48 protein-coding genes and 1 pseudogene (1 of these 49 running past the window's edge) are annotated in these 57,671 nt (G+C 39.5%); 6 read left to right on the forward strand and 43 right to left on the reverse strand.

Annotated elements, in window-relative coordinates:
• The 5 genes from JW886_RS08270 to JW886_RS08290 all read right to left on the reverse strand — a co-directional run.
• Positions 1 to 403, reverse strand: partial view of an NUDIX hydrolase gene (locus JW886_RS08270; protein WP_075526219.1) — the 5' portion only. The gene continues 71 nt to the left of window position 1, outside the view; only the first 403 of its 474 coding nucleotides appear in the window; it begins with the start codon at positions 401 to 403; its stop codon lies off the left edge, out of view.
• 16 nt (positions 404 to 419) lie between these two features.
• Positions 420 to 1,343 carry a DMT family transporter gene (locus JW886_RS08275; RefSeq protein ID WP_205871834.1) on the reverse strand — a complete coding sequence of 308 codons (924 nt, stop codon included), beginning with the start codon at positions 1,341 to 1,343 and terminating at the stop codon, positions 420 to 422.
• Positions 1,344 to 1,440: 97 nt separating this feature from the next.
• A complete protein-coding gene (aroB, locus tag JW886_RS08280; protein ID WP_205871835.1) occupies positions 1,441 to 2,511 on the reverse strand; it encodes a 3-dehydroquinate synthase in 1,071 nt (356 codons plus the stop codon).
• Positions 2,495 to 3,373, reverse strand: coding sequence for a shikimate dehydrogenase (gene aroE / locus JW886_RS08285; protein WP_205871836.1), 879 nt, complete (start codon positions 3,371 to 3,373; stop codon positions 2,495 to 2,497). Before aroE ends, aroB begins: the two co-directional genes overlap by 17 nt.
• 96 nt (positions 3,374 to 3,469) lie before the next feature.
• Entirely contained in the window at positions 3,470 to 4,126 is a 657-nt protein-coding gene (locus JW886_RS08290) for a VTT domain-containing protein (protein ID WP_205871837.1), read from the reverse strand.
• Positions 4,127 to 4,481: 355 nt separating this feature from the next.
• Here JW886_RS08290 and JW886_RS08295 point away from each other — a divergent pair, with 355 nt between their 5' ends.
• The gene (locus JW886_RS08295) at positions 4,482 to 6,629 is read left to right on the forward strand and encodes an amino acid ABC transporter substrate-binding protein/permease (RefSeq protein ID WP_075526224.1); all 2,148 of its coding nucleotides are present in this window, start codon (positions 4,482 to 4,484) and stop codon (positions 6,627 to 6,629) included.
• A 16-nt stretch (positions 6,630 to 6,645) separates the two neighbouring features.
• A complete protein-coding gene (locus tag JW886_RS08300; protein ID WP_075526225.1) occupies positions 6,646 to 7,389 on the forward strand; it encodes an amino acid ABC transporter ATP-binding protein in 744 nt (247 codons plus the stop codon).
• 99 nt (positions 7,390 to 7,488) lie between these two features.
• Here the strand turns inward: JW886_RS08300 and JW886_RS08305 are convergent, their stop codons facing one another.
• The 17 genes from JW886_RS08305 to JW886_RS08385 all read right to left on the reverse strand — a co-directional run bounded on the left by JW886_RS08305 (position 7,489) and on the right by JW886_RS08385 (position 23,270).
• Positions 7,489 to 8,130 (reverse strand): hypothetical protein, encoded by a 642-nt coding sequence (locus JW886_RS08305; protein WP_205871838.1) that lies wholly within the window; start codon positions 8,128 to 8,130, stop codon positions 7,489 to 7,491.
• Between the two features lie 116 nt (positions 8,131 to 8,246).
• The gene (locus tag JW886_RS08310) at positions 8,247 to 8,672 is read right to left on the reverse strand and encodes a F0F1 ATP synthase subunit epsilon (RefSeq protein WP_075526227.1); all 426 of its coding nucleotides are present in this window, start codon (positions 8,670 to 8,672) and stop codon (positions 8,247 to 8,249) included.
• A gap of 173 nt (positions 8,673 to 8,845) precedes the next feature.
• Positions 8,846 to 10,255, reverse strand: a complete 1,410-nt coding sequence (gene atpD / locus JW886_RS08315; RefSeq protein ID WP_075526228.1) for a F0F1 ATP synthase subunit beta — start codon at positions 10,253 to 10,255, stop codon at positions 8,846 to 8,848.
• 125 nt (positions 10,256 to 10,380) lie between these two features.
• The gene (locus tag JW886_RS08320; RefSeq protein ID WP_075526229.1) at positions 10,381 to 11,250 is read right to left on the reverse strand and encodes a F0F1 ATP synthase subunit gamma; all 870 of its coding nucleotides are present in this window, start codon (positions 11,248 to 11,250) and stop codon (positions 10,381 to 10,383) included.
• A 15-nt stretch (positions 11,251 to 11,265) separates the two neighbouring features.
• Positions 11,266 to 12,768 carry a F0F1 ATP synthase subunit alpha gene (gene atpA / locus JW886_RS08325; protein WP_075526230.1) on the reverse strand — a complete coding sequence of 501 codons (1,503 nt, stop codon included), beginning with the start codon at positions 12,766 to 12,768 and terminating at the stop codon, positions 11,266 to 11,268.
• Positions 12,769 to 12,782: 14 nt separating this feature from the next.
• Positions 12,783 to 13,310: a F0F1 ATP synthase subunit delta gene (locus tag JW886_RS08330; protein WP_075526231.1), complete on the reverse strand. Its 528-nt coding sequence runs from the start codon at positions 13,308 to 13,310 to the stop codon at positions 12,783 to 12,785.
• A 13-nt stretch (positions 13,311 to 13,323) separates the two neighbouring features.
• Positions 13,324 to 13,830 (reverse strand): F0F1 ATP synthase subunit B, encoded by a 507-nt coding sequence (atpF, locus tag JW886_RS08335; RefSeq protein WP_200407401.1) that lies wholly within the window; start codon positions 13,828 to 13,830, stop codon positions 13,324 to 13,326.
• Between the two features lie 14 nt (positions 13,831 to 13,844).
• Complete coding sequence (gene atpB, locus JW886_RS08340) at positions 13,845 to 14,558, reverse strand: F0F1 ATP synthase subunit A (protein WP_075526233.1); 714 nt, start codon at positions 14,556 to 14,558, stop codon at positions 13,845 to 13,847.
• 44 nt (positions 14,559 to 14,602) lie between these two features.
• Positions 14,603 to 14,818 carry a F0F1 ATP synthase subunit C gene (locus JW886_RS08345; RefSeq protein ID WP_004255250.1) on the reverse strand — a complete coding sequence of 72 codons (216 nt, stop codon included), beginning with the start codon at positions 14,816 to 14,818 and terminating at the stop codon, positions 14,603 to 14,605.
• A 198-nt stretch (positions 14,819 to 15,016) separates the two neighbouring features.
• Entirely contained in the window at positions 15,017 to 15,793 is a 777-nt protein-coding gene (locus JW886_RS08350) for an alpha/beta hydrolase (RefSeq protein ID WP_205871839.1), read from the reverse strand.
• A gap of 222 nt (positions 15,794 to 16,015) precedes the next feature.
• Positions 16,016 to 18,082, reverse strand: coding sequence for a DNA internalization-related competence protein ComEC/Rec2 (locus tag JW886_RS08355; RefSeq protein WP_338092707.1), 2,067 nt, complete (start codon positions 18,080 to 18,082; stop codon positions 16,016 to 16,018).
• A gap of 124 nt (positions 18,083 to 18,206) precedes the next feature.
• The gene (locus JW886_RS08360) at positions 18,207 to 18,860 is read right to left on the reverse strand and encodes a ComEA family DNA-binding protein (protein WP_205871841.1); all 654 of its coding nucleotides are present in this window, start codon (positions 18,858 to 18,860) and stop codon (positions 18,207 to 18,209) included.
• Between the two features lie 71 nt (positions 18,861 to 18,931).
• A complete protein-coding gene (locus tag JW886_RS08365; protein WP_205871842.1) occupies positions 18,932 to 20,278 on the reverse strand; it encodes an ABC transporter permease in 1,347 nt (448 codons plus the stop codon).
• Between the two features lie 2 nt (positions 20,279 to 20,280).
• Positions 20,281 to 21,201, reverse strand: a complete 921-nt coding sequence (locus tag JW886_RS08370; protein ID WP_205871843.1) for an ABC transporter ATP-binding protein — start codon at positions 21,199 to 21,201, stop codon at positions 20,281 to 20,283.
• Between the two features lie 90 nt (positions 21,202 to 21,291).
• Entirely contained in the window at positions 21,292 to 21,702 is a 411-nt protein-coding gene (locus JW886_RS08375; RefSeq protein WP_205871844.1) for a hypothetical protein, read from the reverse strand.
• Between the two features lie 151 nt (positions 21,703 to 21,853).
• The gene (locus tag JW886_RS08380) at positions 21,854 to 22,030 is read right to left on the reverse strand and encodes a hypothetical protein (protein ID WP_155724404.1); all 177 of its coding nucleotides are present in this window, start codon (positions 22,028 to 22,030) and stop codon (positions 21,854 to 21,856) included.
• 61 nt (positions 22,031 to 22,091) lie between these two features.
• Positions 22,092 to 23,270 (reverse strand): SLC13 family permease, encoded by a 1,179-nt coding sequence (locus JW886_RS08385; protein ID WP_082272355.1) that lies wholly within the window; start codon positions 23,268 to 23,270, stop codon positions 22,092 to 22,094.
• A 456-nt stretch (positions 23,271 to 23,726) separates the two neighbouring features.
• Between JW886_RS08385 and JW886_RS08390 the strand changes: the two genes are divergently transcribed.
• Positions 23,727 to 25,082, forward strand: coding sequence for a hypothetical protein (locus JW886_RS08390; protein ID WP_205272084.1), 1,356 nt, complete (start codon positions 23,727 to 23,729; stop codon positions 25,080 to 25,082).
• A 40-nt stretch (positions 25,083 to 25,122) separates the two neighbouring features.
• Here JW886_RS08390 and sufB read toward each other — a convergent pair whose 3' ends face one another.
• The 14 genes from sufB to JW886_RS08460 all read right to left on the reverse strand — a co-directional run bounded on the left by sufB (position 25,123) and on the right by JW886_RS08460 (position 44,183).
• A complete protein-coding gene (gene sufB / locus JW886_RS08395) occupies positions 25,123 to 26,535 on the reverse strand; it encodes a Fe-S cluster assembly protein SufB (protein WP_075525237.1) in 1,413 nt (470 codons plus the stop codon).
• A gap of 74 nt (positions 26,536 to 26,609) precedes the next feature.
• Complete coding sequence (gene sufU, locus JW886_RS08400; protein ID WP_075525238.1) at positions 26,610 to 27,068, reverse strand: Fe-S cluster assembly sulfur transfer protein SufU; 459 nt, start codon at positions 27,066 to 27,068, stop codon at positions 26,610 to 26,612.
• 32 nt (positions 27,069 to 27,100) lie between these two features.
• Positions 27,101 to 27,478 (reverse strand): pyridoxamine 5'-phosphate oxidase family protein, encoded by a 378-nt coding sequence (locus JW886_RS08405; RefSeq protein ID WP_205272703.1) that lies wholly within the window; start codon positions 27,476 to 27,478, stop codon positions 27,101 to 27,103.
• 139 nt (positions 27,479 to 27,617) lie between these two features.
• A complete protein-coding gene (locus JW886_RS08410; protein WP_205871845.1) occupies positions 27,618 to 28,838 on the reverse strand; it encodes a cysteine desulfurase in 1,221 nt (406 codons plus the stop codon).
• The gene (sufD, locus tag JW886_RS08415; protein WP_205871846.1) at positions 28,838 to 30,094 is read right to left on the reverse strand and encodes a Fe-S cluster assembly protein SufD; all 1,257 of its coding nucleotides are present in this window, start codon (positions 30,092 to 30,094) and stop codon (positions 28,838 to 28,840) included. The genes JW886_RS08410 and sufD overlap by 1 nt, the downstream gene beginning before the upstream one ends.
• 138 nt (positions 30,095 to 30,232) lie before the next feature.
• On the reverse strand, positions 30,233 to 31,003 hold the full coding sequence (gene sufC / locus JW886_RS08420) for a Fe-S cluster assembly ATPase SufC (protein ID WP_205871847.1): 771 nt from the start codon (positions 31,001 to 31,003) through the stop codon (positions 30,233 to 30,235).
• A gap of 140 nt (positions 31,004 to 31,143) precedes the next feature.
• Positions 31,144 to 32,463, reverse strand: coding sequence for an MraY family glycosyltransferase (locus tag JW886_RS08425; RefSeq protein WP_205871849.1), 1,320 nt, complete (start codon positions 32,461 to 32,463; stop codon positions 31,144 to 31,146).
• A gap of 2 nt (positions 32,464 to 32,465) precedes the next feature.
• Positions 32,466 to 33,167 (reverse strand): adaptor protein MecA, encoded by a 702-nt coding sequence (locus JW886_RS08430; RefSeq protein WP_075525243.1) that lies wholly within the window; start codon positions 33,165 to 33,167, stop codon positions 32,466 to 32,468.
• 134 nt (positions 33,168 to 33,301) lie between these two features.
• Positions 33,302 to 34,036, reverse strand: a complete 735-nt coding sequence (locus JW886_RS08435) for an amino acid ABC transporter ATP-binding protein (RefSeq protein WP_075525244.1) — start codon at positions 34,034 to 34,036, stop codon at positions 33,302 to 33,304.
• Positions 34,036 to 34,722: an amino acid ABC transporter permease gene (locus tag JW886_RS08440; protein WP_205871850.1), complete on the reverse strand. Its 687-nt coding sequence runs from the start codon at positions 34,720 to 34,722 to the stop codon at positions 34,036 to 34,038. Before JW886_RS08440 ends, JW886_RS08435 begins: the two co-directional genes overlap by 1 nt.
• Positions 34,723 to 34,855: 133 nt before the next feature.
• A complete protein-coding gene (locus JW886_RS08445) occupies positions 34,856 to 35,779 on the reverse strand; it encodes a diacylglycerol/lipid kinase family protein (RefSeq protein ID WP_205272080.1) in 924 nt (307 codons plus the stop codon).
• Positions 35,780 to 35,893: 114 nt separating this feature from the next.
• A complete protein-coding gene (gene rpoC / locus JW886_RS08450; protein ID WP_075525247.1) occupies positions 35,894 to 39,517 on the reverse strand; it encodes a DNA-directed RNA polymerase subunit beta' in 3,624 nt (1,207 codons plus the stop codon).
• A 176-nt stretch (positions 39,518 to 39,693) separates the two neighbouring features.
• Positions 39,694 to 43,284, reverse strand: a complete 3,591-nt coding sequence (rpoB, locus tag JW886_RS08455; RefSeq protein WP_075525248.1) for a DNA-directed RNA polymerase subunit beta — start codon at positions 43,282 to 43,284, stop codon at positions 39,694 to 39,696.
• Positions 43,285 to 43,580: 296 nt separating this feature from the next.
• A complete protein-coding gene (locus JW886_RS08460; RefSeq protein ID WP_205871852.1) occupies positions 43,581 to 44,183 on the reverse strand; it encodes a GAF domain-containing protein in 603 nt (200 codons plus the stop codon).
• Between the two features lie 237 nt (positions 44,184 to 44,420).
• Between JW886_RS08460 and JW886_RS08465 the strand changes: the two genes are divergently transcribed.
• Positions 44,421 to 45,083 (forward strand): helix-turn-helix domain-containing protein, encoded by a 663-nt coding sequence (locus JW886_RS08465; RefSeq protein ID WP_205871854.1) that lies wholly within the window; start codon positions 44,421 to 44,423, stop codon positions 45,081 to 45,083.
• Positions 45,084 to 45,154: 71 nt separating this feature from the next.
• Here JW886_RS08465 and pepO read toward each other — a convergent pair whose 3' ends face one another.
• Both pepO and JW886_RS08475 read right to left on the reverse strand, forming a co-directional pair.
• Positions 45,155 to 47,038 carry an endopeptidase PepO gene (gene pepO, locus JW886_RS08470; RefSeq protein ID WP_205871855.1) on the reverse strand — a complete coding sequence of 628 codons (1,884 nt, stop codon included), beginning with the start codon at positions 47,036 to 47,038 and terminating at the stop codon, positions 45,155 to 45,157.
• Positions 47,039 to 47,161: 123 nt separating this feature from the next.
• Positions 47,162 to 48,835, reverse strand: a complete 1,674-nt coding sequence (locus tag JW886_RS08475; protein ID WP_200407418.1) for a putative polysaccharide biosynthesis protein — start codon at positions 48,833 to 48,835, stop codon at positions 47,162 to 47,164.
• Between the two features lie 229 nt (positions 48,836 to 49,064).
• Between JW886_RS08475 and JW886_RS08480 the strand changes: the two genes are divergently transcribed.
• Positions 49,065 to 50,516 carry a UDP-N-acetylmuramoyl-L-alanyl-D-glutamate--L-lysine ligase gene (locus tag JW886_RS08480; RefSeq protein ID WP_205871856.1) on the forward strand — a complete coding sequence of 484 codons (1,452 nt, stop codon included), beginning with the start codon at positions 49,065 to 49,067 and terminating at the stop codon, positions 50,514 to 50,516.
• Positions 50,517 to 50,620: 104 nt separating this feature from the next.
• Here the strand turns inward: JW886_RS08480 and JW886_RS08485 are convergent, their stop codons facing one another.
• Positions 50,621 to 50,884 carry a hypothetical protein gene (locus JW886_RS08485; protein WP_075525253.1) on the reverse strand — a complete coding sequence of 88 codons (264 nt, stop codon included), beginning with the start codon at positions 50,882 to 50,884 and terminating at the stop codon, positions 50,621 to 50,623.
• Positions 50,885 to 50,909: 25 nt separating this feature from the next.
• Positions 50,910 to 51,931 (reverse strand): annotated as a pseudogene (gene adhP / locus JW886_RS08490) (alcohol dehydrogenase AdhP).
• A gap of 165 nt (positions 51,932 to 52,096) precedes the next feature.
• Here adhP and recQ point away from each other — a divergent pair.
• Positions 52,097 to 53,878, forward strand: a complete 1,782-nt coding sequence (gene recQ, locus JW886_RS08495; protein ID WP_205871858.1) for a DNA helicase RecQ — start codon at positions 52,097 to 52,099, stop codon at positions 53,876 to 53,878.
• 35 nt (positions 53,879 to 53,913) lie between these two features.
• Here the strand turns inward: recQ and JW886_RS08500 are convergent, their stop codons facing one another.
• The 3 genes from JW886_RS08500 to JW886_RS08510 all read right to left on the reverse strand — a co-directional run bounded on the left by JW886_RS08500 (position 53,914) and on the right by JW886_RS08510 (position 57,564).
• Positions 53,914 to 55,329: a glycoside hydrolase family 1 protein gene (locus JW886_RS08500; RefSeq protein WP_205871859.1), complete on the reverse strand. Its 1,416-nt coding sequence runs from the start codon at positions 55,327 to 55,329 to the stop codon at positions 53,914 to 53,916.
• A 63-nt stretch (positions 55,330 to 55,392) separates the two neighbouring features.
• Positions 55,393 to 56,679, reverse strand: coding sequence for a PTS cellobiose transporter subunit IIC (celB, locus tag JW886_RS08505; RefSeq protein ID WP_075525257.1), 1,287 nt, complete (start codon positions 56,677 to 56,679; stop codon positions 55,393 to 55,395).
• Positions 56,680 to 56,781: 102 nt separating this feature from the next.
• Positions 56,782 to 57,564 (reverse strand): MurR/RpiR family transcriptional regulator, encoded by a 783-nt coding sequence (locus JW886_RS08510; protein WP_205871860.1) that lies wholly within the window; start codon positions 57,562 to 57,564, stop codon positions 56,782 to 56,784.
• Positions 57,565 to 57,671 lie beyond the last annotated feature (107 nt).

The following is a 57,671-nucleotide window of genomic DNA, read 5'->3' on the forward strand; positions in this document are numbered from 1 at the left end:
GTGTAACATCTAAGTGCGCTAAATCAATCCAGCGCAACTCAAGTGTTTCCTCATCCGTGTAGGTCAAGTCTACTTCCGCTCCAGCATCGCAGACAAACCAATGTTCGATAGGTTGTGCTTGATCGCCGTTGGGATAGACAAAGTCAGACCAAGTATAGGTGCCAAATTTTTCAATATTGAGCAGTTGTTTTAGACCTGTTTCTTCATAGATTTCACGGCGAAGTGTTTCTTCAAAATCCTCACCCAACTCCATACAGCCGCCGATAAATCCCCAAAGATTGGAGTCCCCACGACGATTCATTAAAACTTTACCTTCTTTATTTCGAATGATTCCTACCGAAAAATTTAAAAAAACAGTTTCGTGACCAACTTTTGAGCGTAACCATTTGATATAATCTGCCATCTTTTCCTCCTCGTTTTTATAAAAATTTGATAAATACTATCCCTACTAACATGACCAATACCCCAATAATTTGCCAAATTTGAATCCGATAGCGACTTGAGCGCCACCAACCAAATTGTTGGACCAACATACTCCCAAGAATTTGTCCGATCAGACCCATCATGATTGTCAAACCAGCACCAATTTGGGGAACGGCTAATACAGTAGCAAAAACAAACATCGCGCCCAAAAACCCGCCAATTCCATTCCAAACTTTAGCATTTTTGAGTTCATTCCTACGAGGCAAACGACGATCGACTACTAAAGAGACAATAAAAATAGCTAAAAAACCAATGAAAAATGAGACAAAAGCAGCCTGTGCTGAATTATGCAATAAAACACCCAGTCGGCCATTGATAGCCTGTTGCGCAGCTGACATCGCTCCGACCGTGATTGCCCAGAGGCGCCACCCCAGTAAGTTTGCTGTCTTTTTTGCTTGATCCTTTTCCTTTAAACTTGGCAAAACCACGGCAATTATCACACCCAATAAAGTAATCACAATCCCCACTGCTCTAATGAGCGAAAGTGGCAAATGCATGGCTCCGAACCAGCCAAAATTGTCGATTAAACTTCCCATTAAAATTTGTCCAAGAATCGGTAAAATAACAGTCTGTACTGCACCTAAACGTGGAAAGAGGAGAACATTAGAGGTAAGAAAAATCCCACCAAGCAGCCCCCCGAGCCAAATCCAAGCCGGATGCGAGCTGACAAATCCCCAACTAGGAAAAAGGGTTTGAGTCGTCACAAGCGTGATGACTCCTAAAAAGACCGAACCCACAAAATTTGAAATTCCCGATGCCAAAAAAGGGGAGCCCACGATACGTCGTAAATCAGCATTGATCGGATTTTGATTGGCTAATAAGAAGCCTCCAAGCAAAGCAAAACCTAGATAAAGATACATTGTTTTTCTCCTTTAGAATTATTTTAGCAACTCCAATGAGTTGGGAGTTTTTCAATGCTACCACATTTTATAAACGAGATTGGCGCTTACCAATCACTTATTTTTTGAGATAGGTTTTCATCTCCTCAAGCGCTATCTCATTAACTTTTGCTTGACCAATTTCAGGGACAATGATCGTCTTGATTCGTTTTCCTCTCGCCTTTTTATCATGGGTTAACGCTGCATATAAGGCAGTCTCGTCCCAGGGTTCATAAGTCGTAGGAAGACCAAATTTTTGAACCATCTGCTGGATTTGTAAAGTAATCCCTTCTGGCATCAACCCTTTTTCTTCTGCGACTTGACTGATTTGTACCATGCCGATCGCGACGGCTTCGCCGTGCATGACCTTTCCATATCCCGCTGTCGCTTCGATCGCGTGACCAATGGTATGCCCAAAGTTCAGATAAAGACGCACGCCATTATCTAATTCATCATCCACTACTACTTTGCGTTTAACTTCGCAAGAGCGTGCAATGATTTCATCAATATGCTGCCACTTTTTCAATAAATCTTCTGCTGACAGGTCTGTCAGCAATTCCCAAAGGGCCTTGTCAGCAATGAGGGCACATTTTATGACTTCTCCCATTCCTTCTCGCAATTCCCGATCTCCTAAGGTTTTTAAAACATTAGGATCAATCAAAACACCGTCAGGTTGAGCAAATGTACCAATCATATTTTTAGCCATGCGTGAATTAATCCCTGTTTTTCCTCCAATCGAGCTATCCACTTGAGCCGTTAAACTCGTAGGAATTTGCAGAAAATGAATACCGCGCATATAGGTTGAAGCTACAAAAGCGGCTAAATCACCTGTCACACCCCCACCCAATGCAAGAATTCCATCTGACCTTGTTAAGCCAAAGTGAGCACAAAAATCCCAAGCTTGCTCAGCCGTAGTGAGATTTTTGCTGGCCTCACCTGCCGGAAATTCAAAGAGGGCCACCTCAAAGCCAACATTTGATAAGGCATTAAGAACCTTTTGACTGTAGAATGCACTGATCTTGTCGTCCGAAATAAGCACGATTTTTTGTGGTTGCCACTGGGCTGCTACCCACTGTCCTACTTGGTCAAGTGCCCCCTTTTCAACCCAAACCTCATACGGCTGATGAGGTAAATTAACCTTTATTCTCATTTTCAATCTCCCTTAACAAAGCTTCTTTAACTTGCGAAGTGGGCATCACTTTTCCAGTCCATAAGCGAAAGCTCTCCGCTGCTTGACCAATTAACATGCCCAAACCATTTTCTGTCTGCGCCCCTTGCCGTTTGGCCCACTTTAAAAACGGCGTCTCTTTAACTTTATAGATGATATCAATAACTAACGTACTTGAAAGAATTCGTACCTCTTCATCCAGCGGCATTCCAACTCCATCCATGCCCACAGAAGTCGCATTGACTAAGAGAGCTGATTCATCCAGTAGACTTTGCAAGCGAAAGCGTTCTGACAGACTAATCAGCTCAATCCTTATGCCAGTACGTACTGACAGAGCTGTCAGTCGGTGCTGCAAGGGCTCAAAAGAAGCTGACGGACGAGCTAGGACGTTAATTTTTTTAGCTCCCAATAACGCTGCTTGTGCAATAATCGCAATTGCGGCACCACCGCCACCAATAATCGTCAAGATTTCCCCCCTCATCTGAAAATCATAGGGCTTGAGGCTCTCAAAAAAACCACGGCCATCTGTATTATAAGCCACTAACTTTCCTTGGCTGTTGACAATTGTATTGGCAGCACCAATCAAGCGTACTTCCTCGCTCTGCTCATCCACAAAATCAAGGACAGCGCTCTTAAAGGGCATTGAGAGATTGATGCCATACATGCCCAAATTACGCACATTTGCAACACATTCGGCGAGATGCTCCGCCGGAATTTCCCAGGCCAAATACACTCCATTTTCTTCTGTCCAATCAAACGTAAAGTTATGAATAAAAGGAGATAAGCTGTGCTTAATGGGATTAGCGACCACAGCAGCCATCCGTGTATGTCCATTTATTTTCATTAAAAGTGCTCCCAACATTTACTGACCAAGCTGTCAGCTAATTTTTGAATAAAAAAAGAGGACTGACAGATTCGTAAGTCCTATTTTATCATAAAATTATGAAGCCTTGCGCCCTGCAAGTATGCGTTTTAATACCCCGATGAGTGCGGGAAGCAAGGAAACCACGACAATAGCAATCATAATGATTTCAAAATGCTGCTTCACAAAAGGAATACCGCCAAAGAGATAGCCTGCCCCTAGAGCGACAATTACCCAAGCAAAACCTCCTAAAAAGTTAAAGAATACAAATTTTTTGTGCGGCATTTTTCCTGCTCCAGCAGTAAAAGGAACAACCGTCCGGATGATCGGCATGAACCTCCCTAAAAATATCGCCCACGCACCCCATTTATCAAAGAAATGATGTGCCTCTTCCATATATTCTGGCTTCAAAAACCGCGATAACGTTTTATGTTTGGGGATAACATCTCCAAAACGTCGTCCAATCTCATAGTTGAGCAGATTAGCAATAAAAGCGGTTAGACCCATTGAAAGAATTAACAAGCCCAAAGAAAGTTTCCCATTGGACATTGCGGCAAGCGAACCCACAAAGAACAAAATCGAATCACCAGGTAAAAAGGGGAAAATGACTAGACCTGTTTCTATGAAAATAATGGCGCCAAGAACCAGATAAATCCAAATATGACCATTCGGCATCTGTGCAAAATTAGCCATCCATTCATTAAAAAATCCAAAAATCGAAAGTTGTATAAACATAATGTTCCTTTTCAAGCTCAGCTGACCCTATTCAAGAACGGCTGAGCATCTTTTTTACTTGTTTTAAGCATATACAAGCACTCGTACAATTTTACACTAAAAAGCCTTTTTTGACAACAACAGTTCCGTGACAAACCCTCAGAAAGCTAACAAAATCACAAAATGTAAGAAAACCTTACATGAGCTTGAAACCTTTTCATTTTTGTGATATAATTTTTCCAGAAATAAAATATACTGAGCTCGCCTCTTAAAAATCCAGAAAATAAATCGTGTGTTCTTTAGGTTTAACTAGCACGATTTTCTAATTTCCTTGATTTTTAATAGTCGAGTTCAAATCTTATAATAGGGGGACGAAATGAAGAAATTCTTTCTTGCTCTGGCAGTTCTCATTGCCACCGTCACAGGCTTTTCAGCACTATCTACAAAGGTACAGGCTGAAACAACCGTAAAAATTGCATCTGATAGTGCTTATGCACCCTTCGAATTTCAGAATGATCAGAAAAAATGGGTAGGGATTGATGTCGACATCATGAACGAGGTCGCTAAAATCAACGACTGGAAAGTTGAAATGACCTATCCAGGATTTGATGCCGCGCTTCAAAACCTTAAAGCGGGTAAAGTGGATGGAGTCATCGCAGGGATGACAATCACTGACGAACGTAAAGAAACTTTTGATTTTTCAAATCCTTACTATACTTCTGCTTTGACTATCGCTACAGCAAAAAACTCAGATATCAAAGACTATAGCCAGTTAAAAGGAAAAGCAGTCGGTGCGAAAAACGGCACTGCAGCTCAAACATGGCTACAAGAAAACCAGAAGAAGTATGGTTATACCATCAAAACCTATGCTGACGGCGTTCACATGTTTGCTGCTCTCACTTCTGGTAACATCGCAGGAGCGATGGACGAAGTTCCCGTCATCTCATACGCAATCAAACAAGGGCAAGATTTAGCAATGAACTTCCCTTCTATCTCTCTTTCTGGTGGCTATGGCTTTGCTGTAATGAAGGGTGAAAATAAAAACCTCATTGACGGCTTTAATAAAGCACTCGCTCAAATGAAATCAAATGGCGAGTATGATAAAATCTTAGAAAAATATGGTGTCACTTCTTCTAAAAAAGCTACGCCTAAAAAGGCGGTCTATACTATCGCCTCAGATAATAGTTTTGCACCGTTTGAATTTCAAAATGAAGACAAAAAATTCACAGGGATTGACGTTGATCTCTTGACTGCCATTGCTAAAGATCAAGGATTCAAACTGAAATGGAATTTCGTTGGGTTCCAAGCCGCTGTAGATTCTATTCAGGCAGGACACGCTGATGGGATGATGTCTGGAATGTCCATTACCGATGCCCGTAAAGAAGTATTCAACTTCGGTGATCCTTACTTCTCATCCAACTTAACGCTCGCCGTTTCAAGTACTGACGACAGCATCAAAGCTTGGAAAGACCTCAAAGGTAAGACCTTAGGGGCCAAAAATGGGACAGCTTCATTTGATTATCTCAACAAGCATGCTAAAGAATATGGCTATACCGTCAAAACTTTCTCTGATGCTACAACAATGTACTCCTCATTAAATAACGGTTCCATTAATGCTTTGATGGATGATGAACCTGTCATTCAATATGCCATTAAACAAGGCCAAAAATTCGCTACACCTCTCAAAGCTATTCCTGATGGACAGTATGGTTTTGCTGTTAAAAAAGGCTCTAATCCTGAACTTATCGAAATGTTTAACAATGGCTTAGCTAATCTTCGGGCAAATGGACAGTACGACAAAATCATCAATAAATATCTCGCCAATGATGCCAAAACCGTTAAAGCAGGAACCAAAGAAAATACAGTCCTTGGGATTTTAAAAAATAACTGGGACCAAATTGGACATGGCTTACTTGTTACTCTTGAGTTGGCACTCCTTTCCTTTATACTTGCAATGATTGTCGGTGTAATCTTTGGTTTATTCTCTGTATCACCAAGCAAGATTTTGCGTACCATTGCACGGATTTATGTCGATCTTAATCGTTCAGTACCCCTTCTAGTATTGACAATCTTCATTTTCTATGGCATACCAAACCTTCTTCAGATGATTACCGGACACCAATCACCGCTCAATGAATTCACTGCTGGTGTTATCGCACTGACTCTTAATTCTTCAGCTTATATCTCTGAAATCGTCCGCTCTGGTGTACAAGCTGTTCCAGCTGGGCAAATGGAAGCCAGTCGTTCACTAGGACTTCCTTACGCTACTTCAATGCGTAAAGTCATCCTACCTCAAGCCATTAAAATTACAATCCCTAGTTTGATTAACCAATTCATCATTACATTAAAAGATACCACACTGGTTTCCGTTATCGGACTGGTTGAATTGCTCCAAACAGGGCAAATTATCGTCGCACGTAACTTCCAAGCCTTCCGTGTTTATGGATTAATTGGTTTAGTTTACATGATTGTCCTCCTCTTCTTGATGTGGGTTGGTCGTCGTGTAGAAAAAAGAATGAAATAAGGAGAACATACTAAATATGGGAATCAATACTCAAATCGAAGTCACTGATCTTCACAAATCTTTTGGAAAAAACGAAGTTCTAAAAGGAATTACAACAAAATTTGAAAAAGGTGATGTCGTCTGCATCATTGGCCCTTCAGGTTCTGGAAAATCAACTTTTCTTAGAGCTTTAAACGGCCTTGAAATAGCTACATCTGGCGACATTATTATTGATGGCTTTAACCTTACTGACAAAAATACAAACCTTAATCTTGTTCGTCAAAACGTTGGAATGGTTTTCCAACATTTCAATCTTTTCCCAAACATGACTGTTTTAGAAAACATTACTTATGCTCCTACAGAATTGAAGAAAATGACGAAAGATGAGGCAAATAAAAAAGCCCTCGAGTTACTCGAAACTGTAGGATTGTCGGATAAAAAAGATGCTATGCCAGAAATGCTTTCCGGTGGTCAAAAACAACGCGTAGCGATAGCACGAGCTCTTGCTATGAATCCTGATGTCATGCTCTTTGACGAGCCTACATCTGCACTGGATCCGGAAATGGTCGGCGATGTGCTCGCTGTTATGCAAAAATTGGCTGAAGAAGGGATGACCATGCTGATTGTAACCCATGAAATGGGATTTGCTCGTAAGGTCGCTAACCGGGTGATCTTTACTGACGGTGGCGTAATCCTAGAGGATGGTACTCCAGAGGAACTTTTTGATCATCCAAAGCATCCCCGTTTACAAGATTTTCTATCTAAAGTTCTAAATGCCTAAAAAAGCACCTCTAAGAGGTGCTTTTTTACTAACCCTCAAGCTGCTTTCTGAGTATCAGAAGTTTAATGCTATGATGCGTTAAATTTTAGTCCATTCTCCCTAGAGAATGAGTGGATTTTTAATTAGCCTTTGAGCTTTTGTAATAGTGTCTTCTTCTGTCACCACTACATCATGCACTTGTATATCTTTGGATTCTAAAACTAGCAGGTGTGTGGCTTCAGCGAGGGTATTTGCTTCCTTTGCCTCCAAGCAACCGATAATATAACTCAGGCTTCGTGTGTTCAGATATATTTGGGGAAGTTCTGTAGATTCAAGAATTTCATCATTAAGATGTACTTTTATCTTAAGGAAAATATCAGTCTGTTTCCTTAAATATCCCTTTCGTAAAAGATGAGCAATATGTTTTTGGCCAAGTGGTAAATAATCATGTTTCCAACACCAATGTGAAATAAGCTGCGCGCCATAACCAATAATCAAAGCAATGAAGGTTATAGCAAACATTTTAAAAAAAATATCAAAGGAACCTGCACCAGGAACGAGATCGCTGAAGAACTCTTCTCGACTGGGCAATATTAGAATAATGAGAACAAGAGCAATCAAAGAACCCGTAATAACTGACTGTCGCTCAATATTTTTCATTACTCGTTCCTCATACTCACTCTTTAACTCTTCCACTTGCTGTATAAGTACTTCTAGTTTCTCCAATAATCTAAAAATTTTCCAACAATCATCCAGTACCAATGCAGTTCTCTCCCTTAATACTTCTTTTATACTACCAAAAACTTTCCTTAGTTTAACATGTTCACAGCCTTTTGGCAATAAAAATAAAAAACACCAGATGGTGTTTTTTATTTTTATTATTTATGGGATGAAACATTCAAACGGTTCAGAGCACGATGAAGCGCTACTTGTGCACGTTTGATCTCATCTGTTTTCTTCTCAGCTTTAGCCGCTTCAAGTGCTTTTTCAGCACGTATTTTCGCCCGTTCAGCACGAGAAACATCAATGTCTCGATTACGTTCAGCAGAGTCAGCAACTATCGTTACTAAACTGTCCTTAATCTCAATAATACCTCCATTTACAGCGATATAATCGACATGTGTTTCATCATCTGGACGACGCACTTTTAACTCATCAATTTCAAGACCAGCAATCGTTGAAATCATGTTAGGCAAGATACCGATCTCACCGTTTGTTGTACGAGCAGTAATATAAGAGGCGTGATGATCATAGACCATACCAGCCGGCGTAATCACTTGAAGTGTCATGACGTTTTCAGACATTCGAATCCTCCAATTTATCTATGAAAATCTCACTTACAAAGAGAGGTCTTTCTCTATTAAGTCGCTTTTAACACGTTGTCATCTCTCCGACAAAAATATCAGAAACAGAGACACTCAGTATAAAGCGTACTTTTTAAGATGTCTCACTCTTTTTCAATCCATAAAAAATTGAATTAGTAACCCATTGATTTTGCTTTTTCAAGGACGTCTTCAATAGGACCTACGCCACGGAAAGCATCTTCAGGGATTTCGTCATATTTACCTTCCAAGATTTCCTTGAAGTCATGAACAGTTTTATCAATTGGTACATATGAACCAGGTTGACCAGTAAATTGTTCAGCAACGTGGAAGTTTTGTGAAAGGAAGAATTGGATACGACGTGCACGTCCAACAAGAACTTTTTCATCGTCAGACAATTCATCCATACCAAGAATGGCAATGATATCTTGCAATTCTTTATAACGTTGGAGGACACGTTGAACTTCCATTGCCACTTCATAGTGCTCTTCACCAACAATTTCAGGTGTAAGCGCACGTGATGATGAAGCAAGTGGGTCAACGGCTGGATAAATACCCATTTGTGTCAAGCGACGTTCCAAGTTAGTTGTTGCATCCAAGTGAGCGAAGGCTGTAGCTGGCGCTGGGTCAGTATAGTCATCGGCAGGGACATAAATCGCTTGGATAGATGTAACAGAACCCTTCTTAGTAGAAGTGATACGTTCTTGCAATTGTCCCATTTCAGTAGCAAGTGTTGGTTGGTAACCAACGGCAGAAGGCATACGTCCCAAAAGGGCAGAAACTTCTGAACCAGCTTGTGTGAAACGGAAGATATTGTCAATGAAAAGCAATACGTCTTGACCTTGGACATCACGGAAATATTCCGCAATTGTCAAACCAGTAAGGGCAACACGCATACGTGCTCCTGGTGGTTCATTCATTTGACCAAAGACCATGGCAGTTTTTTCAATAACGCCTGATTCTTTCATTTCCCAGTAAAGGTCATTCCCTTCACGAGTACGTTCCCCAACACCGGTAAACACAGAAATACCTCCGTGTTCTTGGGCGATGTTGTGAATCAATTCTTGAATAAGGACAGTTTTACCAACTCCGGCACCACCGAAAAGTCCAACTTTACCACCTTTAAGGTAAGGTGCAAGCAAATCGACAACTTTGATCCCAGTTACAAGTACTTCATTTGCAGTTGATAATTCATCAAATGTTGGAGCTTTTTTATGGATAGGATTACGTTCTGCATCAGCAGCAAACTCTTCCCCACCGTCAATGACATCACCAAGGACGTTAAAAACACGACCAAGAGTAGCTTCACCAACAGGGACGCTGACTGCTTTACCTGTATCAAGGACTTCAAGTCCACGAGTCAAACCATCAGTAGATTCCATAGCGATTGTACGTACTGCACCATCACCAAGTTCCAAAGCGACTTCAAGCGTAATTTTTGTTTTTACACCATTGACATCTTTATAGACAATCAAGGCATTGTTAATCTCAGGTAATTTGGCATCAGAGCCAAATTCCACGTCAACGACGGGACCGATAACCTGAGTAATTTTACCAGAACTCAATGTTTTTCCTCCTGTTTTTATTTTCTGTAAAAACACAGAATTTCTATTCTTTTATTTTTGCCAGTAAAAAATTACTGACGAAGACAATTAAGATTCTTAGCCATTACTGACAAAGCCATCAGTAATTAAAGCGCTGAAGCACCTGCCACGATTTCCGTAATTTCTTGCGTAATCGAAGCTTGGCGGGCACGGTTATATTGAATCGTCAAATCATTGATAACAGAGTGTGCATTGTCTGTTGCAGTACGCATAGCTGTCATACCTGCCGCATGTTCTGCTGTCTTAGCATCAACAATTGATCCATAAATCATGCTCTCAGCATATTGTGGCAACAATTGGTTTAAGATTGTTTCACGATCTGGTTCTAATTCAAATGTTTCAAGAGAAGGCTTTTGGTCTCCCTTAGCCTCAAAAGAGATTGGTAACATTTTTTCCATACGTGCATCACTGACTAATGAATTCACATGGTGATTATAGCAAACATAGAGTTCATCAAATTCACCAGCTTGATATTCAGTCACGGCTTCTGTTACAATCGCGCGCACTTCTTCAAAAGTAGGTTGATCTGAAAGCCCACGTAAAACGTAGGATACTTTCACATTACGTGCTTTAAAGAAGTCTGCACCAGTACCACCAAGAGCAAGGATCGTATATTCACTTTCACTTGCATGACGACTTCGAATGGTATTCATAACAGATTTTAAAATATTTGAATTATAACCACCGACAAGTCCCCTATCCGATGTAATCACTAGATAGCCCGTTTTTTTAACTTCGCGCTTAATCATCATTGGATTTTTGGCAGGTTCTTTGTCTGAAGAAACCAAGTCAGTAGTAATCTTGCGAACTTTTTCAGCATAAGTCTGAAAAGCTTTTGCATGAGATTCTGCTTTTTGAAGTTTCGCAGCGGAAACCATTTGCATGGCTCCTGTGATTTGACTTGTTTTCTTCGTTGAGGCAATCTTTGTTTTAATTTCGTTAAGTGAAGCTCCCATTAGTTAGCCTCCTTATCAATAATTCGTTGTATTTTTGAATGCTTTAATTGCTTCGTCGAGTTTTGCTTCTTCAGGCAAATCTTTAGTTTCAGTAATTACGTTCAAGAGTTCTGCATAATTTGCATCGAAGAAATCGAACATTTTAGTTTCAAAATCAAGAATATCATCAACTGGAACATCATCAAGATGACCATGAGTCAGTGCATAAAGTACCAAAACTTGTTTTTCCACAGCCAAAGGTTTGTGCAATGGTTGTTTCAAAACTTCAACAGTACGACGACCACGGTTCAATTTTGCTTGAGTTGCTTCATCAAGGTCAGATCCAAATTGCGTAAAGGCTTCAAGCTCACGGAATGATGCAAGGTCAAGACGTAAAGTACCAGCAACTTTCTTCATGGCTTTGATTTGTGCAGCACCACCAACCCGAGAGACTGAAGAACCAGCATCGATGGCAGGACGTACACCTGAATAGAATAAGTCATTTTCGAGGAAAATTTGACCGTCAGTAATAGAAATAACGTTGGTTGCAATATAAGCTGAGATATCTCCGGCTTGTGTTTCAATGAAAGGCAATGCAGTCATTGAACCACCACCAAGATCATCAGACAACTTAGCTGCACGTTCCAAGAGGCGTGAGTGTAAATAGAATACGTCACCTGGGTAAGCTTCACGTCCTGGTGGACGACGAAGCAAGAGTGAAAGTTCACGATAAGCTACCGCTTGTTTTGACAAATCATCGTAAACTACCAAGACATGCTTACCGTTGTACATGAATTCTTCACCCATTGCAGCTCCAGCATAAGGAGCGATGTAAAGGAGTGGAGAAGGTTGAGATGCTGACGCGGTTACAACGATTGTATAATCCATGGCACCGAGCTTACGGAGCGTTTCAACTTGTGTACGTACTGTTGACTCTTTTTGACCAATCGCAACATAGATACAAATCATATCTTGTCCTTTTTGGTTCAAGATTGCATCAATTGCGACCGAAGTTTTACCTGTTTGACGGTCTCCGATAATTAATTCACGTTGTCCACGTCCAATTGGAACGAGGGCATCAATCGCTTTAAGACCTGTTTGTAAAGGTTCAGAGACTGATTTACGTTGCATAACACCAGGAGCTTTTGCTTCTACAGGACGAGTTTTCCCAGTATTGAGTTCCCCAAGTCCATCTACAGGTTGTCCCAAAGGATTTACTACACGTCCAATAAGTTCTTCCCCAACTTGGATTTCCATGATTTTACCTGTACGTTTTACAGTGTCACCTTCACGAATTGAGAGGAAATCACCAAGTACAATAATACCAACGTCAGTAGCATCCAAGTTTTGCGCCATACCAAGTACGCCATTTGAAAATTCAACAAGCTCACCGCTCATCGCATTTTCAAGGCCATAGGCACGCGCGATACCGTCACCAACATAGGTAACGACACCAGTTTCAGCAACTTCGAAATCTGGTGTAAAATTTTCAATTTGTTTTTTAATCAGTGAGCTGATTTCATTAGCTTTAATTGCCAAAAATATGCTCCCTTCTATAAGATTTCAGCGGCGATTTTAGCCAGTTGTGTTTTAAGTGAAGCGTCAATGATTTTACCTCGTGAGTTTACAATAAAACCACCAAGTATTTTTTCATTGACAGTATTGATTACTTTCACTTCATTCAAATCAAATTTTGATTTTGCGAGTCTAATAAATTTTTCGATTTGTGTCTCTGTAAGAGGAATACTTGATACGACCTCAACATCAGCAATTTTAAACATATCATCCGCTGTATTTTTGATCTCATCAAGTATTTCTGCCAAATCACTCAAACGCCCGTTTGAACGCACCGTATTAAGAAAATTTGACATCAGTTCTGAACCAGATTGAATAAGGGTATCAATTAATTCAGATTTTACAGAATATGAATAGACGTCACTGCTTAAGAAATGATTGATTTGATTTTCTTTAAAGAGCTGTATCATTTCACTCACTTCAGCGAGAACCGCTTCAAGTTGTCCTTTTTCTTGAGCAACTTCAAGCAAAGCTTTACTATATTTTTGAGAGTTGACTTTAGTCATGCGGTCGCCTCCCTTACTCGCCAAGTTTTGCTAAATAGCTATCAATGAGTTCTGATTGTTCGTTCGTGTCAAGAGATTGCCCAATCAACTTTTCAGCAATTTGAACTGAAATGTTCGCCACTTCCCCTTTAACAGAGTTAAGCGCTTCTTTACGTTCTTGTTCAATGTCTTCTTGAGCGCGTTTTTTCAAGCTACTAGCTTCTTCATTCGCGGTCGCAAGTACTTTTGCACGATTTTGTGAAGCAGTATCGTTCGCAACTTGAATGATGTTAGCAGCTTCTTCTTTCGAACCAGCAAGTTCCGCTTGACGTTGTTTTACCAAGTCAGCAGCTTGTTTGTTATTCGCTTCTGCTGCATCGATATCATCAGATATTTTTTTTGCACGATTTGCAAACACACTTGTGATTGCATTCCAAGCAAAGAGGCGCAACAATATCAGCAAAATGATAAAGGCACCTGAAACAACGATGATGTTACCGAGAACGGTATTTGGAGCAGCTTCTAATAATAATGTTGACAATTTCTACTCCTTTCTTAATGTTCTGCTATGATTTTATGGCTAATGTACAAGTTTGTCAAAAGGACAAAGACATAAGCTTGGAGGGCTGAAATAAATAATGAGAAGCCGATCCATGCAATTTCCAAGATCCAAGCCACAGGAAGCATCCACATCGTAGACTGAATCATACCTGCAATAAGGCCAAGCATGATTTCACCTGCAAAGATATTCCCGTAAAGCCGGAGTCCCAAGGAGAGCGCATTTGTGAATTCTTCCAAAATATTCATTGGAAGAAGCCCTTTTGGATCTTTCCAAAAAGCGACTTTCAGATAACCTTTAAAACCAAATTTTTGAACACCTAAAGTGTTTGACAAGACGACTACAAGAAGCGCAAGCGTCAAATCGACTGTGGGATTCGCTGTTGGTGATTTCCACAGTGAAACATCTCCTGGTGTGCTAATTTTGGTTACCAGCCCGATGCAGTTGGCAATAAGAAGGAAAGAAAAGAGGGTAAAGTTCAAGAGCGCAAAGCGTGGCGCTTCATGGGGCCCGACATTGTCTTTGGAAACACCATTGACAAAATCAACCACCCACTCAAGAACATTTTGTTTACCTTTGGGTTTGAGCTGCATATTACGGCTCGCCCAAAATACCAGACCGAACACAATGAGGACAGTCACAAATGTCATCACAGTGATTGTTCCATCAAATGGAATTGGCCCAATATTAAAGGTCCATGTTGATTCCATATCTGTTCTTCCTTTCTGTTTTTAAAATTTCTTTGAGAAAAATTTTAACGGAAAAGGAATGCCATAGCAAGGGCGATGAAGAATGTACCTTCGACGAAGGCGATACCCATGAACATTGAACCACGAAGTTTTCCTTCAAGTTCTGGTTGGCGTGCAACGGCTTGGAGGAAGTTTGAGACGATAAGTCCATCACCGATAGCGGCTCCGAGTGCTGCAAGACCGATAGCAATTGCTCCAAGAGCGGCAAGTGTAATTGTCATTATAGACCTCTTTCTATATTGCGATTTTCGCAAATTTATTTTACTAAGAAATTCTACTACTATTAGTAGTTTTTGTCAAAGACTAGCATGTAATTTTCATAGATTTTCATCATATTTTACATTTTTGTCTTTGTAAGCGGTTGATGTTTGATAAGGTTTGCATGAAAAGGTTCTCCTCGTACTGAGCAGAATTTATTTTTAGCTAAGACGTTCCTCTTGCACATAATCAATCGGAAGCCACTGTAAAATGCTTTCGATTTTTTGAGACCAATAATACCATTCATGTGTTCCGGGAGCAGTCTCATAAGTCAAATCATAGCCCAATTTTTTTAAACGTGAGGCAACAAACTCATTTCCTGGAAAGAGTTCATCCTGTTCACCACACCACGCATAGAGTTTAGGACGTTTTCCTGTGAAGCTTTCAGCAAGAGTAAGGATTTCATTTGGAGAGCCTTTAAATTGCTCCCAACTTCCAAATAATCCTCCCCAAAAAGCTGCATTTTCATCAAAACGTTCTTGCATGCCCTCAAAGGTTAAGACACCTGATAAACTTGCAACATAACTAAACTGTTCTGTACCCAACCCTATGCGATAGGCCCCATAACCGCCCATTGATAGGCCAGCAATAAAGTTTTTCTCTCGTTTGTTTGACAAGTTGGGAAAGAAATTATGGATGACTTTAGGTAATTCATGAGCCGTTGCCTCAAAATAATTCATACCATAAGTGGTATTGACATAGAAGCCTAACTCCGTAGCTGGCATAACAATTGCAAGATTGGTATGTCGCACAAGCCGCTCTATTCCTGAGCGTATGAGCCATGAATTCTCATTCCCAGACATACCATGTAAAAGATAAAGAACTGGAATATCTGTTTCCGTAAGCGCATCAACCTTGCTGGCTTCAGGATAAATTACTTTAACATTCCGGTTCATCCCAAGCGTTTCGGAATAATATTCCAAATTAATGAGTGCCATATTTACTCCCTACTGCTCTTTTCAAGCAGTACTCATCGGTTAAAGCCGATGTTCCTTTCATTAAATTTTCACCGCTTTCCTTTACAGTCAAAAGCTTTATCGTACTGTTTTTGGTATGCAAATGAAATAGCGGTAGGCGCCGTTTTACAAACAATCAACGTCTAGTTTATTGTACCATTTTATTGGGTACTTAGATATGTTTTTTCATTGAAATTTTATGTATTATCTTACAGTTTTTACTTGCCATTTTCGATGATGATATATGAGTTGAACTGCACCTACTTGATCTGTACGTAAGATTTTGATCTGAGCTTTTTTCAGCGTAGCGAGTGTCTCTTGATTGGGATGACCATATCGATTCTTCTTTCCAACAGAAATAAGAGCCAATTGCGGGTCAATTTGTCTAATAAAGTAGGGATTAGAACTCGTTTTACTTCCATGATGTCCGACTTTTAAGACATCTACTTTTAGGCGAGGGTATGCTTTTAAAAGTTTAAGCTCTCCTTCTTGTTCTAAATCTCCCGTAAATAAAAATTTTTTATTAAAAAAATCGCCATAAGTAACAATAGAATCGTCGTTATCCCCTTTATGCGTATAGCCCTTGGAAAGAATTTCTAAATGACCATTAAAAATAGGAAGCTTATCCCCGCTCTTCACAATATGAATTGGAAGCTGAGCTCTTTTAAGCTGGTGAACAAAAGTGGGTACTTTCAACTCTCCTGGACTTACCCAAACATCCCTTATTTTTATAGTTCGTGCCAACGTTAAAAAATCGCCAACGTGATCCGCATCAGTATGCGTTAAAATCAGGTGATCAAGTGTTGAAATCCCCTCAGCTTTTAAATAAGGAATAAGTGTGTTATCTGCATTTGTAGAGAAGTGTGCCTTTTTCCATTTTGGCTGAGGTAAGGTAAGACGTCCACCTGTATCAATAAGTACCGTTTCTTGATTCCACCGATCCTGCAATAAAATACTATCACCCTGGCCCACATCTATCATCGTGATAGTCGGCGCTACAGGATGTTTGACAAAAAATAAAATCAACAAGAGAGAAAAAGCACAAAAAAATCGTAATTTTTTCTTTCGCAGGGCATCGACTAAAAGTCCAGCTGTCAAGAATAAACCTAAAAGCCCAATGAGACTCGGTTTGCCAAAAACTGGTGTATAGGAGAACCACTGGTAAAGGTGACGCATCATTTTCTCTAGTAGTAAAAATAGTACGTTCAAATTTACTGACAGACCTGTCAGAGATAATAAAAAGGTGATCAATAATAGAGGAAGCATGATCTTATCAAAAATTAAGCCAAAACCAATTGTCAAAATAATTGAGAGAGGTTGAAAACTAAAAAAATCAAAGATCAGTAGGGGGAAGGCAATTAGATTTAATGCAAACGTTTTAAATAAAGCTTCACGTATGTTACTTTTTGTAAATGAAAATTGCTGGAGCATACTTATAGTAAAAGCATACAAAAGTGTTAGTTGCCCGCCTTTATCTAACAGAAATCCTGGGTAAACTAAAAGTAAGCCCAGTGTGGTAATTGCCATATTGTCCAAACCTTTAGCAGGGATATTTTTTTGAAAGAGCGCACGAAGTACTGAGAGTGAAAAACCTGTCAGAATAGCATAAAAGATAGAAAATAAGAATTTAAAGAAGGGAATAAATTCAAGCCTTATTCCAATTTTTAGCAAAATTTTACGCAATACTTCTACAAAAAAATTGACTTGCATACCGGAAAGGGCAAAGAGGTGGATAATTCCAAGGGCACTGTAAATCGTAGTCATCTGACTAAAGTCCTTCCCTAAATAACCAAAAAGAAGACCAGTCATATAGCTGGACATCGGGCGAGGAAAATGGGATTGTGCCCAGACAATCCCCTTACGTCTTAGGAGCCAAATGTTAAAATTATGCGTTAACTTTACAGCGTTAATTTGTCTGATTTTAATCTGTCTGTAGATGTTCTGATTGGAATAGTATTTTTGTTCATCAAACCCTTCAAAATTGCGTTGCGCTGCTGGTTTTTCGAGGTTTCCTGTGAAACTGATCCGACAATTTTGAGCTAAATTTTTAAAGAAAGTTTGTTCTTTTTTAGATTGAAGTGTGGCATAGACTTGGTAATTTCGATCGTGAACTCTCCCACGAAAGCTAAGCAAATCACCATTGACTTGAAGGGTATCTATACGAGGGGTTATTTGATGAAAAGCAACCTCAGGAAGGGCCATTTTTTGACTATGGTAAGCATTGAATAAATAAAAATAGATACCAAAGATTAAAAGAAGAGGAAAAAACACATAAAATTTCCGCCAAAGGGCGATTCCTAAACTGAGTAAAAAAATACAACCAATAATAATATTATTACTAAAAATACAGAAATATAAAAGGACAGTCAAATAGGCTAAAAAAATTAAGGGCACTTTAATCAATACAAATACTATCTTTCAATGTTTCTAAAGTCTTCACACCAAATCCTGATACATTGCCGAGATCTTCTAATTTCTGAAAATTACCATTTTTAGTACGGTAATCAATAATATCTTGAGCTTTCTTCTCACCAATCCCGCTTAAGGTCTCCAGACTTGCTAGGTCGGCAGTATTAATGTTGACTTTTGCTGCTGATGATGTGGTAAGCGGTTGATCCGTTGCATCTGAAGTATTTGTCACTCCTTCTGGACTATTCTCACCTTTTTTACTGACATACACCACTTCCTCATCTTTGAGTTTAGCTGCAAGATTAACTCTCCGTTGATCTGCATCTGCGGTAAATCCACCTGCCAACTGTATCAAGTCATCAACACGCTCGTCAGCTGCTATCCTATAAACTTTGGGGTATTTGACCGCACCTTTTAAATCCACAACGATCTGGCTAGTGCTTATCGGATTTTCACTTTTACTGACAGACTGGTCAGTATCACTTGAAGTAGGCTGATTTTCAAGCTGGGTGACAGCTACTGGCTGATCCGACGTTCTAGGCTGAGTAAGGACATAGCCACTCCCACCTGCTATTACTCCCACCAAGATTAATACCATCATTTTCCAATTTTCTTTGATTATTTCAACTATTTTTTCCATACTCTTCTATACGCAAATACTGTTATTTTGTAACAAAAAAAACACTTGGTTAACCAAGTGCCATAATCTATTTATTTTGCTAAAAATCGGTAAAGTAGCACGACAATAATGATAACTCCTGCAATCACTATTCTTAAATAAAGTTTTTTGACATCTCTTTTTTTACTGACCGCTCTGTCAGTAACTTTTTTACTCCGCTCACGCCCTGTGATATTCATCCAGAGTTGTATCATAATCTTTTCGTCACTGTAAGATAAGACATTTCGGGCATAAATTTTCTCACCCACCTTCGCAACCGCTATGGTGGCGAGCGCTTGGAGGGCGAGGGCTATCCAAGCTTCGGTCGTGGTAGAATATTGAATGGCAAAGCGGCTTGTCATCAATGTAGGGCTGATGAATGGAAGAAAACTGAGCACTTTAAGAATGAGATTCCCCGGTACAGCGGCTCCAGCAATCCCCCCAATATAACCAATCATGGATAAAAATGCAATCGGCTGGGTAGCTTGCTGAACTTGCGCCTGCTCATTAACAAGGGAAGCAACGATAGACGCCAAGAATAAATAACCTAAAATCCCGACAATTGCCATTAGAATGAGATAAACTCCAAAACCAAAGGTAATACCAGACAGCATTGCACTAATCGTTTTAACCTGATCCAAATCCTTCACAAAAGGATAAGCAAGCCCAAAACCAAAAATATAAATGCCAATCTGTGTGGCCGCAAGCATGATTACACCGAGTATTTTTCCATAGTATTGAACGTTGGTATTTGTTGCCGCTAAGAGCGTCTCCATAATCCTACTTGATTTCTCGTTTCCAATCTCTTGTCCAATAATGCCGACATACATCATTAAAAGAACGAATATTAAGATGGAGGCAATGGTTCCAATAGCAATATTAGCCCCTACACGTGCATCCCCTCCCTGAGTTTCACCAGTGGTTGTTTGTGTTTTCATGGTCAGCTGAGCAGGGCTTAGTAGCGCTTTGACATCAGCAGCTGTCAAGCCTAGGCGCTGGGCTGTTTTAGAAAGATTAACCTGACTGAGCGCTGTCTGAAAAGTTGTCTGATCAAATTTCATCCCTGATCGCGCATCCGTCACTAGTGTATATTTTCCCGCTTGCTCGATTAAAAAACCGTCAATTTTACCCGAATCAAGTTTGCTCTGTGCACTTGCTAGACTTGGTGTGTTACTCACTTCAGCATCTAAATCCTTATCTGCGCTCAGTACCTCGGTTAAAGCTGGATTATTAACCACAGCCATCTTTGGAACCTGGTTAATCCCATTGCTAACGACGAGTCCAATAATTAGATAAACAGTTGCTACTAAAAACGGAGAGATTACTAAGGCCCAAAAGCCCGCTCCTTTGATGCGATTCCGATATATATTTTTGGCAACAAGCCATGTTTGATGTGTCATCGCTACTCTCCTTTTTGTTGTTCTAGTGCATTATTTTCTGAGACTTCCATACGAAAAATTTCATCCAAAGATGGCGGAGCTTGCATAAAGGCTTGGACATAGCCTTGCTGCGTAACAAGCTTAAAAAGGACCCGTCCAACTTCTTCTTGTGCAAGTTTAATTGTACGTCCTGACCCCTGTTTTCTAACATTCAGCACTCCTGGCACAGCTAATAGTTCTTCGTCAGAAAGAGGGGACTCTAGATATACACGAGTTCGCCCATAGCTTTCACGGATTGCTCCTATTGTACCCTGCAGAATCGTTTTTCCTCCTTTGAGCATCAATAAATGATCAGATAACTGCTCCACATCACTCATATTATGGTTAGAAAAAATCACTGCGGCCCCATTGTCGCGACACCGTTTTATTTCATTTCGCAAAAGTTCAGTATTTACTGGATCTAGACCGGTAAAAGGCTCATCTAGAATTAAAAATTCGGGTTCATGAAGTAAAGTCGCAATGAACTGGATTTTTTGTGCATTACCTTTAGACAAGGTCTGGACCTTATCCGTAACCTTGCCGACCACTTCAAGGCGCTTCATCCACTCTTGAAGCTTTAAACGCGCATCAGAACGTTTCATCCCATGCAACTCTGCAAAAAATAGAATTTGATTTTCTACAGTCATTTTTTGATAAAGGCCGCGTTCTTCAGGAAGAAAGCCGATTTTTTGTTTAACTTGCTGAGTGATCGGTCCACCCTGCCAAGTAATTTGCCCCTGATCCGCCTTGATGAAATCAAGAATCATCCGAAAAGTTGTTGTTTTCCCCGCTCCATTTTGTCCGATAAGCCCCATTACTTCACCGGGTTGGACAACCATATTAAGATGATCTACAGCTGTTTTTTCACCAAAATGCTTGCTCACCTTGTCAATTATTAATGTCATAATTCCCCTTTTTCTGTTTTTTCTAATTATATCATTTTATTTTTAATAAAAAACACTTTTTTAGCACTATTACAACAAAAAAATCACATTTTATTGTGATTTTACGTGTGCTAGTCGAATCTGTGTTCGTAATCCAATAAAAGCAAAAGTCAGTAATATCAAACTCCCTATAAATGCCGCTCCTGCAGGACTAATTTGTCTGTTCTCCCATAATAAGCCCTGCCCTGATAACAAATAGAGTGTGGTATTACTTACGTCAGTAGCAAATACTACAAATAGAAGGCCAAAGAGGACCCTCAATTCCTTAATGCTACGAAATTGCACTCCCATTCGCCATAGTCTAAAACCAATAAAAGTGAGAATTAACGTGCTGTAAAGGTAAAGCATCTCAAAATTTTGAAACCAAAAAAATACATGTGTTTCAACGAGAAAACCTGCGGTCAATAAAAGACCTGCGAAGATGAGTGTGGGAATAAAAATGCACCAGATAATTTTGTTCATTTTTTTCTCCTTTCAAACTTATTTTATTCTAATACTATTTTAATACTTTGTCCTTTTTCTACAAAATAATACGCTTACTTTTATCTCAATAGCAACAAAAAAAGCTATGAGCTCCTCATAGCTTTTTTATTATTTAAACTCTCAGTTTATATTAGTGAATCAAGAAATCCACAACCCAATACCCGACATAGGCCCAACTCATCAGACCATGAAGGACAGCAGTGAAAAGTTGCCCACCACTTTCTGCATACTTCATCCCTGAAGCTAGAAGAAAGCCAGTAAAATAAAGTCCTGAGGAGACATCAATATTAATCTTGTTCTTTTGCATAACTCTCCCTCCTTTATTTCATCATAACAAAAAAGTTGGCCAAAACCAACTTCTTTCACTACTAACCAATAATCGTTACAATAATCAGTCCAATCACAATTAGGATTGCGAAAAATGAAGCATTAACGATAGAAAAATATTTGACAAAGCCGCGCGTTTCACCACGTGCATTCATTCGTATGACTTTATACGCAATCAAAGTAGCCATTGAGGAAACAATTGTACCAATCCCACCAATATCCGCTCCCAAGATAACAGGGACGGCATGAGGCGTAAAAGGAGAAATCAAAATAGGTGAAGCAATATTTGAAATGACTTGGCTTAAAATAGCTGTACCTAAAAAGGCTGCCTGTGGTCCTACTAACGTTTGACTAATAAAATCTGTCAGTGCATGAATGTTAGCGATATTTCCTACAATCAAAAAGAAGAAAACAAAAGTTAACAAAAGGTGATAGTCCACTCCTTTAAAAAGATGAGGACGGTAGAAAAGAACGATAACGGCTACGATAGCTCCCGCTAAGTAGAAGTTAATATAACCAAACACAGAAGCCGCCATAAGTAACATCAATACGACGAAAATAGATGTTTCTAGTTTATTAAACTTTGTCACATGAGTTTTAATGACTAAAGGTTCATTATCAATAAACTGACAAGCAATCATCAGAATCAATAGCCCCAATAGCCACAAAGCACCTGTACCTTTGAAAAATTCCAAATTAGTAAGTGCAGCACCATTATGATTTGCCGCAACTTTATAGAAAGAATACAAATACAGATTATGCGGATTGCCCTGCGGAAGTAAGCCCGAACCGATATGACAAGCTGGAACGATTAGGGCAGCACCTATATAGACTGATTTACGATTTTTTATCTCTCTTGTAATGGCGAGATAAAGTGGGAGGATTGTTAATATTGTTAAATCATTTGTAAAGAAAATGGCTAAGAAGAAAGTAAGTAAAGTTGTTGCACGAACCAATTGACGCGTGGTAGTACTTCTCTTGACTAAGGTCTGACCGAGAAACTGGAGTAAGCCTGTTTCTTTAAAACCACCAATGACTAGCATTAATCCAGCTACTGTGACAATCACGTGATAATTAAAGAATCGTGTCGTAAACCCACCAAAACTGATTGCAATAATTGCAATAATGAACGAAACAAGAAAAACCTTGTCTACCAAAAACCAATTCATAATGGCTGACCAGATTTTTTTTGATTCGTTATGAGTAGCTGAATGTTCCACTACTTCTCCTAACTAGCATGTATAAAATTTTTGCACCTTTTAAATTATAACATCAAAAAATAGGACTGACAAGCTTTTTTTCAGCATTTCATTACTTTCTTCGAATTCTGACATTTTCATTTATTTGTTACTGACAGAGCTGTCAGCCTATTTTATTGAATCCCTCTTTTTTGACTCACTCAATCGTGGCTCTTTTAGCTTTTAAACTAGGAACTGCATAAAGCAACCTTTTTTGTTGTTTATTTTCTCACTTATTTTTGCACTTTTTAAGTTCACTTTCTGACCTCAATTATTTTCTTGTCATAAGTTAGCTTATTGAGGGGGTTAGGCTCCTTTTTGCGTCCAAAATGCTTCTTCTTTCTTCCTACCTATTCTTTAGTGCCTGTATTAAATAAATGTTATAATAGAAAGAATAATCGTACTTTTTCTTAATTAATAAATTATTATGGAGGAGAAATGAAAGTTAAATTACATCAAATTGCCTACGAATTTGGTAAATCCACGCTGTTAGTTTTATCAAATACAGTCATTATGGTTCCTTTTCTATTGTTTTTAGGATTAAGTGATGGACGTACGGAAACCTCAGTCCTCCCATTTGCCCTTTATTACGCCTGTCGAATTCTTGGCGTTTTCTTAATCCGAGCAATAAAAAATACCATTTCTAGCCTAGAACTTCTAGTCGCTGCGCTTAGCGTCGGGCTACTAGGCTCAATATTAGCCCTATTTGGTCCCCTTCTACCCATTCTCTACCTCTTTTCTGGGATCTTAATTGGCCTAAGTGCTTCTTGGCTTCCCTCTGCCAATGTGACACTCAATCATTTTCAGCCGAATAAAGAAAAGAAAGTTTACTATCCTGTCGTTCTAGTCGGTTTACTTGCCCTTTTCTGGGGGCTATCCCTTTCTGGAAATGCGGGCGTTTGGTTAAGTTTTGGGGTTTATACTGTTTTTTATATCATTGCGCTCTTATATGCAAGAGAGGCCACATTGAGGCAAATCTTGATTAACCGCACAATGCCTAAAGAGTCTTCTGTTCTCTTCTCCAAACGAGAATTTTGGATTTTTACAGGCTTATGTCTCTTATTGATTGTATTGCGTTCGGGACGTCTTTTAGATTCAGCGCTCTCTATTAATATTGCCCTCATTGGTTTTTGTATCTTTTTCCTCTTATTAATTTATAAAACTGGGAAAGAATATCGAAACTATCAAGTACCACTTCCTCTTAATATTTTAACTTTCTTAAATGGTGCCGTAGGAAATTTCCTCTTTCTCTTTGGCTCATTATATGTTGTGAATATTTTTGGTAAGGGATCAGAAACCTTACTTTTATATGTTCCCTATGCCCTAGGAATGGTCATTGCCTTAGGTAGCTTTGGAAAATTATCAAAAATGGTCTCGAAGAATTTTGAACACTATATTCTTATCGGCCTCTTTATCGGTTTTATCGCAATGCTTTTTCCTGCAGCACTTAGTGTCGGTTTTTTTCTTCTTAGCTACACACATTTTTTACTGAACCGATGGCTAAATAATCAATATTTCTTAGAAAATCATATACCTGAAGATCAGCGTATTCTTTTAAAAAACACCACCCAAAAGAAAGGATCTTTAATCCATCAGTTTTTCTTAGTTATTCTTATGTTTATAATTACAGAAAAGCAGACAACCTCACAGTCTCTCTTTTTACAACTCATGAATCCTCAGTCAGCGCATCTTAGCGCTTCAACAATCTTCCATCTGATGTCAGAGATTTCAATCATCGGATTTCTAATTCTTATTGTCAGTTATTTCTATCTCAAATACCGAAAGCATCATTAAAAAAAAGGAGCATATGCTCCTTTTTTTAGTGATGCTTTTCTTATCCTATAGAACCTTCCATCGAATAAGAAATTAAACGATTTAGCTCGACTGCATACTCCATCGGAAGTTCTTTTGTGAAGGGCTCAATAAAGCCCATGACGATCATATCAGTTGCTTCTTTTTCTGTTAAACCACGACTCATCAAATAATAAAGTTGTTCTTCAGAAATTTTTGAAACTTTTGCTTCATGTTCTAAGGCAACTTGAGAGTTATGAATTTCATTAAAAGGTACCGTATCTGATTTGGATAAGTCATCCATTAAGATGGTATCACATTCAATATGCGATGCTGATTTTTTGGAATTTTTGTTAAAAGTAACTTGTCCTCGATAGTTGACAGCTCCCCCATTTTTGGCAATGGATTTAGAGATGATAGAACTCGAGGTATTGGGTGCGTTATGAATCATTTTAGCACCTGTATCTTGATTCTGATTAGCCCCAGCAAAGGCAATCGAGAGCATTGTGCCACGAGCTCCAGGCCCATTTAAGTGAACCGCAGGATATTTCATTGATACCTTAGAGCCTAAATTACCATCTACCCACTCAACTGTCGCATTTGCTGCTGCACTGGCGCGTTTCGTTACAAGGTTATAAACATTATCCGACCAATTTTGAATCGTAGAATAACGCATATAGCCTCCTTCTTCAACAAAGATTTCGACTACTGCTGCATGCAAGCTTGAAGCACTATAAGTCGGAGCTGTACAACCTTCTACATATTGAATTGATGCTCCTTCTTCAACAATAATCAAAGTCCGTTCAAACTGTCCAGATTTTTCATTGTTGATCCGGAAGTAAGCTTGAATAGGGATTTCACATTTTACACCTTTTGGGACATAAACAAATGAGCCACCTGACCAAACCGCAGAATTCAAAGCTGCCAACTTATTATCTGTTGGTGGTACTAATTTACTGAAATATTTTTTGAACAGTTCTGGATACTCACGTAAAGCCGTATCTGTATCCGTAAACACAATACCCAGCTTTTCAAATTCTTCTTTCATGTTGTGGTAAACAACTTCTGATTCATATTGAGCTGAAGCACCAGCCAAATAGGAACGTTCAGCTTCAGGAATCCCGATTTTTTCAAAGGTATTCTTAATCTCATCAGGGACATCATCCCAATCGCGTGCTGCTTTTGCAGAGGGTTTTTGGTAATAGACAATATCATTAAAATCTATTTCTGAAAGATCTGGTCCCCACTTTGGCATATCTAATTTTTTAAATGCTTCAAAAGATTTCAGACGAAATTCTAACATCCATTCCGGCTCTTTTTTTGTTGCTGAGATTTCTCGGATGACCTCCTCAGTTAAGCCCAATCCTGTAGTGAACTCAAGTTCCGCATCATCGTGGAAACCGTATTTATATTCCTCGAGGTCTTTGACGACTTCTTGTGTACTATTTTCTGTCATTTTTTCCTCTTTAAAACTCTTATTTTTATCTCAACCTAAACCCATCAGAGAGCTGACAGGTTGGTCAGTACATTTTATTGACCATGCACTAAGTTATTTTCTGCGTATCCTTCATCCAATGCTTTTTTCAGCGCATTCCAGGCTAAGGTTGAACATTTTACCCGCGCAGGGAACTTACTGACCCCTGCTAAAAACTGGGCATCTCCCAAAGCTTCTTGACGTTCGTCTTCTTCTCCGGTCACCATCGCTGAAAAGAGTTTGGCTAACTCTAGAGCTTGTGCTTTTGTCTTTCCTAATACGGCGACGGTCATCATTGAAGCAGAGGCAGTGGAGATGGTACAACCGTGACCACTAAACGCAATATTTGAAATCTTATCTCCATCCAACTCAACAGTCAGACGAATGACATCCCCACAAGTGGGATTATTCAAATCTACCATGCAACCAGTCTGCAGCTCTCCAGCATGTCGCGGATTTGAGGAATGGTCAAGGATCACTGCACGATATAAATTATCTAATTTAGATAAAGCCATTCTTTTACACTTTCTTATCAATTTAATTGAAACTAGAGCAATTGCTCCAATTTAAGAGGGGTCATTTCCAAAGCTTGACGTGCAAAGGGATATTTTTGGTGAACAATTTCAAACGTACTGCCTTGGCCAATGAGTTTTGCTTTAACAGTCAGACGAAAGCCAATGCCTTGATAACCATTACGCCCCTCAACTTCCCGTACCCCAAGCATTAGGAACAATTTGTCATTTTTTGCGATATCAGCTTCTAAATGATGCATTCCTGCTGCTGGTGCCAAAAGTTTCTCATCTTCGGACAAAGTTAAGTAAGAAATCCACGTCCCCGTTGCATGAGGTTCTGCTTCAGCTCCCCATGAAATCAAACTTACGGCTCCTTCATATTTGAGCGTTTCCAAAAATTTATCAGTTAAGATTGTCACGTTTTCTCTTTTCGTTCTCTTTTTCTTCTTTTCTTGCTCTTTTAATGCTTGTTCAAGCTGGAGATCTCCTATAGAAGAAAAATCCAATAGTCCTTGAAATATTTGACCAATCGTTCCACTATCCTTGATTGTTTTAGACATTAAAAAATTCTTTTGTTACCCAAAGTGCTTTGATCAACTTATCGCAATCCGCCTTGGTATTATAGAGATAAAAACTTGCACGTGCTGTCGCAGCAACCTTCAAGTCGTGAAGTAAAGGTTGAGCACAGTGGTGGCCTGCTCTCACCGCAATCCCTTCCATATCAAGTGCTGTTGCTAAATCATGGGGGTGAAGGCCTTGCAAATTAAAAGCAATAACTCCTGCTCTCTGACGGGGCTCAGCAGGACCGTAAAGTGTTAATCCTGGAATCTCCTTGAGTTTGGGCAAGAGGTATTCTACCAGCTCACGTTCATGCTGTTGGATGTTTTCTATACCGATACTGTTGATATAATCAATTGCTGCACCCAAACCAATTGCACCTGCGATATTTGGTGTGCCGGCTTCGAATTTCCAAGGTAATTCAGTCCAAGTAGAATGGCTTTCATAAACAAAGTCAATCATCTCTCCTCCGAATTCTACGGGTTCAAAGCGTTGCAGTAACTCTTCCTTTCCGTAGAGAACGCCAATTCCTGTCGGTCCCATCATCTTATGACCAGAAAAGGCAAAAAAGTCTACATCCAACTCTTGAACATCTACTGCCATGTGAGGAACAGATTGTGCCCCATCTACTACAACATAAGCACCATGAGCATGTGCAAGGTCCGCAATTTCTTTTATAGGATTAATACAACCCAGCACATTAGAGACATGAGCAACAGATACAAATTTCGTTTTTGTAGAAATTTTTTCATTCAAGTCAGTCCAATCAAGTCCTCCATCCTTAAGATAGACGAACTTTAACGTTGCGCCTGTACGCTGTGCAATTTCTTGCCAAGGTACAATGTTGGAATGGTGTTCCATAATTGTAATGATGACTTCGTCAGCCGGTGTAAGTATTTGTCCAGCAAACTGAGCGACCCAATTGAGAGAGGTGGTGGTACCGCGCGTAAATAAGATTTCTTTAGTGGACTGCGCATTGATAAAAGCACGAACTTTTTCACGAGCAGCTTCATAGTCTGCAGTAGCTCGTTCAGCTAAGGTATGTACCCCCCGATGGACATTAGCATTATCTTGCTGATAAAAATCATTGATTGCTGATAGAACGGTCAGAGGTTTTTGAGTTGTAGCAGCATTATCCAGATAGACTAAAGGCTCATCATTGACCTTTTGATTTAATATTGGAAAATCTTCTCTCAGTTTTTCAATCTCAAGCATCACATGCCCAGCTTTCTTTCAATAGTCGCGATAAACTCATCTCTCACTGATTTGACGGGAATTTCACTGACCACTGATCCCAGAAAGCCACGAATAACCAAGCGTTTTGCTGTTTCTTCATCAATTCCCCGAGATTGTAGGTAGAACAAATCTTCTTCATCAACCTGACCCACAGAAGCTGCGTGTCCTGCCGTCACATCGTTCTCATCAATGAGTAGGATAGGATTGGCATCGCCACGCCCTTTATCTGAGAGCATCAAGACATGAGAAGATTGTTGAGCATCCGCATTTTTGGCTCCTTTTATAATATGCCCAATAGCATTAAAAGTGAGCGTCCCCTTATCAAGGATAACACCATTTTGCATAATATGACCCATGGAATTTTTCCCAAAGTTAGTGACACGTGTATCAATTCCTTGGGTTTGATGTCCTGTTGAAATTCCTACGACTTTAATTTGGGAATGTGAACCATTTCCTTTGAGGTCACTGTCAAAATCAGCTACAACATTGCCATCATTCATCACTCCAACAGACCAATCTATTGTAGCATTTTCACCAATTAATCCTCGGCGGATAACTGATGCTGTGACGTTTTCACCGAGTCGATCGATAGCTGAAAATTTAACTTGAGCACCTGCTTCAGCAATCACCTCGACCACTAAATTTGCCGTCGCTTTTGCCGTTTGAGCTCCCGTTGTCTCTAAGCGCTCTAAGTATTCCACCTTAGCATTTTTACCAACGATAAGTAAAATACGCTTATTGAAAGGAACCTCTGAGCTACCTTCTTGCATCAAAAGGCTCTCAACTGGTTCATCAACCTCCACACCATCTGGAACGTAGAGCACTAAACCAGAATTAAAAGTCGCTGTACTAGCTGCCGTTAGGCTACTCTCTGTAAAAGGAACTACACGTCCTAATTGATTCTTGACTACCTCGGGAAGCTCTACCAAAGCATTCGCAAAATCAGTGAAAATCACTCCTTTATCCGCTAAGGTGGGTGTAATCTGCTCTACAACCGTTTGAGAGCCTACTTGAACCAAAAACGGATGAGAAGGAAGTTCAGTAAAGTCAGGAACATTTCCTACTTCTTCCATTTCAGATATTTTTAGGTGATCCAGTCCCCAGCGATTAATTTTAACGCGTTCAATATTAGGTAATTCCAATTGTGCAGCTTGTTGAGCAGCTTCCTGACGTAATTCAGATAACCATTCAGGTTCAGCATGCATTTGTGAAAAGTTTAAGATTTCTTGATTCATTCTGTTCTTGGTAAGTATTTTACAAAAGCACTGACCAGCCTGTCAGGAGGAGGGTGAAACGTAGCTTACAGTTTTTTTCCTTCCTCACTTTTACTGACAGAGCTGTCAGGAGATAAAACCTCTTACCTTCTCCTTTCCTTAAACTTCTTCGACATATTCAATGCCAAGTTCGGCAGCAATATTGACATAACCTTCAGTTTCAAGACGTTTTGCAAGTTCTGCTCCACCTGTTTTAACAACGCGTCCATCCATCATAATATGTACCACATCAGGCGTAATATAATCAAGTAATCGTTGATAGTGGGTGATAATGAGTGCACCAAATTTATCGCCACGCATTGAATTAACACCTTTTGCTACTACTTTAAGGGCATCAATATCAAGTCCTGAATCAATTTCGTCTAAAATAGCAAAAGTAGGTTCGAGCATCAAAAGCTGAAGAATTTCATTACGTTTCTTTTCACCACCTGAAAAACCTTCATTAAGGTAGCGTTCTGCCATTTCCTCTTTCATGCTCAAAAGTTCCATGTTTTGGTCTAATTTTTTGATAAACTCCATGACAGAAATCTTATCTGCTTCACCACGCTTAGCATTGATGGCTGCGCGCAAAAATTCTGCATTAGTAATACCTGGAATTTCTGATGGATACTGCATAGCTAAGAAAAGTCCCAGTCGAGCACGTTCATCAACGTCTAACTCTAGAACATTTTTCCCATCAAAAAGTACTTCTCCCTTAGTCACTGTATAGTTTGGATTTCCCATAATAGCCGCAGATAAAGTAGATTTCCCTGTACCATTTGGTCCCATAATTGCATGGATTTCTCCCGTATTTATAGTCATATCCACGCCTTTAAGAATCTCTTTATCCTCAATTGCTACGTGCAGATTTTTAATTTCAAGTGTAGCCATTTTTCACTCCTTTGAATTGTCAATTATTTTTGACATTTATAATGTCTATTTTAACAAATTTTTGACAAGATGTGTATTTCTTGAGGATATTTCTTTTCAAGAAAAAACCACTATCCAAAGGATTGTGGTTCATCAATTTTTTATTTTTTATCTCGCCGTCTTAACCTTGTTACAGGGAACTCCTGCGTGGGCTCATCTATCTCTTCTCTACTTTCTTGGCTATCAACGTCATCTTTTGCTTTTTGTCCATGGATTACTGTTTCTCGATAACTGGAATTTCCTACAAACTTCAAAGCTTTTAAAACAGGTTGTCGATTTTCGCCAAGTATCCCTACTAGTTCAATAAAAATCTCTAAACCGAAGATACAAGCAACAATGAGAAGAATCCCCCCGATACGGCTTGAAAATTGTAAAAGAAGAGAAATAAAAGCAAAGATAAAGGCAATCCCATAAATGACTAATACTGCCCCGCGATGCGTAAATCCTAGAGCCATCAAGCGGTGATGAAGATGCCGCTTATCAGCAGTAGCAATAGATTGACGATTCAATTTTCGCCTAATCATAGCAACCACTGTGTCTGTTATGGGAACTCCTAAAATAAGAAGAGGTGTTAATACAGCCACGGCAGTTGCATTTTTTAGTCCTTGCAAAGAAGTCACAGCTATTATAAATCCGAGAAACAGAGCTCCCGTATCTCCTAAGTAAATAATAGCCGGATGGTAGTTATAAGGGAAAAACCCCATGATAGCTGCCACTACGATAAAAATCGTAATCGGTAAAAAGACGTTCGGACTAGGCAAAAAGAAGTAAGAAACCACACCCATTGTTGTTAAGGATATGATAGAGACCCCACTAGCTAAACCATCTAAGCCATCAATTAAATTAATCGCATTGGTTATTGCCAAAATCCAAAAAACAGTAAATATAAAAGATAACCAGGCTGGGAAAATAAGAAGAGGTCCCCCAAATGGAATCTTCAAATTATCAAAACGTGCATTGGTAAAGAACCAAATAAAGCTTGCCGCAACAATCAGCCCCAAGAGTTTCATTTTTGGAGAAATCTCTTTTATATCATCAATTAGACCTGTACATACGACAATAGCGCCTCCTGCCACAAAAGGCCAAATATAATCAAAATAGCTTTGAACTTGTGGAGGATGAGGTCCTGTGCCCGGACCGCCCCCAGCAGGAGGTTGACCCGCATGTAATAATGGTTGGTTATGCACAATATGGGGCAAAATCAATAATGTAGCAATGGCAAATGCTATAAAAATCACTACTCCACCTGCGGAAGGCATTGGCTTCTTATTGACCCGCCGTTCATTAGGCTTATCCACTGCTCCGATAATTTTTGACACAAATGTCATGACTGGCGTCAAAATAACCGAGATCCCAAAAGTCATAATGGCTACAACTAAAAATTTGAGTGCAAACGGAATTTCTTTTAATGTATCAACCATATTCAAATTTTTCTAAGAACGTCTAAAGCGCGCGTTGCAATCAAACACTCCCCATACTCCTGCAAAAATTCTCGGCTTATTTTTGAAGCTTCACCGTATTCCATCATTCGAGCACGCGTACTTTCTACATGCATCTTCCCTTTGGCTTTTTGATTATCTAAAACTACTAAATAAAAATCACCCTCATAGCGATAAAACTCAGATTCTTCATCAGCAAACTTAACGTTCTTAACACCCGCGAGCGCTGACATCATGTCGTCATACCGAACAGAATAATAGATAAAATCAGGTTCTTGGTCTGTTTCTTCCTTTTGCGAACCTGGAAGTTCCAAGCCTGGTTTGAAATCTGTAATTCCACGCTCACGCGCCATATCTGCACCTATTTCATTAAGTTTATTATAAAAACCTGTCATGAGTTCTTCAAATTCTTCTGGGTCATCAGGGATTTCACCTCCCTCATTCAACAACGCTTCTTCGTGTACAATCATATGTACCCCTTGTGGGAAAGGTTGAATTTGGAAAGTCAACATCCCTACATTACCAAAACGGTTTTCCAACCCCAGTTCATCTACTAATTCATAGAAGAACTGTTCAATGACTTCTTGGTTACCAAAAAAGTCTGATAATTTAATATCATAATCTGTTAAGTCATCGAAAGAGAGGGTAATTTTTATCGTGTTTTCATTGATATCTTCAAATTTCATCTTCTTCTCTTTTCTATATTATTCTAGCACATTTCAATTTCTTATTTAATATTATACCACACCAATAAAAAAAAGCAGCATGACTACTGCTTTTTTTAAGCTCACCAAACCATCCCAGACTTAAGCATTCAAGCTTAAAGTACTTTAGCGAGAAACTCTTGCGTTCTTTTTTCTTTTGGATGGTCAAAAAGTTCTTCGGGAGTTCCTTCCTCTACGATATTTCCATCTGCCATAAATAAGACACGATCTGCAACATTTTTTGCAAAACCCATCTCATGTGTCACCACCACCATTGTCATTCCTTCCTGTGCTAATTCTTGCATTACTGCAAGTACTTCTCCCACCATTTCTGGATCCAAAGCAGAGGTTGGCTCATCAAAAAGCATCACATCAGGATTCATAGCCAATGCTCGCGCAATGGCCACCCTTTGTTGCTGTCCGCCTGATAAAGCTTGTGGATAAGCTTCTGATTTTTCAGAGAGACCCACTCGGTTTAAAAGTTGGTCAGCTACCTTACTTGCTTGTATTTTAGATAATTTTTCAGTTTTTATGGGCGCTAACATCAAGTTATCTTTGACAGTCATATGAGGGAAGAGATTAAACTGCTGAAAAACCATCCCCATTTTTTCACGGTGTTTAAAAACATCTACAGATTTATCAGCAAGATTTGTTCCTTCAAAATAAACCTGTCCTCGAGTCGGTTTTTCAAGTAGATTCATCGTTCGTAAAAATGTTGATTTGCCAGATCCAGAAGGACCAATCATGACAACCACTTCACCTTTTTTTATTTGTATGTCCAGCCCTTTTAAAACTTCATTACTTCCAAAATTTTTATACAATTTTTTTACTTCTATTAAATAATTACTCATTATTTTGCATATCCTTTCCTAAGGCGTTTTTCCAATCTTGCCAACAAGCGACTCACCACAAAAGTTACTACAAAATAATAGAGGGCTACAACCAAGAGAGGAGAAATGGTCTGGTAAGTTAAGCTCACTACTGTTTGAGCACCACTAAATACTTCCATGACACCGATCGTGTAAAGGAGTGAACTATCTTTGATAATCGTTACAAATTCATTTCCTACTGCAGGTAATATGTTTCGTATCGCCTGCGGTAAAATTACATTAACCATCGTTTTTCTAGGGCGTATCCCTAAAGAATAAGCTGCTTCTTGCTGACCGATGGGGACAGCTTCAATTCCTGCTCGAACAATCTCAGCCATATAAGCACCAGAATTGAGTGCAAGTACAATAATCCCTGGGACTAAACGCCCTAAATCTTGTTGTAAAATTCCTATATGAAAAGTAGGAAAATTCAAATTACCAGCAAGAGCAAAGCCAAGCATGATTTGAACAAGCATGGGCGTCCCCCTAAATATTTCAATATATGCTTTTGCAAGCCAACGCAATGGGGGGAAACTCGAAAGTTTTCCCAGAGCTACAATAATCCCTAAACACGTTCCTATCAGTACCACAAATGCGGATATAATAAGCGTTACTAACATTCCATCATTAAAATAGGAAAAGTACTTGGGTAAAAAATTAAAATTCATTTTTTCTCTTTTCTTTTATATTTATTAACAATAATAGCATAATTATAATATAAAAAGTATTTTAATACAAGAATAAATGAATAATAATAAAAAACCACCAAGTGGTGGTCATTTACTTTATATTTTATAAGTCCTAATAAAAAATTTTTCTTTTTTCTGGCTGAATGGAAAGAATTTCTCCTGCCTGAAGATGATAAATTTCACCATCTATCTGGACAGGTTGTTCCTCAGAAAGTTTTACCGTAAAATATTTTCTTACCTTATGCAAGAAAAGTGGATGTTGTAAATGCGTGCCTTTTAAAACACTTGGAATTAAAGAAAAAGTGCGCAATAGTCTGTGCTTATCATACTCTACAAGGTGAATTTCACTATTTTTATTGGAGGCCGTAGGTGAAATTTTTACACCTCCACCAAAATAGGGATGCTTAGTAAACGTCATTAGAAAAGCTTTATTTTTTTCAAGCACTTCCTCACCACTCGTGATTACTGTTCCAAAAGATTTTTTAGTGATTAAAACTTGCAGTGCAGTTGCAACATAAGATAAACTACCTAACTTCAAGCGGTTAAGAACATTCTTTAACTTTCCATCATTTGCCGCTTGGACAATTGTCGCATCGAGTCCAATGCCAATATTGTTTAATGAATAACCACTTAAATCTTTCGATTGATAGCGCATGACATAAATTTCGTGCGGCTGAGTACGCTGACGCGCTGCTTCAAAGGCTTCAATCGGGTCAAGACTCAAATTTAAACTACGTGCAAAATCATTGCCAGAACCAGAAGGGATATAAGAAAAAGACTCTGATGCTGGAAGTTCATTGATAACTAGCGAAAGCGTCCCATCGCCTCCAATAATAACCAGCCGGTCTTCTTTTGTCTTTTGCGTCAATATTTTATCCACTAATGCAGCTTCATTGGAAGTATGATTTTGAAATTTTTTAGTGGTATAAAGTTGATAATCAAATTCATGTTCTTCCAAATAAGGAAGAAGGATCTCTAATGTCCGTGCTCCTTTACCTGAACCAGAATTTGGATTTGCCAGGAGATAATATTTCATGTTATTATTTTACCAAAAATTACAGTTTTTTAAAATCATTACTGACTCACCTAATTCATAAAAAAAAGTTACTGACAGCTCTGTCAGTAACTTTTTTATTTGTAAATGGAAATATTAGCTTTCCACAGTTTCTGTTTCAACCTCTTTAACTTCAGGTGCATTTGATAAATCAGCCAAAGGTTCAATGTTACGGTAACGGAACATACCGGTACCAGCAGGAATAATCTTACCGATGATAACATTTTCCTTCAAACCAAGCAAGTGATCTTCTTTACCACGAATTGCGGCATCAGTAAGGACACGAGTTGTTTCTTGGAATGATGCAGCTGACAAGAATGAATTGGTTTCAAGAGAGGCTTTAGTAATCCCCATCAAGACTGGACGTCCTGTTGCAGGCATTTCACCTTTCAAGAGTGCTTCTTCATTTGCTTTTTCGAAATCTGAAATATCCATCAAAGTACCTGGCAAGATATCAACTGAACCATTATCCATGATACGAACTTTACGAAGCATTTGACGAACCATCACTTCGATGTGCTTATCTCCGATTTCAACCCCTTGTGAACGGTAAGTTTTTTGAACTTCACCGAGCAAGTAAGTTTCAACTGATAAAGCATCACGAACTTGAAGCAAGTGTTTAGGTTCGATAGAACCTTGAATCAAAGGTGCACCACGGTGAATGAATTCACCTTCTTCAACCATCAGGACATCAGCCATACCAACAGTATAACTACGTGTATCCGTTTGTCCTTTAACAGTAATTTCGCGAGTACGAGTAGCAGGATCTTCAACAATTGATTCAACTGTACCAGTTACTTCAGTGATGATTGCTTCCCCTTTAGGGTTACGTGCTTCAAAGATTTCTTGAACACGAGGCAAACCTTGAGTGATATCTGAACTTGACGCAACACCACCCGTGTGGAATGTACGCATTGTCAACTGAGTACCAGGTTCACCGATTGATTGAGCAGCGATGGTACCAACAGCTTCACCAACTTCAACCGCATCACCTGTTGCCAAGTTGATACCGTAACAGTGTTTACATACACCATGTGGCGTTTTACATGTAAATACTGAGCGGATGGTTACTTCTTTGACGCCAGCATCAACGATTTGGCGCGCTACATCTTCGGAAATCAAGGTATCATCAGCGATAATCATTTCACCAGTTTCTGGATGGAAGACTGATTTACGGGTATAACGACCAACCAAGCGTTCAAACAAAGGTTCAACCATTTCTTTACCAGTAGCGATGTCTGAAATCACAAGTCCACGGTCAGTTCCACAGTCGTCTTCACGAATGATAACATCTTGGGCAACGTCAACCAAACGACGAGTAAGATAACCAGAGTCGGCTGTCTTAAGGGCCGTATCGGTCATCCCTTTACGAGCACCGTGAGTTGAGAAGAACATTTCCAAGACAGAAAGCCCTTCACGGAAGTTGGAGATGATAGGCAATTCCATAATTTTACCATTAGGAGCAGCCATCAAACCACGCATACCAGCAAGTTGAGAGAAGTTAGAGATGTTACCACGGGCTCCAGAGTCCATCATCATAACGATTGGGTTAGTCAAATCTTGTTCTTCAATCAGACGTTTTTCAAGTGATTCTTTAGCATCACGCCAAACACCGGTCACTGCGTTATAACGTTCATCATCAGTAATCAAACCACGGCGGAATTGTTTCGTGATTTGTTCCACACGTTTGTGTGCAGCATCGATGATTTCATGTTTATCTTCAACAACAGGGATATCAGCGATACCCACAGTCAAACCAGCCAAAGTAGATTGGTGGTAGCCAAGGTCTTTCAAGCGGTCAAGGTACTCAGACGTTGCTGTCGTACGGTAACGTTTGAAGACTTCAGCGATGATATTTCCAAGATAGCCTTTTTTGAATGGACGCACAGTATCAAGATTAGCCAAGACTTCTTGGATATCTTGTCCTGGTTCCATAAAGAACCGGTCATCTGTTTTACCTGTCAAGTTGATGTCAGTAGGTTCATTAAGGTAAGGCATTCCTTCTGGAATGATTGAATTAAAGATCACTTTACCAACTGTTGTAATCAAGATTTTATCTTGATGTTCAGGCGTCCAAGGTTTGTTGATAGATTTAGTAGCAATACCAATACGTGTATGTAAATGTACATAACCATTGCGCATTGCAATCTCAACTTCTTCAGGAGTTGAGAAAATCATTCCTTCACCCTCACGACCTTTTTCTTCCATCGTAAGGTAGTAGTTACCAAGGACCATATCTTGAGATGGTGTAACGACTGGTTTACCATCTTTAGGGTTCAAGATATGTTCAGCAGCAAGCATCAAAAGACGTGCTTCAGCTTGAGCTTCTTCAGACAATGGCAAGTGAATCGCCATTTGGTCACCGTCAAAGTCGGCGTTGTAGGCTTCACAAGCAAGTGGGTGAAGACGCATCGCTTTACCATCAATCAAGACTGGCTCAAACGCTTGAATACCCAAGCGGTGAAGCGTAGGTGCGCGGTTAAGAAGAACAGGGTGTTCTTTAACAACTTCTTCAAGTACATCCCAGACATCTGAATCTTGACGTTCCACTTTACGTTTAGCCGCACGAATGTTCGCAGCCAACTCACGTTTCACGAGTTCAGACATGACGAATGGTTTGAACAATTCAATCGCCATTTCACGTGGTACACCGCATTGGTACATCTTCAAAGTAGGACCAACAGCGATAACCGAACGTCCAGAATAGTCAACCCGTTTACCAAGCAAGTTTTGACGGAAACGTCCTTGTTTCCCTTTCAACATATGTGAAAGAGACTTCAATGGACGGTTACCGGCACCAGTGATTGGACGACCACGACGACCGTTGTCAATCAAAGTATCCACGGCTTCTTGCAGCATCCGTTTTTCATTTTGCACAATAATGTTTGGTGCGTTAAGCTCCATCAATCGTTTCAAACGATTGTTACGGTTAATAACACGACGATACAAATCATTCAAGTCAGATGTGGCAAAACGTCCACCATCCAACTGTACCATCGGACGTAAATCTGGTGGAATGACTGGCAATACGTTCAAGACCATCCAAGAAAGGGAATTCCCTGACTTTTTGAAGGCTGTCAAAACATCTAAACGGCGAATGATTTTAACACGACGTTGTCCAGTGACTGCTTTTAACTCTTCCTTAAGTTCTGATACTTCTTTATCAATATCTACATCGTTCAACAAATCTTGAATCGCTTCTGCACCCATCTTTGCAACGAATGAACCAAAACCATTTTTCAAGAGTTGTTCACGATATTCACGTTCTGTTAAGAGTTGTTTTTTCTCAAGATCTGTTTCTTTAGGATCAATGACCACATAACTTGCAAAGTAAATCACTTCTTCAAGCGCACGTGGGCTCATATCAAGCGCAAGTCCCATCCGTGACGGAATACCTTTGAAATACCAGATATGTGAAGTTGGCGCAGCCAATTCAATGTGCCCCATGCGTTCGCGACGCGCTTTTGCAGTTGTTACTTGAACTCCACAAAGTTCACAGACTTGATTCTTGTAGAAAACACCTTTGAGTTTTCCACAGGCACATTCCCAGTCTTTTTGAGGACCGAAGATACGTTCATCAAAGAGTCCTTCACGTTCAGGCTTTTGTGTACGATAGTTGATTGTTTCTGGTTTTTTAACTTCGCCAAATGACCAGTAACGAATTTTTTGTGGAGATGCGATACCAATTCGCATGCTCTCAAATTTATTTACATCGACCAATTCTTTCTCCACTTCTAATCAATTTAACACAGGATACTTTTGTACATTTTTTCACTGATAACCGATATTGACTCACTGACCGCTCTGTCAGCAGCATTAAATCTTCGTCAGTTGTTTCAGCAAAAATATTTCTCAAAAGTTTTATATTTCTATTACTGACAGCTCTGTCAGTAATATTATTCTTCATTTCCAGCGTTAATCAGAGCTTCTTCTTCAGCTTCTGCTTGGGCAACAATTGCTTCCTGTGCTTCAAGCATTTCAGGAGTAATTTCTGTATTGTCTGGACGCGTCATGACTTCATCTTCGTCCAATTCACGTAAGTCAAGAACATTGCTATCTGCATCGAGCACTTTCATATCAAGACCCAATGATTGCAATTCTTTAACTAATACACGGAATGATTCAGGAAGACCTGGTTTAGGAATACGTTCACCTTTAACGATTGCTTCATAAGCACGTGTACGTCCAATCACGTCATCTGACTTGTATGTCAAGATTTCTTGAAGGACATTGGCCGCACCATAAGCTTCCAGTGCCCAAACTTCCATTTCTCCGAAACGTTGTCCACCGAACTGTGCTTTACCACCGAGCGGTTGTTGTGTAACGAGTGAGTAAGGACCAACTGAACGAGCATGGAGTTTATCATCAACCATGTGGTGAAGTTTAATCATGTACATGACACCGACTGAAATTCGGTTGTCAAATGGTTCACCAGTACGACCGTCATAAAGGACAGTCTTAGCATCAGCAGCCATACCAGCTTCTTTAACGGTATCCCAGATATCTTCATCAGATGCTCCATCAAACACTGGTGTTGCAATGTGAATTCCAAGTGTACGAGCCGCCATCCCTAAATGAAGCTCCATAACTTGTCCGATATTCATCCGTGATGGCACCCCAAGTGGATTCAACATGATATCAATAGGTGTTCCATCTGGTAAGTAAGGCATATCTTCCACAGGCACAATGTTTGAAACAACCCCCTTGTTACCATGGCGTCCAGCCATTTTATCCCCAACGTGAATCTTACGTTTTTGAGCGATAAAGACACGAACCAATTTATTCACACCTGAAGGTAATTCATCACCATTTTCGCGTGTAAATACACGAACGTCATGAACAATACCGCCACCTCCATGAGGAACACGAAGGGATGTATCACGCACTTCACGAGCTTTTTCACCAAAGATTGCACGAAGCAAACGTTCTTCTGGTGTTGGATCAGTTTCACCTTTAGGAGTTACTTTACCAACAAGCAAGTCACCGTCTTTCACTTCGGCACCAATACGGATAATACCCGCTTCGTCAAGGTTTTTGAGTGCTTCATCCCCAACGTTTGGAATTTCACGCGTAATTTCTTCAGGGCCAAGTTTTGTATCGCGTGTTTCTGATTCATATTCTTCGATAGCAATAGAGGTATAAACGTCGTCTTTAATCAAACGTTCTGACATGATTACCGCATCCTCGAAGTTGTAACCTTCCCAAGTCATATAAGCAACAAGTGGATTTTGACCAAGGGCCATTTCCCCATTTTCCATTGAAGGACCATCAGCAATGATGTCTCCTTTTTCAACTTTTTCTCCAAGTTGAGCCAATGGACGTTGATTATAAGAAGTTCCTGAGTTTGAACGACGATATTTAGTGATGTGGTAAATATCCAGCTCACCAGAAGTACGACGAACGCGAATCTCATTTCCGTCTACATATTCAACTACTCCGTCATGTTTGGCAAGCAAAGCTGCACCAGAATCACGCGCAGTTTGATGTTCCATCCCAGTACCAATCCAAGGAGCATGTGGGTCAATCAGTGGCACTGCTTGACGTTGCATGTTAGCACCCATGAGGGCACGGTTGGAGTCATCGTTTTCCAAAAATGGAATACATGCAGCAGCAACGGCGATAACCTGTTTAGGTGAAACGTCCATATAGTCTGCTGTTGAAGCTTCAACTTCAATATTGTTACCCGTATGACGAGCCATAACTGTTTCATTAGCAAAGCGGCTATCTTCCGTCAATGGTGAGTTGGCTTGGGCAACAGTATAGTTGTCTTCTTCATCGGCAGTTAAATATTCAACTTCGTCAGTAACAATACCATTTACACGGTCAACGCGACGATATGGTGACATAATGAAACCATATTCGTTTACTTTGGCATATGATGACAAGTTGTTAATCAAACCGATGTTTGGTCCTTCAGGTGTTTCAATAGGACACATACGGCCGTAGTGAGTATAGTGAACGTCACGTACTTCATATGAAGCACGGTCACGTGAGATACCCCCAGGTCCTAAGGCAGAAAAACGACGTTTGTGTGAAAGCTCAGACAAAGGATTGTGTTGGTCCATGAACTGTGAAAGTTGTGAAGAACCAAAGAATTCTTTGATTGAAGCTGTTACAGGACGAATGTTAATCAAACCTTGTGGTGTGATATTTTCATTTTCTGAAGATGACATCCGTTCGCGAATGACACGCTCCATACGTGAAAGTCCGATACGTACTTGGTTTTGGAGTAATTCACCTACTGAACGGATACGACGGTTACCTAAGTGGTCAATATCGTCCACTTTACCAATACCTTCAGCAAGACCCAGCCAATAACTAATATTCGCAATTACATCTGCTGGTGTCAAAACACGGCACTCAGCGTCTGGTGTACCATTTGACAATAATGTAACCACACGTTCTGGATCTTTAGGTGAGTAAACTTTGATGCTTTGCAAAGTGATAGGTTCTGGAATAACAGCATCATCAGAAGGTTCAACTACAAAGTTTCCAAGACCGTTATCAAGCAATGGTTCAATCAAATCAAGCACATCACGAGTAACAAGCGTATCAGTATTTACAAGAATTTCACCAGTCTCTGGGTCAACAATTGGTTCAGCCAAAGTCAAGCCAAGCAAACGATTTTTAAGTGCTAATTTCTTGTTAAATTTATAACGTCCAACAGGGGCAAAATCATAACGTTTTGGATCAAAGAAACGCGCAACAAGCAAACCACGTGAACTATCCGCTGTTTTTGGTTCCCCTGGGCGCAAGCGGTCATAAATGTCTTTGAGGGCTTCTTCTACACGAGTATCCGCTGGATTTTTATGCACATCTTTGCCCAAAGTATCCGTCAAGAGTTGAGTTTCACCCAACAATTCAAGAATTTCTTCATCTGAGCCAAAACCAAGCGCACGCAACATTGTTGTAAAGGTTAATTTACGTGTACGGTCAATACGAACATAACCAATGCCTTTGGCATCAGTGTCTAACTCAAACCATGCCCCACGGTTAGGAATAGTGGTATGACCGAAGCTTTCCAGACCATTTTTATCCGTTTTGAGGTGGAAATAAGAACCTGGGCTACGTACCAATTGGCTGACGATCAAACGTTCTGAACCATTGTTGATAAATGTACCCATTTCAGTCATGAGTGGGAAGTCCCCAAAGAAGACTTCTTGTGTTTTCAGCTCGCCCGTTTCTTTATTCACGAGACGGAAGGTTACATAGATAGGTGCTGAATAGTTTGCATCATGAGCGCGAGCTTCTTCAACAGTGTATTTAGGTGTCTTCATTTCATAACCGACAAATTCAAGCTCCATTGTGCCTGCGAAGTTGTCGATCGGGAACATTTCTTTAAAGACATTTGCTAGACCTTCATCGAGAAAGTTCTTATAACTTAATGTTTGAACTTCGATAAGGTTTGGCAAACCGATTACTTCTTTAATACGTGAAAAGCTGCGTCTTGTACGGTGTTTACCGTATTTTACGTCATGTCCTGCCAAGTGTTTTCTCCTCTATTTTTTAGATTAGATTAAAAAAGTCTGTGTTTTTGGTGAATTTATGATGAAAAACACTGAAAAGTCTGTAGTTTGTCTTTTTCATAACTTTTCGTATTTTCCACTGTAAAAGACGCCAAAAAAGCAACGAAAACATCATGTGTTCCGTTGCTTACAAAGCCTATGGGGACAAGAGATCCCACAGATTTTGCTGACAAACCATTATTTCTATTATACCTTATTCTTCGAGTTTTAGCAAGAGAAATTTTAGGATAGAAAAAAGGAATCAGCTCTCTATGAATTTATAAATCTATTTTCTCGATAATAGTTTTGAAGGATTCCAGTTCTGGACGTGAAAGTGTTTGGATCAATGCTTGAAATGTGCTATTTCGCCGCTTTTCTTCAAGGGCATCGAGCATCATATAGGACAATTGATTTCCGATAAATGTCGCAAAAATATCCAAAAGAATCATTTGTTCTTCATTTAAGGGTTTAGAGCTTAAGACAAATAATGTCCCTAAACGTAAATCACTTCCTTCGATAGGTATAGTAGTTAGCAAATGCTCTGAGAAGTTAGAAAGGAGTTCTTTTACTAAAGCTAATGATGAATCTTGGAGCGCAACATTTGCTTGGCTCTGGTATTGTGAAAGAATCTGCTCAGAAACCTCTTCTGAAAGTTTCTGATGTGTAAAAAAATTTTTAAGGGTAAGATTGCTTGTCAAATCTTCACTGAAATAGCCATAGCCCAGACAGCTTCTCTTGGTATCAACCATAAATAGTTCACCAGAAATGATGTGCGCCACCTGCTCAAACATTTTTTGATACGGAAGTTGTTCGGAGAAATCAACTGATGTCTCTCTTAAAATGGCATTCAATTGTTTTGTCTTTTTGATGATTTTTTCCACATTTTCTCCTTTTTTATTGTATTGTTTAAAACACTATCGTAATTTTTCAATTACCTTTATCCTATCACATGACCTTTCACGTGTCAAATGTCATATACTATTGGGAAAAATTAAGTTTTTATCCAAAATATTTCTAGATGACGTTAGTTTTTCCTTTTATATCATAAATACATGTTATATAATATAAACATTACAAATATATTAAAGATGACGTATTTATACGCCGAGAGGTAAGCCTTGTTATTTTATGATCGTTTAAAAAATCTAGTTATTGATGCTCAAAAATCTTTCAACCAGGTCGAAAGAGAGTTGGGCTATCCAAGAAATGCACTTGCCAACTATCGTTTAGGCAAGGAACCTAGTGCAAAGCGTTTAGCAGAGATTGCAGATTACTTCGGTGTCACCACCGAGTATTTGATGGGCAAAGGGGAAGATTACAACTTAAAGAAAGCTGAACTTTTATTTGATTACTTAAGTACTGAGAAAAAGCAAGTTTTGCTTGATTATGTCCAACAACGTATTGATGACTTGAAAAGGCAAGAAAAGAATTACACGCCTTTAAAGGTTCAACAATATGTTTATTGCGGTAATCAAACCTGGACTTTACGCACAAGCGATGCTGCTTTAGATGTTTTATCTGAACAGCTTCCAGAAGACTATGATATAGTATTTGAGCTGCTTAAAAAAGAACACGAACACTCAAATTCTTTTGCACAAGGTAAGCTTGTTTTTATCAAGTACACTACTTCCATCCCTAAAGAAACCATCTATTCTTTTGTGGTCGAGAATCACCAAGTCGCAAAAGTACTAACTAAGGATGAGGGAGGCTATACGCTAAAAGAGTACGATCTCACTGAAGAAGAATTCTATGGAAAAGTGGTTAAGATTACTGACCATTAGTACCTCTACTTCTAGATAAAAAGAGTGGTTCATAATAAACCACTCTTTTTCATTTTACCATTCCCTATTACTTACCAAATCTTTAATCGTTGGCTTGGTTTACGATACATTTTATCATTAGGCTGAATATCAAAAGCTTCATAAAACTCTTCTAGATTAGTAGGAGGAATATTAGCACGGAGTTTCGCAGGGGCGTGTACGTCCATTGAAAGAAGCATTTGCTGAAATTCGGTGCTTGCTTTCATGCGCCATATTTTTGCCCATTGGGTAAAGAAAGCTTGCAAATCAACATCTTTTTCTCGTTTAGCAGCAGTTAGAGCCGCTGTGATGCCCCCCTGATCGGCAATGTTTTCAGAGACAATAAGTTTACCGTTAGCGGGACCAGCATCGGTTTCTACACCATCAAATAGGGCAATCATCTCTTGTTGTTTTTCTTCAAAGGCTTTGTAATCTTCATCACGCCACCATTTATTAAGATTGCCATATTGGTCAAATTGCGCACCATTATTATCAAAGGCATGAGAAATCTCATGGGCAATCACAGCACCAATTCCTCCATAGTTTTGAGAAGCAGATTGATTCAAATCATAGAAAGGAGCCTGAAGAATCGCTGCTGGAAAAACAATTGTATTGCTATCTGGGCTATAGTAAGCATTGACCATATGCGCAGGCATATGCCATGTTGTTTTATCTACATCCTCATTAAATTTTTCATACAAACGAGCAGTTAAGACTTCATCAAAGAATACGGCATCTTCATATAATGTTCCTTCACCCACTTTGAGTTTTCGGTAAACTTCTGGTAGATGATCAGGATAACCGATAAAGGGGGTAATGGCATCGAGTTTTTCAATGGCTTTTTCTGCTGTTTCCTGACTGAGCCAGTCATTGTTACGCAAACGTTCCTGATAGACTTTGATCATCGCAAAAACCATATGCTCTACATCTGCTTTTGCTGCTGCACCAAAATATTTTTCCCCATAAAAACGACCAATAACTTGACTAAAGTATGTTTCTGTGAGGTCTAACTGATGTTTTTCTTGACTGCGAGCTTCTTGAACATTTGATAGAAGGCGACTATAGGCACCTCCAAGTACACGTAGCTCTTCGGTAAGAAAGGAGGTTGCACGTCGTGCAGCTTTGGTAAGCATCCAAGCTTTAATTAAAGCCCAATTCTCTTCGTTCACTAACTGATTAAAAGTTTCATAAAAACGGTCTTCGTAAACGATAATCTTTTGTGGCTCGGCTTGAACAAGTCCTTTAATAAAACCTTTAAAATCAATCGTGTTGATGTGGCTGACGAACGCGTCAGTAGCCACAGGGTGGTATAATTCTGCATATTTGGCCCATTCTTCAGATGTATTTGCTGATGGGACCAAAAGTGCATCAAATTTCACTGCGTCAGCAGCAATTTGCTCTGCTTCCTCTACTCCGAAGGCCTTTAAGATTTCTGCTGAGTTTTTAGCCCAGAAATCCAAGAGTTCACTGCGGCGTGGATGCTCTTTTGCATAATAGGTCGTATCTGGCAAAATCAACCCAGGGCTCGAAAAACCTAAGGCATAATGGACGGCGTCTTTCATATCAGGCTCAACACCAAAAGCAAAGGGCAAGGGAGCTTGTGAATGAAAGACGAGGTTGATCAGTTGTTCTTGGAAATCCTCAAAGCTTGATAAGTTTTGTATCTTAGCCAACTCGGCTTTGACTGCTGTAAAGTCCGCCTGCTCACGTGCTGCCCAATCTCCTGCTTTATTGTAAAACTTGATTGCTTCACGTAATTCAGCATTATCTGTCGGTAAGTTTGCTGACAGCTCCGTCAAATCTGCTGCAAGATTTTTTTCATTTTTTAAAACGAGTTCATCAAAAGCAGAAATCCGCGGTTTATCCGATGGGATTTTAGCGTTTTCTAGCCATTCAGCATTTACTGCAGCAAAGAGATCATCTTGAATTCTTACCATATCATTCCTCCAGAATTTTTTATTTTCTACATTATAACACAGTCTGGTAATTTTGGTTATACAAATTTAATAGAAAATTCAGAAAAAAAGTACTGACCAGCTGGTCAGTACTTTTCAGATATTTTAGATGTGTAATTTCTTTCGGAGTGTCAGGCCTCTGGGACCAAACCATTTTTCTAAAAGGCCGAGCTGTGCAGCAAACCAAAGATAAGTGTAGAATCCTGCTCCCCCAGCAATCAAGGTAATAATTGCTGAGCCGGTGCGACCTGGGGTCTTTCCAAAAATCAAGCCCAAAATAACTTCTACAAGGATGACCACTACGCTCATGAAAAGTGTTAATAAAGCCGCACCTTGTATACCTCGTACTGTGTTTTTAATTGAAAAATGAGTGATTTCATGGAGTTTTCTAATGAAGAGGATAACTCCTACCAAGAATGAAATTGTTGTCGCAAGAAGCGGACCATAACTATGGAAGAGCAAAATCATTGGGGTCTGCAAGACAACTTTCACAATCAAAGTAATTGTAAAGAAGCGCATCGCTAGACGTTTATGATCCATCACTGTTAGTGGTGGATAGACAAGCATATACAGCCCTAACAAGAAGCTTTGCAAGATAGCAAAGACAAATAGATGTGATTGCAAACTAGAAGGGACTTGATAAAAAAGCGTATAGATAGGCTTTGTCAGTAAGGCCATCCCAATAACAGCTGGCAACATAAAGCCCACATAAAGTTGAAAATTATAGCCAATCAACGTCGCCAGCTCACGCCGATTCCCCTTTACATAGTGCTCAGTGATAAGGGGATCAGATACAGATCCTAAGGTTAAAGCCACACCCAACAAAACCATCGTCAACTTATCGGTGTTGGCAGAAAAATAACTCATTAGCGCCAGTAATTCGTTATGGCTATAGTCTGTGACCCAAGGCATCATGTTCATGAAGGTTGAGTTATCAATAATCTTAAATATTTGAATGGCTGATCCTATGACGATGAAAGGAATTGCTGTATGCATCGTCGTTTTCAATATCTCTAAGGCATTAATTTTCGATTTGGCAGGGCCTGGGTGCAGGAGTTCCTTCATATTACCAGATTTGTAAAGGTAAAAGAATAAAACAGCATAAGAACCAAGCATCCCAACAAAAGCCGCAGTTGTCGACTGAGTAACGGCGTGTTGCCAATTATGGGAGCCAAGTTTCATGATAGCAAAAGTTGCCCCAAGCATCCAGATTACACGGACCACTTGCTCAAGCAATTGACTCATGGCATAAGCCTTGACCTGATTGAGACCTTGGAAATAACCTCGAATGACCGACATTGAAGGGAATATTAAAACAGCAAGCGCAAGACTCTTCATCACTGGAATTAAATCTGCGCTGTCCTTTCCGCCAACCAAAGTGGAGAGGGGACCAGACAGGAAAAACATTAAACCAGCAGCAACCACTCCCAATATTGCCATCACTCCTAGCATTTGTCGCACGAGACGATAAGCCATATTAGGATCTTCCAAAGTATTATAACGCGCTACCTCGCGAGCAACTGCTGCAGGAATCCCGACAGTTGAGATAAGTAAAAAGAGCGCATAGATGTTATACCCCATGCTAAAGAGAGAGTTGGCTTCGTTACCAAACTTCCCCATCCAAGCATACCATGGGATAATATAGATAACACCCAAAATCTTACCAATCATATCTGCACCTGTACGCCATGCAGTACCTGAGAGCATCTGATCTTTCGACTTTGCAGCCGTCTTACCAGGCTGTAAGCCCGGGTTCATTATTTTTTCTGAATCTTCCATTGTTCCATTTTACCCTAACTTGGCTTTTTTGACAATAATATAACGATATTTGTCCTTTAACTTTAGCACTTTATTGAATTATTCTAAAGTAAAATACCTAAGCGAGCCTAAAACAAAGATGCGGCTATTGCTGGCTTATGCTATAATAAGAGAGATAGGGCAACAGCCCTTTAACTCCTTCTCCATTAGAAAGGCATCGTGTGCGCCACGATAGAGGGCAATTTTGATCATGATTAAACTTGAACAGATTTTAGAAATCCTTAAAAAAGATAACAATTTTCGTGAAATTTCCGCAGCTGGTGAATATTATTTTAACTGGGACAAAGAGGTCGTGTTTGAACAGCTCTCCTACGATTCACGTCAAACCACAGCAGATACACTCTTCTTTGCAAAAGGGCTCAACTTTAAAAAAGAATATTTGACCAAACTATCCGCTCCTTTTTATGTTTCAGAGTTCGACTACGAAATGTCTATTCCAGCAATTATTGTGACCGACGTCAAAAGAGCAATGGCACTTATTGCTGCAGCTTTCTTTGACTATCCGCAAGAAAAGCTCAAAATCCTCGCGCTGACTGGGACAAAAGGTAAAACTACCTCGGCATATTTTGGCAAGGCCATCCTTGATGAAATGAATGGTGGCAAAACAGCCCTTCTCTCTACTGCTCAAACAACGCTAGATGGTCATAATTATTTCAAATCTGAATTAACCACTCCTGAAAGTCTTGATTTGCTAGAGATGATGGCCAAGGCAGTCGAAAATGGCATGTCCCATCTCGTGATGGAAGTTTCCAGTCAAGCTTATAAAACAGAGCGTGTCTACGGTTTAACCTTTGATGTAGGTGTCTTTTTAAACATTTTCCCCGATCATATCGGACCAGTTGAGCATCCAACTTTAGAGGATTACTTCTATTGTAAACGACAACTTTTACGCAACTCCCGCTATTTTGTAGCCAATCATGAGATGAAACACTTTGGCATCATTCAAGAGGAATTGCTCGCACGGGCTATACCTCACGTTTTTTACGGTGAAGGCTCAGAAAATGTTATTACCGCCTCATCAGGCTTACATTTTGTTACTGACGGAGCTGTCAGTGGTGAATTTGATATTCGTTTACTTGGACGATTCAATCAGGAAAATGCTTTGGCAACTGCCTTAGCTACTCAAGCCCTTGGCGCTAGCCCGGCACAAATCCGACGTGGTTTACAAAACGCTATCGTTCCTGGTCGTATGGAATTGCTGACTGCCTCAAATGGCGCACATATTTATATTGATTATGCTCATAATGGTGTTTCACTTGAAAATCTTGTCCAAGTCGTAGAGCGTCATCATACAGGGCGCCTCCTTATGGTCCTTGGTTCGACAGGAAACAAAGGCGAAAGTCGTCGTCAGGATTTTGGTCAAGTTATTGAGCATCACCCTCGTCTTGAAGTGATATTGACGACCGACGATGCCAATTATGAAGACCCTCAAAATATTGCTGACGAAATCGCAAGCCAGGTCAGTCGCAAACTAGAATTTGAGCGTGATCGGGCCCTTGCCATCGCCAAAGCGATAAAAGCAACAAAAAACAGTGATGATGCAGTCATTATTCCCGGCAAGGGAGCTGACCAGTTTCAACTCCTTAATGGTAAGCGTGAACCTTATATTGGTGATCGAAAAGCTGCTGAGCAAGCTCTATAAAGTCACTGACGGCGTGGTCAGTAAGCACAAAGCAAAAAAGAGCAAGTTTCAAACACTTCTTTATAAAAAAGGACTCCTAAAGGAGCCTTTTTTTAACTTAAAAGTTATTTGATAAAATGATTCACCACTACGAGAAGCCGCTGAAGTTCCGCATGGGTCTCATAATTGACTGTGTCAGAGTTCAAAAGTGCCGACAAATCATGTGCAGTATAACCTGCTTCTTCACTAATTTCATCAATATTGAGCTTTTTTTCCTTCATTTTATACAAAATCGCTTGTTTAAAATTATTCGTGATTTCTTCTTGTTGAAATTGGGAAAGGGTGTCAAATTCTTCGCTAGAATAATTCACTAAATGTTCTGCATCCATAGGATCGCCTCTTTTTTAAATTATTTTATTTTGTAAAATCAATGACCATCCGGCCTTCAATTTTTCCTGCTTTCATCTCATCATAATAGCATTCACTTCTTCAAGTCGACGTGTCGCAACGATAGGTTTCACTTTCCCTTCAGCTGCAAATTGGAAAGCTTCAGCTAAATCCAACCGAGTTCCCACTAAAGAACCCGCAACTTCAACACCATCAAAAACGGTGGTTGGGACAGACAACGTCATGTCTGTATTAGGCAAGGCAACCGCCACCATTTTACCCATGGGTTTCAAACAAGCAACAGCTTGTTCAAAAGCCACGCGTGCAACAGCACATACGATAGAAGATTGAGCACCCAATCCTCCAGTGACTTCTTTAATCGCAGCTATAGGATCTTTCTCTCCTGAATTGATTATGACATCTGCTCCAATCGCTTTAGCCAAGTTCAATTTATCTTGATTGATATCTACGGCAATCACTTTTGCACCAAAAACATTTTTAGCGTATTGAATGGCCAAATTTCCAAGTCCACCAGCACCAAAGATAACTTGCCATTCTCCTGGTTTCACGCCTGAAACTTTGATGGCTTTATAAGTGGTTACACCAGCGCAAGTAATCGAGCTGGCTTCAATCGGACTTAAATTTTGAGGAACTTTCACCGCATAATCAGCCACGACAATAGCTTGCTCAGCCATACCACCATCGACTGAGTAGCCAGCATTTTTAACTTCACGACAGAATGTTTCATTACCAGATACGCAGTATTCACAGTGTCCGCAACCTTCAAAGAACCAAGCAACAGACACGCGATCCCCAACTTTGAGAGAAGTGACATCACTTCCAATTGCTTTCACAATACCAATTCCTTCATGCCCAAGGACGGTACCTGCTTTATTTCCATAATCCCCTGCGGCAACATGGAGATCAGTATGGCAAACCCCACAATATTCCATATCAAGAAGTGCCTCATTCGCACGAATTGGGCGAAGTTCTTTTTCGATAACATCTGCATATCCATCTGGATTTTGACGTACTACTGCTGCTTTCATCTGAAAGTCTCCTTTTATCTTTGTATAATGCAAGCGCATTCATTTTCACTCATTTATTATATCATCTTAATAAATGTAATACAAGTATTTTTGTGTATTTTTTCACATAAATTAAATTCGCTTAATTTTTTATTTCTACAACTTTTCACGTATAATAGAAACAAGATGAATTTAGAAGTAAAATTAAAAGAAGTCTTTGGCTATGAAAAATTTCGTGCTGGTCAAAAACAAATTATTGAACAAGTCCTATCGAACCACGACACTTTAGGCATTCTCCCCACTGGAGCTGGCAAGTCTATCTGTTATCAACTTCCAGCTGTAATTCAATCTGGAATAACGCTTGTGATCTCTCCGCTGATTAGCCTAATGAAAGATCAGGTGGACCAACTCAATATCACGGGTATTCCAGCGACGTTTATTAACTCTACACTCAACGAACAAGAAAGCAAAGAACGCATGCAACAAGTTCTCCAGGGTCACATCAAGATTCTCTTTGTTGCCCCGGAACGTTTTGAACTTGAAACATTTAATCACTTTGTAAAAAGTCTTCCCCTTGACCTGATTGCCATCGATGAGGCTCATTGTATCTCGCAGTGGGGGCATGATTTTCGTCCCAGTTATCTCACTTTTGCTCACCATCTAAGGAGTCTGCCCACTCAGCCCACTGTGCTAGCTTTAACAGCAACGGCTACACCTCAAGTAACAAGCGATATCCAAACGCTATTATCAATTTCTGCTAACCACACCGTCAAAACAGGATTTCTCAGAGAAAATCTTCATTTTGAAGTAGTCAAGGGAATAGAAAAACGGTCTTTTTTAAAAAAATATCTTCACGCGCAGGAAGCTTTGAGTGCTGGTATTATCTATGCCAGCACACGCAAAGAAGTAGATGAAGTTTACACTTGGCTCAACAACCAAAATTTTCCTGCTGTACGTTATCATGCAGGCCTTAGTGAAAGCGAACGTCAACATAACCAAGAGCAATTTCTGTTTGATGAAATTCCACTGATGGTTGCGACTAATGCTTTTGGAATGGGGATAAATAAACCAAATGTTCGGTTTGTTATCCATTATGGTATGCCTGCTACGATTGAAAGTTACTATCAAGAAGCTGGGCGGGCAGGGCGTGATGGTTTGGAAGCCGACGCTATCCTCCTCTACTCTCCTAATGATTTAAGGATCCGTAACTTCTTGATTGAGCAGGGTGATGGGGATGAACAACACAAAGAACAGGCCTATGAAAAACTACGTCAAATGCAAGCTTATACTCATTCTGAAACTTGTCTTCAACGCTATATTCTCCAATATTTTGGCGATGAAGGTGAAAATTGTGGAAAATGTACGAATTGCTTAGACGACCGTGAACAATTAGATATTACGGTAGACGCGCAAAAAGTACTTTCCTGTGTCATAAGGATGGGTGAGCGCTTTGGAAAAACAATGGTCGCACAAGTTCTCGTTGGTTCTAAAAATAAAAATTTAACCAAATGGAACTTTGAACAACTTTCTACCTTTGGGATTATGAAACAACACTCACAAAAAAATGTAGGAGAGTTGATTGACTTCTTGGTAGCCGAAGGTTATCTCCAAGTCACACCTGGAAAATTTCCTCTATTATTTGTGTCAACTGAGGGTCATCAGGTTTTACGAGGTCATTTGAATGTTTTTAGACGTGCTCCCTTTGTCACGGTTGCTCAGAATGAAACGGGGGACAACTTTAATTCCAAACTTTTTGATCACTTGCGTACCCTTCGCCTAGAAGTTGCAAAGGACGAGGGAGTGCCTCCTTTTATGATTTTCTCTGACAGTAGTCTGAAAGATATGGCAGAAAAATCGCCTCAAGACGAAACAAGTTTTTTATCTATCAGTGGAGTGGGCCCTATCAAGCTCAAAAAATATGGGCAAGAATTTATCCAAGTAATTCAAAATTTTAATAACAAAAAATGAGATATTTCTATCTCATTTTTTCTTTTCAAAGCTTATCAATCGCCTGACAATATCGTTTCATCTACCTCAAAGCTACATGTTTGAGAAATTTCTTTAAACCAATATGCAGATTTTTTTAATTTTTTTTCTTGCGTATGAATATTTGTAGAAATAAGTCCATATCGATTGCGATAGGCATTTAACCAGCTCCAACAATCAATTGGAGTCCACAAATGATAGCCTAGACAGTTGCTTCCCTCCTCCATAGCACGATTGAGCCAATAGAGATGCTCTTTAATAAATTGAATCCGATAGTCATCTTCAATGACCCCTTGCTCATTTACATAGCGTTCTTCGTTGGATACACCCATACCATTTTCAGAGACAAACCAATCAATATTCCCATAATTTTCTTGAATATCTTTTGCAATATCATAGAGGGCTTTCGGATAAATTTCCCAGCCTTTATCCACATTCATACGGCAAGCTGGCATTTCATAGGGTTGCCAAAATTTATCCGGTACAAAGTCAACGGCTAAAGAATTAGCAGAATAGCGCGGACGCTGTACCCGATTAGGATGATAAAAATTAATTCCTAACAAGTCCACTCTATTAGCTTTTATAATTTCAAGTTCTTCCTCACTATTTTCCCAAAGGACACCCTCTTTTTCTAGAAGTTTTATTAATTTTACAGGGAAACTTCCCTTGACGGAGGCATCCAAATACATGCGATTAAGCCATAAATCTGCAATTTCACTGGCCTGGACATCTTCGGCTTCTTGTGTGGCTGGGTAAGGAGGGGTAAGGTTCAAAATCATGCCAATTTGACCATCAAGTTTCAAAGCTCTGTACTTTTCAATTGCCTTGCTTGATGCTAATTGCAAGTTATAAGCGACTTGTACCGCCGTTTTCCCCTCAATTTTCATCGGATAATGGAATTGTTTGTAGTAGCCTCCTTCCACTACTACGAGTGGTTCATTGTGAGTAAACCATGTTTTGACACGATCACCAAAAAGTCTAAAAGCCTGCTCAGCAAAACCTGCATACAAATCTACAACGGTTTTTGAGGCCCAACCACCATAACGATGATAAAGTTCAACGGGTAAATCAAAGTGATGAAGATTCATCATGGGGGTGATACCTTGAGCAATGAACTCATCGATAACCGCATTGTAAAAAGTCACCGCTTCTTCGTTCAGCGTATTAAGCTCTAAATCATCAATTAAGCGAGACCACTGAATCGAAGTTCGGACCGTTTTTAATCCTGCTTCTTTCATCAAGCGTATATCTTTTTTGTAGTCATTATAAAAGTTACTAGCGGTATCTGGCCCTTGATGTTTATAAAATCTTTCTGGCTGTATTTCATAGAAATAATCAAACATATTGGCATGTTTTTTTTGAAAACGTCCTTCAGTTTGTGGGCCACTTGTCGCTGCGCCCCACCAAAAATTTTTTGGAAATTGTACTCTCATTTCACTCTCCTTTAATAAAATAGTTTTTCCAAGTCCTACTGGAAAAACTAACTTTTTTTATTTTTAAGCTATTTCTTGGTTATCAATCGCCTTTAAGAATGGGAACCAAATTAAACCAATAATTAAGAATTGAACCAGTTGTAATACTGCTCCCATCACAGAGTTTGTAGCTAAAAAGCCAGAGATAAAGATAGGCATGGTCCATGGAACTTGCGCACCAGTGGTTAGTGGTACAAGTCCAGAAGCAAAACCAAGATAAGCAATGACTACCGAAACAATTGGTGCTAAAAGCCAAGGAATAAAGAGTGATACGTTCATTACCATTGGTAGCCCAAAAATTACTGGTTCATTCACGTTGAAAAGTCCTGGAGCTAAAGCTAATCTAGCCACTTCTTTATATTGTTTTCGCTTCATCACAAAAGCCATGAGCAGGACCACAACGAGCGTCGATCCAGATCCACCTAATCCCACTGTGAAGGTGTCCATAAAGGATTTTGTAACAATATGGCCATGTTCTGCCAAGGCATTAGTCCCCTGTTGAGTAAGACTTGCGTTATCAAGCATGTTCGTTTGCCAAAAAGGTTCAAAGACTGAGTTAACAATAACCTGACCATGCAGGCCGAAAAACCACAGAAATTGAACGAGGAAAATAGCAATAATTGTCGCTGGTAATCCTGTGCCTAGCCCTGTTAAAGGTTTTTGGATCAGATTATAAATGACATCATGAAGATTTGTGGTGAACACGCCCACCATAATTGCATTAATGATTAGAAACACAAAGAGGGTTCCGAGGGCAGGAATCAAAGAGGCAAAAGATTTAGATACAGCAGGTGGCACTCCATCGGGCATTTTGATGACGTAGCCCTTTTTTGTCAACCACACAAAAATCTTTGCAGCAAGGAAGGCTGAAAGAATTCCCAGAAACATTCCTTTTGCTCCGAGACGATCTAGACTCAGTAAACCTGTGCCTTCGATTGATTTCCCATTGGCACCGGTCACTAATACCGTAAATGGGGTTAAAATAAGGAAAGAAGCCAGGGCAACTACTCCGCCAAATATTCCTTCAACTTCTTCGGTTTTCGCCCAGTAATATCCAATAGCTAAAGTGACAAAAACGGTCATGATGGACATCGTTGCACTTTGCCCATTACCAAATAAGTTAGCGAAATTATTCTTTAGCGTGTCTGGCCAGAAGGGGAGATTATTGAAAACCACAATCAAGGAACCAAACATCGTTAACGGAAAAGAAACCATAAAGGCGTCACGCAACGTGATGAGATACTTATTTGCCCCAATCTTTGTAGCGACAGGCAAAACTTTTTCCGATAAAACCTCCATAAACTTATTCATGGAAATCCTCCTTTTATAAAATATATAAATTACTCTACAAAAGAAGTATATCATAAACAGAAATATATTTCAATATTTATTTTATTTTTGAAATATATTTCATCAATCAAGTTCTCCATTGTCAATATAGGCAGCTAACATGGAGGAAAAAATATAAAATGCGAAACGATTATCTAATTGTTGGAGGTGGTGAGAAACTGAAAAATCCGTGATATTTGATGGTAGGACTACCACTACTTCTGCGGCTTCTTTCAATTTTTTATCATGATTCATGGTAATAAACACAAGTTTTGCTCCCGTTTTTTGAGAGCGTTCAATAATCTCTGAATAAGCTTCACTATTACCAGAAACCGAAAAAATGATAAGAACATCATCAGCGGTAAGAATCCTTGATAAGTAAAAGATCTTGGTACGACTGGTCACAGCTTCCATATAATGATCTTGATAAAGTAATGAATAAACAAATTGTTCGGCAGAAAGTCCAGATGAGCCTATCCCCAAGGCGCGCGTCACTTTTGCTTTTTTTACCAAATCGACGATTTTTTCTAAGTCTTTTTCAGATACACTTTTTTCGATGGCATCAAGTTGACTCTTAAAGCCGGAGATTACTGATTTTGAAAAGTTATGAGTTTCACTTTTCTCTTCTTTATTTTGCATTTCCGACTGATAGATTTCTAGAGATTGTTTAAACTCAGCTAAGCCTCTATATTTTAATTTCTTAGCGACACGCATGATGGCAGCAGGGGAAACTTCCAAAAGGTTGGCTGCTTCTTGCACAGAATGTTGAATAAGAATTTCAGGTTTTTCAATTAGCTGTCCGGTAATTTTTCGGTCTGTTTTGGTCAGTTCAGTAAAATGAATCGAAATTTTTTCTTGTAATCGCATCTTTCATCCTTTGTTTTTTTGAATGGTATCTTCCTCTCATTATAACAAAAACAAAACTCTGGTGCTTATGAACTCTTATTTAAGAGAAGAATAAAAAGCTGGACCTA

The organism is Lactococcus taiwanensis (genome assembly GCF_017068355.1).
GTDB lineage: Bacteria > Bacillota > Bacilli > Lactobacillales > Streptococcaceae > Lactococcus > Lactococcus taiwanensis.

Bases quoted from the DNA above. Each gene is read 5' to 3' on its own strand.
- JW886_RS08275 (WP_205871834.1), bottom strand. From the start codon at position 1,343: ATGTATCTTTATCTAGGTTTTGCTTTGCTTGGAGGCTTCTTATTAGCC.
- aroB (WP_205871835.1), bottom strand. From the start codon at position 2,511: ATGAGAATAAAGGTTAATTTACCTCATCAGCCGTATGAGGTTTGGGTT.
- aroE (WP_205871836.1), bottom strand. From the start codon at position 3,373: ATGAAAATAAATGGACATACACGGATGGCTGCTGTGGTCGCTAATCCC.
- JW886_RS08290 (WP_205871837.1), bottom strand. From the start codon at position 4,126: ATGTTTATACAACTTTCGATTTTTGGATTTTTTAATGAATGGATGGCT.
- JW886_RS08295 (WP_075526224.1), top strand. From the start codon at position 4,482: ATGAAGAAATTCTTTCTTGCTCTGGCAGTTCTCATTGCCACCGTCACA.
- JW886_RS08300 (WP_075526225.1), top strand. From the start codon at position 6,646: ATGGGAATCAATACTCAAATCGAAGTCACTGATCTTCACAAATCTTTT.
- JW886_RS08310 (WP_075526227.1), bottom strand. From the start codon at position 8,672: ATGTCTGAAAACGTCATGACACTTCAAGTGATTACGCCGGCTGGTATG.
- JW886_RS08320 (WP_075526229.1), bottom strand. From the start codon at position 11,250: ATGGGAGCTTCACTTAACGAAATTAAAACAAAGATTGCCTCAACGAAG.
- JW886_RS08330 (WP_075526231.1), bottom strand. From the start codon at position 13,310: ATGACTAAAGTCAACTCTCAAAAATATAGTAAAGCTTTGCTTGAAGTT.
- atpB (WP_075526233.1), bottom strand. From the start codon at position 14,558: ATGGAATCAACATGGACCTTTAATATTGGGCCAATTCCATTTGATGGA.
- JW886_RS08345 (WP_004255250.1), bottom strand. From the start codon at position 14,818: ATGACAATTACACTTGCCGCTCTTGGAGCAATTGCTATCGGTCTTGCA.
- JW886_RS08350 (WP_205871839.1), bottom strand. From the start codon at position 15,793: ATGGCACTCATTAATTTGGAATATTATTCCGAAACGCTTGGGATGAAC.
- JW886_RS08360 (WP_205871841.1), bottom strand. From the start codon at position 18,860: ATGGAAAAAATAGTTGAAATAATCAAAGAAAATTGGAAAATGATGGTA.
- JW886_RS08365 (WP_205871842.1), bottom strand. From the start codon at position 20,278: ATGACACATCAAACATGGCTTGTTGCCAAAAATATATATCGGAATCGC.
- JW886_RS08370 (WP_205871843.1), bottom strand. From the start codon at position 21,201: ATGACATTAATAATTGACAAGGTGAGCAAGCATTTTGGTGAAAAAACA.
- JW886_RS08375 (WP_205871844.1), bottom strand. From the start codon at position 21,702: ATGAACAAAATTATCTGGTGCATTTTTATTCCCACACTCATCTTCGCA.
- JW886_RS08380 (WP_155724404.1), bottom strand. From the start codon at position 22,030: ATGCAAAAGAACAAGATTAATATTGATGTCTCCTCAGGACTTTATTTT.
- JW886_RS08390 (WP_205272084.1), top strand. From the start codon at position 23,727: ATGAAAGTTAAATTACATCAAATTGCCTACGAATTTGGTAAATCCACG.
- sufB (WP_075525237.1), bottom strand. From the start codon at position 26,535: ATGACAGAAAATAGTACACAAGAAGTCGTCAAAGACCTCGAGGAATAT.
- sufU (WP_075525238.1), bottom strand. From the start codon at position 27,068: ATGGCTTTATCTAAATTAGATAATTTATATCGTGCAGTGATCCTTGAC.
- JW886_RS08410 (WP_205871845.1), bottom strand. From the start codon at position 28,838: ATGCTTGAGATTGAAAAACTGAGAGAAGATTTTCCAATATTAAATCAA.
- sufD (WP_205871846.1), bottom strand. From the start codon at position 30,094: ATGAATCAAGAAATCTTAAACTTTTCACAAATGCATGCTGAACCTGAA.
- sufC (WP_205871847.1), bottom strand. From the start codon at position 31,003: ATGGCTACACTTGAAATTAAAAATCTGCACGTAGCAATTGAGGATAAA.
- JW886_RS08425 (WP_205871849.1), bottom strand. From the start codon at position 32,463: ATGGTTGATACATTAAAAGAAATTCCGTTTGCACTCAAATTTTTAGTT.
- JW886_RS08430 (WP_075525243.1), bottom strand. From the start codon at position 33,167: ATGAAATTTGAAGATATCAATGAAAACACGATAAAAATTACCCTCTCT.
- JW886_RS08435 (WP_075525244.1), bottom strand. From the start codon at position 34,036: ATGAGTAATTATTTAATAGAAGTAAAAAAATTGTATAAAAATTTTGGA.
- JW886_RS08440 (WP_205871850.1), bottom strand. From the start codon at position 34,722: ATGAATTTTAATTTTTTACCCAAGTACTTTTCCTATTTTAATGATGGA.
- JW886_RS08445 (WP_205272080.1), bottom strand. From the start codon at position 35,779: ATGAAATATTATCTCCTGGCAAATCCAAATTCTGGTTCAGGTAAAGGA.
- pepO (WP_205871855.1), bottom strand. From the start codon at position 47,038: ATGGTAAGAATTCAAGATGATCTCTTTGCTGCAGTAAATGCTGAATGG.
- JW886_RS08475 (WP_200407418.1), bottom strand. From the start codon at position 48,835: ATGGAAGATTCAGAAAAAATAATGAACCCGGGCTTACAGCCTGGTAAG.
- JW886_RS08480 (WP_205871856.1), top strand. From the start codon at position 49,065: ATGATTAAACTTGAACAGATTTTAGAAATCCTTAAAAAAGATAACAAT.
- JW886_RS08485 (WP_075525253.1), bottom strand. From the start codon at position 50,884: ATGGATGCAGAACATTTAGTGAATTATTCTAGCGAAGAATTTGACACC.
- recQ (WP_205871858.1), top strand. From the start codon at position 52,097: ATGAATTTAGAAGTAAAATTAAAAGAAGTCTTTGGCTATGAAAAATTT.
- JW886_RS08500 (WP_205871859.1), bottom strand. From the start codon at position 55,329: ATGAGAGTACAATTTCCAAAAAATTTTTGGTGGGGCGCAGCGACAAGT.
- celB (WP_075525257.1), bottom strand. From the start codon at position 56,679: ATGAATAAGTTTATGGAGGTTTTATCGGAAAAAGTTTTGCCTGTCGCT.
- JW886_RS08510 (WP_205871860.1), bottom strand. From the start codon at position 57,564: ATGCGATTACAAGAAAAAATTTCGATTCATTTTACTGAACTGACCAAA.